The sequence below is a fragment of the Janthinobacterium sp. RA13 genome (assembly GCF_000745325.1).
In the GTDB taxonomy this organism is placed as follows: Bacteria; Pseudomonadota; Gammaproteobacteria; order Burkholderiales; family Burkholderiaceae_D; genus Janthinobacterium; species Janthinobacterium rivuli.
In genome coordinates this window covers 6,348,956-6,406,164 of the sequence record NZ_JQNP01000001.1, presented here as the reverse complement: position 1 = coordinate 6,406,164, position 57,209 = coordinate 6,348,956, and the positions used below count along the sequence as shown (strand labels likewise).

General features: G+C 63.5%; 52 protein-coding genes and 1 pseudogene (2 of these 53 running past the window's edge). 21 read left to right on the top strand and 32 right to left on the bottom strand.

The genetic code is table 11. The features are described from left to right. Positions 1 to 724: the 3' portion of a segregation and condensation protein A gene (locus tag FG13_RS28490; protein ID WP_035826609.1), read on the top strand. 209 nt of this gene lie to the left of the window's left edge; 724 of the gene's 933 nt are visible here — the last part of the coding sequence; its start codon lies off the left edge, out of view; it ends in the stop codon at positions 722 to 724. A 54-nt stretch (positions 725 to 778) separates the two neighbouring features. Then, positions 779 to 1,618 (top strand): pantoate--beta-alanine ligase, encoded by an 840-nt coding sequence (gene panC / locus FG13_RS28485; protein ID WP_035826607.1) that lies wholly within the window; start codon positions 779 to 781, stop codon positions 1,616 to 1,618. 40 nt (positions 1,619 to 1,658) lie between these two features. Here the strand turns inward: panC and FG13_RS28480 are convergent, their stop codons facing one another. From FG13_RS28480 to flhD, 16 genes are all read right to left on the bottom strand, one after another. Continuing rightward, positions 1,659 to 2,627, bottom strand: coding sequence for an IS1595 family transposase (locus FG13_RS28480; protein ID WP_035828976.1), 969 nt, complete (start codon positions 2,625 to 2,627; stop codon positions 1,659 to 1,661). Between the two features lie 98 nt (positions 2,628 to 2,725). Continuing rightward, positions 2,726 to 3,232 (bottom strand): hypothetical protein, encoded by a 507-nt coding sequence (locus FG13_RS28475; protein ID WP_152598885.1) that lies wholly within the window; start codon positions 3,230 to 3,232, stop codon positions 2,726 to 2,728. Between the two features lie 143 nt (positions 3,233 to 3,375). After that, entirely contained in the window at positions 3,376 to 3,774 is a 399-nt protein-coding gene (gene cheY / locus FG13_RS28470; RefSeq protein ID WP_026132837.1) for a chemotaxis response regulator CheY, read from the bottom strand. Between the two features lie 147 nt (positions 3,775 to 3,921). Beyond that, on the bottom strand, positions 3,922 to 4,992 hold the full coding sequence (locus FG13_RS28465; protein ID WP_035826603.1) for a protein-glutamate methylesterase/protein-glutamine glutaminase: 1,071 nt from the start codon (positions 4,990 to 4,992) through the stop codon (positions 3,922 to 3,924). Positions 4,993 to 5,101: 109 nt separating this feature from the next. Further along, positions 5,102 to 5,710, bottom strand: a complete 609-nt coding sequence (gene cheD / locus FG13_RS28460; protein WP_034758343.1) for a chemoreceptor glutamine deamidase CheD — start codon at positions 5,708 to 5,710, stop codon at positions 5,102 to 5,104. A gap of 9 nt (positions 5,711 to 5,719) precedes the next feature. Beyond that, positions 5,720 to 6,592, bottom strand: a complete 873-nt coding sequence (locus FG13_RS28455) for a CheR family methyltransferase (protein WP_035826600.1) — start codon at positions 6,590 to 6,592, stop codon at positions 5,720 to 5,722. Between the two features lie 71 nt (positions 6,593 to 6,663). Then, positions 6,664 to 8,385 carry a methyl-accepting chemotaxis protein gene (locus FG13_RS28450; RefSeq protein WP_035826597.1) on the bottom strand — a complete coding sequence of 574 codons (1,722 nt, stop codon included), beginning with the start codon at positions 8,383 to 8,385 and terminating at the stop codon, positions 6,664 to 6,666. 188 nt (positions 8,386 to 8,573) lie between these two features. Beyond that, the gene (locus FG13_RS28445) at positions 8,574 to 9,080 is read right to left on the bottom strand and encodes a chemotaxis protein CheW (protein WP_034758356.1); all 507 of its coding nucleotides are present in this window, start codon (positions 9,078 to 9,080) and stop codon (positions 8,574 to 8,576) included. Between the two features lie 30 nt (positions 9,081 to 9,110). Beyond that, on the bottom strand, positions 9,111 to 11,303 hold the full coding sequence (gene cheA / locus FG13_RS28440; RefSeq protein ID WP_035826595.1) for a chemotaxis protein CheA: 2,193 nt from the start codon (positions 11,301 to 11,303) through the stop codon (positions 9,111 to 9,113). A gap of 43 nt (positions 11,304 to 11,346) precedes the next feature. Further along, a complete protein-coding gene (locus tag FG13_RS28435; protein ID WP_034758362.1) occupies positions 11,347 to 11,712 on the bottom strand; it encodes a response regulator in 366 nt (121 codons plus the stop codon). Between the two features lie 83 nt (positions 11,713 to 11,795). Next, entirely contained in the window at positions 11,796 to 12,344 is a 549-nt protein-coding gene (locus FG13_RS28430; protein ID WP_034758366.1) for a hypothetical protein, read from the bottom strand. 46 nt (positions 12,345 to 12,390) lie between these two features. Then, complete coding sequence (motB, locus tag FG13_RS28425) at positions 12,391 to 13,368, bottom strand: flagellar motor protein MotB (RefSeq protein ID WP_034778017.1); 978 nt, start codon at positions 13,366 to 13,368, stop codon at positions 12,391 to 12,393. Between the two features lie 58 nt (positions 13,369 to 13,426). Further along, entirely contained in the window at positions 13,427 to 14,287 is an 861-nt protein-coding gene (gene motA / locus FG13_RS28420) for a flagellar motor stator protein MotA (protein WP_034758373.1), read from the bottom strand. A 218-nt stretch (positions 14,288 to 14,505) separates the two neighbouring features. Then, positions 14,506 to 15,312 carry a class I SAM-dependent methyltransferase gene (locus tag FG13_RS28415; RefSeq protein ID WP_235211822.1) on the bottom strand — a complete coding sequence of 269 codons (807 nt, stop codon included), beginning with the start codon at positions 15,310 to 15,312 and terminating at the stop codon, positions 14,506 to 14,508. 76 nt (positions 15,313 to 15,388) lie between these two features. Beyond that, complete coding sequence (gene flhC / locus FG13_RS28410; protein WP_035826585.1) at positions 15,389 to 15,952, bottom strand: flagellar transcriptional regulator FlhC; 564 nt, start codon at positions 15,950 to 15,952, stop codon at positions 15,389 to 15,391. 59 nt (positions 15,953 to 16,011) lie between these two features. Next, positions 16,012 to 16,329, bottom strand: a complete 318-nt coding sequence (gene flhD, locus FG13_RS28405; protein ID WP_034758381.1) for a flagellar transcriptional regulator FlhD — start codon at positions 16,327 to 16,329, stop codon at positions 16,012 to 16,014. A 606-nt stretch (positions 16,330 to 16,935) separates the two neighbouring features. Between flhD and kynU the strand changes: the two genes are divergently transcribed. The 5 genes from kynU (at position 16,936) to FG13_RS28380 (ending at position 22,839) form a co-directional block, all read left to right on the top strand. Continuing rightward, complete coding sequence (kynU, locus tag FG13_RS28400; protein WP_035826583.1) at positions 16,936 to 18,186, top strand: kynureninase; 1,251 nt, start codon at positions 16,936 to 16,938, stop codon at positions 18,184 to 18,186. 8 nt (positions 18,187 to 18,194) lie between these two features. Further along, positions 18,195 to 19,085: a tryptophan 2,3-dioxygenase gene (gene kynA / locus FG13_RS28395; protein WP_035826570.1), complete on the top strand. Its 891-nt coding sequence runs from the start codon at positions 18,195 to 18,197 to the stop codon at positions 19,083 to 19,085. A gap of 20 nt (positions 19,086 to 19,105) precedes the next feature. Then, complete coding sequence (locus tag FG13_RS28390; protein ID WP_442905214.1) at positions 19,106 to 19,654, top strand: RBBP9/YdeN family alpha/beta hydrolase; 549 nt, start codon at positions 19,106 to 19,108, stop codon at positions 19,652 to 19,654. A 102-nt stretch (positions 19,655 to 19,756) separates the two neighbouring features. Then, positions 19,757 to 21,811 carry a toxin-antitoxin system YwqK family antitoxin gene (locus tag FG13_RS29225; protein WP_152598884.1) on the top strand — a complete coding sequence of 685 codons (2,055 nt, stop codon included), beginning with the start codon at positions 19,757 to 19,759 and terminating at the stop codon, positions 21,809 to 21,811. 2 nt (positions 21,812 to 21,813) lie between these two features. Beyond that, complete coding sequence (locus tag FG13_RS28380) at positions 21,814 to 22,839, top strand: hypothetical protein (RefSeq protein WP_035826566.1); 1,026 nt, start codon at positions 21,814 to 21,816, stop codon at positions 22,837 to 22,839. A 2-nt stretch (positions 22,840 to 22,841) separates the two neighbouring features. Here FG13_RS28380 and FG13_RS28375 read toward each other — a convergent pair whose 3' ends face one another. After that, positions 22,842 to 23,879 (bottom strand): hypothetical protein, encoded by a 1,038-nt coding sequence (locus FG13_RS28375; RefSeq protein WP_051959521.1) that lies wholly within the window; start codon positions 23,877 to 23,879, stop codon positions 22,842 to 22,844. A gap of 134 nt (positions 23,880 to 24,013) precedes the next feature. Between FG13_RS28375 and FG13_RS28370 the strand changes: the two genes are divergently transcribed. Continuing rightward, positions 24,014 to 24,754, top strand: a complete 741-nt coding sequence (locus tag FG13_RS28370) for an alpha/beta fold hydrolase (RefSeq protein ID WP_035828969.1) — start codon at positions 24,014 to 24,016, stop codon at positions 24,752 to 24,754. On the opposite strand, the gene FG13_RS28365 is transcribed toward FG13_RS28370, so the two are convergent. Then, positions 24,731 to 25,096 carry a hypothetical protein gene (locus FG13_RS28365; RefSeq protein ID WP_035828967.1) on the bottom strand — a complete coding sequence of 122 codons (366 nt, stop codon included), beginning with the start codon at positions 25,094 to 25,096 and terminating at the stop codon, positions 24,731 to 24,733. The two genes, FG13_RS28370 and FG13_RS28365, sit on opposite strands and share 24 nt — an antisense overlap. Before the next feature lie 165 nt (positions 25,097 to 25,261). Here FG13_RS28365 and FG13_RS28360 point away from each other — a divergent pair. From FG13_RS28360 to FG13_RS28350, 4 genes and pseudogenes are all read left to right on the top strand, one after another. Then, positions 25,262 to 26,356, top strand: a pseudogene (locus FG13_RS28360) (alkene reductase); the annotation flags it as partial. Positions 26,357 to 26,377: 21 nt separating this feature from the next. Then, the gene (locus tag FG13_RS31140; protein ID WP_268747033.1) at positions 26,378 to 26,923 is read left to right on the top strand and encodes an OsmC family protein; all 546 of its coding nucleotides are present in this window, start codon (positions 26,378 to 26,380) and stop codon (positions 26,921 to 26,923) included. A gap of 63 nt (positions 26,924 to 26,986) precedes the next feature. Then, on the top strand, positions 26,987 to 27,319 hold the full coding sequence (locus FG13_RS28355) for a carboxymuconolactone decarboxylase family protein (protein ID WP_035826564.1): 333 nt from the start codon (positions 26,987 to 26,989) through the stop codon (positions 27,317 to 27,319). 37 nt (positions 27,320 to 27,356) lie between these two features. Next, positions 27,357 to 28,058, top strand: a complete 702-nt coding sequence (locus tag FG13_RS28350) for a DsbA family oxidoreductase (RefSeq protein WP_035826561.1) — start codon at positions 27,357 to 27,359, stop codon at positions 28,056 to 28,058. Here FG13_RS28350 and FG13_RS28345 read toward each other — a convergent pair. Continuing rightward, a complete protein-coding gene (locus tag FG13_RS28345) occupies positions 28,055 to 28,684 on the bottom strand; it encodes a TetR/AcrR family transcriptional regulator (protein WP_035826559.1) in 630 nt (209 codons plus the stop codon). The genes FG13_RS28350 and FG13_RS28345 overlap by 4 nt on opposite strands. Before the next feature lie 80 nt (positions 28,685 to 28,764). On the opposite strand from FG13_RS28345, the gene FG13_RS28340 reads away from it, so the two are divergent. Then, complete coding sequence (locus FG13_RS28340) at positions 28,765 to 29,193, top strand: hypothetical protein (RefSeq protein WP_035826557.1); 429 nt, start codon at positions 28,765 to 28,767, stop codon at positions 29,191 to 29,193. Between the two features lie 15 nt (positions 29,194 to 29,208). Here FG13_RS28340 and FG13_RS28335 read toward each other — a convergent pair whose 3' ends face one another. The 3 genes from FG13_RS28335 to FG13_RS28325 form a co-directional block, all read right to left on the bottom strand. After that, complete coding sequence (locus FG13_RS28335; RefSeq protein WP_035826556.1) at positions 29,209 to 29,772, bottom strand: TetR/AcrR family transcriptional regulator; 564 nt, start codon at positions 29,770 to 29,772, stop codon at positions 29,209 to 29,211. Positions 29,773 to 30,005: 233 nt separating this feature from the next. Continuing rightward, a complete protein-coding gene (htpG, locus tag FG13_RS28330; protein WP_035826554.1) occupies positions 30,006 to 31,925 on the bottom strand; it encodes a molecular chaperone HtpG in 1,920 nt (639 codons plus the stop codon). Between the two features lie 88 nt (positions 31,926 to 32,013). Beyond that, on the bottom strand, positions 32,014 to 33,447 hold the full coding sequence (locus FG13_RS28325) for an aminotransferase-like domain-containing protein (RefSeq protein WP_035826552.1): 1,434 nt from the start codon (positions 33,445 to 33,447) through the stop codon (positions 32,014 to 32,016). Positions 33,448 to 33,583: 136 nt separating this feature from the next. On the opposite strand from FG13_RS28325, the gene FG13_RS28320 reads away from it, so the two are divergent. The 3 genes from FG13_RS28320 (at position 33,584) to FG13_RS28310 (ending at position 37,511) form a co-directional block, all read left to right on the top strand. After that, positions 33,584 to 34,495, top strand: coding sequence for a DMT family transporter (locus FG13_RS28320; protein WP_035826550.1), 912 nt, complete (start codon positions 33,584 to 33,586; stop codon positions 34,493 to 34,495). Positions 34,496 to 34,671: 176 nt separating this feature from the next. Continuing rightward, positions 34,672 to 35,865, top strand: a complete 1,194-nt coding sequence (locus FG13_RS28315) for an aminotransferase-like domain-containing protein (protein WP_035826548.1) — start codon at positions 34,672 to 34,674, stop codon at positions 35,863 to 35,865. A 287-nt stretch (positions 35,866 to 36,152) separates the two neighbouring features. Then, a complete protein-coding gene (locus tag FG13_RS28310) occupies positions 36,153 to 37,511 on the top strand; it encodes a diguanylate cyclase domain-containing protein (protein ID WP_035826545.1) in 1,359 nt (452 codons plus the stop codon). A 209-nt stretch (positions 37,512 to 37,720) separates the two neighbouring features. Here the strand turns inward: FG13_RS28310 and FG13_RS28305 are convergent, their stop codons facing one another. The 5 genes from FG13_RS28305 to FG13_RS28285 form a co-directional block, all read right to left on the bottom strand. Next, positions 37,721 to 39,994, bottom strand: a complete 2,274-nt coding sequence (locus FG13_RS28305) for a TonB-dependent hemoglobin/transferrin/lactoferrin family receptor (RefSeq protein WP_051959519.1) — start codon at positions 39,992 to 39,994, stop codon at positions 37,721 to 37,723. Positions 39,995 to 40,243: 249 nt separating this feature from the next. After that, positions 40,244 to 41,821, bottom strand: coding sequence for an FGGY-family carbohydrate kinase (locus tag FG13_RS28300; RefSeq protein WP_035826543.1), 1,578 nt, complete (start codon positions 41,819 to 41,821; stop codon positions 40,244 to 40,246). Positions 41,822 to 41,825: 4 nt separating this feature from the next. Next, entirely contained in the window at positions 41,826 to 42,053 is a 228-nt protein-coding gene (locus tag FG13_RS28295) for a hypothetical protein (RefSeq protein ID WP_081922756.1), read from the bottom strand. 117 nt (positions 42,054 to 42,170) lie between these two features. After that, positions 42,171 to 43,739: a glycerol-3-phosphate dehydrogenase/oxidase gene (locus tag FG13_RS28290; RefSeq protein WP_035826541.1), complete on the bottom strand. Its 1,569-nt coding sequence runs from the start codon at positions 43,737 to 43,739 to the stop codon at positions 42,171 to 42,173. Further along, complete coding sequence (locus tag FG13_RS28285; protein WP_035828958.1) at positions 43,736 to 45,346, bottom strand: FAD-binding oxidoreductase; 1,611 nt, start codon at positions 45,344 to 45,346, stop codon at positions 43,736 to 43,738. The genes FG13_RS28290 and FG13_RS28285 overlap by 4 nt, the downstream gene beginning before the upstream one ends. A gap of 152 nt (positions 45,347 to 45,498) precedes the next feature. Here FG13_RS28285 and FG13_RS28280 point away from each other — a divergent pair, with 152 nt between their 5' ends. From FG13_RS28280 to FG13_RS28270, 3 genes are all read left to right on the top strand, one after another. After that, on the top strand, positions 45,499 to 46,560 hold the full coding sequence (locus FG13_RS28280; RefSeq protein WP_035826539.1) for an AraC family transcriptional regulator: 1,062 nt from the start codon (positions 45,499 to 45,501) through the stop codon (positions 46,558 to 46,560). Positions 46,561 to 46,652: 92 nt separating this feature from the next. After that, a complete protein-coding gene (locus FG13_RS28275) occupies positions 46,653 to 47,435 on the top strand; it encodes a 3-hydroxybutyrate dehydrogenase (protein ID WP_035826538.1) in 783 nt (260 codons plus the stop codon). A gap of 61 nt (positions 47,436 to 47,496) precedes the next feature. Next, positions 47,497 to 48,345 carry a DUF2071 domain-containing protein gene (locus tag FG13_RS28270; RefSeq protein ID WP_035826536.1) on the top strand — a complete coding sequence of 283 codons (849 nt, stop codon included), beginning with the start codon at positions 47,497 to 47,499 and terminating at the stop codon, positions 48,343 to 48,345. On the opposite strand, the gene FG13_RS28265 is transcribed toward FG13_RS28270, so the two are convergent. The 4 genes from FG13_RS28265 to FG13_RS28250 form a co-directional block, all read right to left on the bottom strand. Beyond that, positions 48,317 to 49,960 (bottom strand): methyl-accepting chemotaxis protein, encoded by a 1,644-nt coding sequence (locus FG13_RS28265; RefSeq protein WP_035826534.1) that lies wholly within the window; start codon positions 49,958 to 49,960, stop codon positions 48,317 to 48,319. The two genes, FG13_RS28270 and FG13_RS28265, sit on opposite strands and share 29 nt — an antisense overlap. 145 nt (positions 49,961 to 50,105) lie before the next feature. Beyond that, complete coding sequence (locus tag FG13_RS28260; protein ID WP_035826532.1) at positions 50,106 to 51,332, bottom strand: HD-GYP domain-containing protein; 1,227 nt, start codon at positions 51,330 to 51,332, stop codon at positions 50,106 to 50,108. 377 nt (positions 51,333 to 51,709) lie between these two features. After that, positions 51,710 to 52,306 (bottom strand): hypothetical protein, encoded by a 597-nt coding sequence (locus FG13_RS28255; protein ID WP_035826530.1) that lies wholly within the window; start codon positions 52,304 to 52,306, stop codon positions 51,710 to 51,712. A gap of 61 nt (positions 52,307 to 52,367) precedes the next feature. Further along, a complete protein-coding gene (locus FG13_RS28250) occupies positions 52,368 to 52,733 on the bottom strand; it encodes a winged helix-turn-helix transcriptional regulator (protein WP_051959517.1) in 366 nt (121 codons plus the stop codon). 114 nt (positions 52,734 to 52,847) lie between these two features. Here FG13_RS28250 and FG13_RS28245 point away from each other — a divergent pair, with 114 nt between their 5' ends. Together FG13_RS28245 and FG13_RS28240 are read left to right on the top strand one after the other, a co-directional pair. Next, complete coding sequence (locus FG13_RS28245) at positions 52,848 to 53,555, top strand: glutathione S-transferase family protein (RefSeq protein WP_035826528.1); 708 nt, start codon at positions 52,848 to 52,850, stop codon at positions 53,553 to 53,555. Between the two features lie 117 nt (positions 53,556 to 53,672). Next, positions 53,673 to 55,757: an alpha/beta hydrolase family protein gene (locus FG13_RS28240; RefSeq protein ID WP_035826526.1), complete on the top strand. Its 2,085-nt coding sequence runs from the start codon at positions 53,673 to 53,675 to the stop codon at positions 55,755 to 55,757. A 156-nt stretch (positions 55,758 to 55,913) separates the two neighbouring features. On the opposite strand, the gene FG13_RS28235 is transcribed toward FG13_RS28240, so the two are convergent. Further along, positions 55,914 to 57,209, bottom strand: the 3' portion of a protein-coding gene (locus FG13_RS28235) for an esterase-like activity of phytase family protein (protein ID WP_035828953.1). 759 nt of this gene lie beyond the right edge of the window; the window shows 1,296 of its 2,055 coding nt (coding positions 760-2,055); its start codon lies beyond the right edge, outside the window; it ends in the stop codon at positions 55,914 to 55,916.

Below are 57,209 nucleotides of genomic sequence, written 5' to 3'. Positions count from 1 at the left end.
GTACATTCCGCCGGACGCGCTGGAAATCTTCCTCGAAGCCTTCGAAGGCCCGCTCGACTTGCTGCTTTACCTGATCCGCAAGCAAAACTTCAACATTCTCGATATTCCGATGGCGCAGGTGACACTGCAATATCTGAAATATGTCGACCAGATCCGCGTGCGCAACCTGGAACTGGCCGCCGAGTACCTGCTGATGGCCGCCATGCTGATCGAGATCAAGTCGCGCATGCTCTTGCCTTCGCGCAAAAGCGACGTCGAGGAAGATGGTGGCGACCCCCGTGCCGAACTGGTGCGCCGCCTGCTCGAGTACGAGCAGATCAAGCTGGCCGCCTACGACCTGAATGCCATCCCGCAGTTCGAGCGCGATTTCGTGCGCACGCAGATTTTCATCGAGCAAAGCCTGACGCCCACCTGGCCCGACGTGGAACCGGTGGACTTGCAGCAGGCGTGGCTCGACGTGCTGAAACGCGCCAAGCTGACCCAGCATCACCGCATCAGCCGCCAGGAACTGTCCGTGCGCGAGCATATGTCGAGCATCCTGCGCCACTTGCAATCGTCGCGCTTTGTCGAGTTCAGCGAACTGTTCGACATTGCCGGCGGCGTGCCCGTGGTGGTGGTCAATTTCGTGGCCCTGCTGGAACTGGCCAAGGAAACCCTGATCGAAATCACGCAGGCTGAACCGTTTGCACCCATCTACGTCCGGCTGGCCTATTCGCCCGCCTGACCCCTTCCCTTTGTCACTGACCACCGTACAACGGGGTTTTAGCGAAAGCAATCCATGAAAATTATTTCCGACATCGAAGAATTGCGCGACCAGCTCAGCGGACAGCTGCGCACGGCGTTCGTCCCTACCATGGGCAACCTGCATGAAGGCCATCTGTCGCTGATGCGCCTGGCGCGCAAGCATGGCGACCCCGTCGTCGCCTCGATCTTCGTGAACCGCCTGCAATTCGGCCCGAACGAAGACTTCGAAAAATATCCGCGCACCATGGCCGCCGACATCGCCAAGCTGGAAAAGGAAGGCGTATACGTGCTGTTCGCGCCGACGGAAAAGGAACTGTACCCGGAACCGCAGGAATACCGCGTGCGCCCGCCCGATGACCTGGGCAATACGCTGGAAGGCGAGTTCCGCCCCGGCTTCTTCGAAGGCGTATGCACGGTCGTCACCAAGCTGTTCTCGTGCGTGGGCCCGCGCGTGGCCGTGTTCGGCAAGAAGGATTACCAGCAACTGATGATCATCCGCAACATGGCGCGCCAGTTTGCGCTGCCGACGGAAATCATCGCCGCGGAAACCTACCGCGCGGACGATGGCCTGGCCTTATCGTCGCGCAATATGTATCTGTCGGAAAGCGAACGCGCGGAAGCGCCGGAACTGTACAAGGGACTTAATTTCGTGGCCGAAGAAGTGCGCAAGGGTAACCTGGCCGTCGGCGAACTGGAACAGGCAGCCATGCAGTTGCTGGACGGCCGCGGCTGGAAATCGGACTACATCGCCGTGCGCAAGCGCGCCAACCTGCAAGCGCCTAGCGCCGCCGAGCTGGCCGCCGGCGAACCGCTGGTGGTGCTGGCTGCCGCCAAGCTGGGACAAACCAGACTCATCGACAACCTGGAAATTTAAGCATTGTCACAACGGGGCCATTCGGCCCCGTTTCTTTTGGCTATGTCACCGTCAAGTGTGGGAATGCGCCCAACGTTGCTTTCAATAACGTTTCCGATGAACGGATGCGCCTGGCGTCGAGTATCCAGCGCCAGCCCAGGTAGTTCGGCAGGTAGTGCGTCGCCACGCCGTGAAAGGGCCGTAGCCATGCGCGCAAGCGGCTGTGATAGGCATTGACGTTCTGCACGTGGGCGGCCCCTCGCACACGGATGCCAGCGCGCAAGTTGACTGCTTGGTGGCTGATGCCCGCTTCCCTCGCAAAAGCCTGATAGGCGGCATGACCGTCGGTCACCAGCAGCACGTCCTTGTCGATAACGGGTAACAGAGAATGATGCAGCTGTGCCTTCGTCAACGCCCCTTTGCCCGTGACGAAATCGAGGGTCTGGCCCGTACGGTCGCGCGCCACCAGGATGCAAACCTGTTCATTGGAAATGCCGCGCTGATGGGCATGGCCGCCACGGCGGCGCGCCGGACGCGTCATCTGCCTGGATCCCTTTTCTGATTCCAGCACGTAGAGTTCATCGGCCTCGGCAATGCCATGCAGACAATGCGGCCGGTCCGTCTTTGCTACGCTGAGAAAACGGTGTCGCCAGCGAAACGTGGTGTTGCGGTGCAGTCCCAACTGCTGAGCGGCCTGGCGTACCGACCTGGAATCAAGCAGGCAATCCGCATAGTCGAGCCACAGCGATTTATGGCGCAAGTGCGCCAGCGGCGTGCCCGTCAAGGCATTGAATGTGCGTCCACAGGATACACAGCGGTAGCGCTGCAGGCCGTGCGCATGGCCATGCCGGTGCAGGTGACACGATTGGCAGGCGGGACAGCCCAGGCGTGCTTGCGTAGCGTTTTCAAGCAGCGTGACGGTCACATCGTGTGGCCCATTGCCACACAGCAAGGCTATTCCTGCCTGCCGCTGGCGTCGGTTCAACTGCGCAAACTGCGCGATAAAGCGTATCCATTCGGCTGGCTGCATGATCGGCTCCTGCATGGTGGGTATGCAGAGTCAGACAGCCCAGCCAAGGAAAGATTCAGGCAGATCCCCTATTTATCGATGACAGAGCCTTTCTTTTTTTACTTCTCCATCCCTACCAGCTTGAGTTCGGCAAACAGCGGTTTGTTGCTGCCGCGTGCCGCTTGCAACATGTCATAGCTGGCCGCATCAAGCACGATTTCTTCTCCCGCCCACAGCTTGCGCTGGTTTGCAGGCAGCCTCAGGCTGCGCAGGATGGCCCTTGCCTGGGCCGGATCGGCTGCCAGCAGGCGAATGGCGTGCGCATGGCGCTGTGTGCCCGTAAGGATCGGCAAGCCGCCTTCCGGGCCGTTCTGGCTCAGGCTGACATAGTCATGGCCGCCCACGCGGTGCAGATAAGCATGCCGCCCATCGGCTTCGGCAGGCGGCTGCGCGGCCAGCTCCTGCATCTCGACCGACGCGACAGGCGCAGCGGTGGTTTGTTCAAGGCTAACGCCACAGCCTGCCAACATGGCTGTGCTCAGGGCGAAAAATAATACGTGTGCTCGGCGCATCGCGCGCTCCTTCTTGTCGGGGTCGGGGACAAAGGGAAATACTGCAGCGATCATGGGCCAAATTATTTGACGTGTAAAGTTAACTTTAGGAAATACTTAATTCCTTTGCGCAATCTCATGTGATCGGCGCAGGCGGACGAAAAAAAACGCTGCCGGTTTGCACGGGCAGCGTTTTCTTGATAACGGTCAAGCCTGAATCAGGCGCCGGCTTTTTCCAGCTTCTCGAAAATCTTGTTCAGCTTTTCATCGAGGGTCGCGGCCGTGAACGGCTTGACGACATAACCGCTGGCGCCAGCCTGGGCGGCGGCGATGATGTTTTCTTTTTTCGCTTCGGCGGTGACCATCAGCACGGGCAGCTTGGCCAGTGCGGGATCGGCGCGGATATGCTGCAGCATCGTCAGGCCATCCATGTTGGGCATGTTCCAGTCCGACACGACGAAATCGAACGATTCCGCGCGCAGCTTGGCCAGGCCCATCACGCCGTCTTCCGCCTCATCGACGTTGGCATAACCCAGTTCCTTCAACAGATTCCGGACAATGCGGCGCATCGTCGAAAAATCGTCAACGACTAAAAATTTCATCTTTGGATCAGCCATGAATAACTCCGTTGTTTCTGTAGCGGTTTGTTAATAATATCGACATGAATGCCGACATTATGGTCGACACTACGGCAGCAAGTTGTAGGATAGCATTTTCGTTGCTTTTAGGCGAACAAACTTGCCTCAGATCATATAAAACGTGGCTTACACGCGCAAAGCACGCATGCCATGCGCCGCCAGGTGTCCCAGCACCATGCCAGGCAAGGCCGTCAGAGCGCCGACCTCATGCGTAGCACCAACGGCGATCGCCTCGCGCGGCATGCCGAACACCACGCAACTGGCTTCATCCTGCGCAAAATTATACGCTCCTGCGGCCTTCATCTCCAACATGCCTTGTGCGCCATCCTTGCCCATGCCGGTGAGGATCACGCCGACGGCATTTTTACCGGCCGATTGCGCGGCCGAACGGAACAGCACATCGACGGACGGGCGGTGGCGGTTCACCGGTTCGCCCTGGTCGATCTTGGTCATGTAGTTGGCGCCGCTGCGCGTCAAGGTCAGGTGCGAATGGCCGGGTGCGATGTAGGCGTGGCCGGGCAGCACCCGTTCGCCACCTGCCGCTTCCTGCACCGAGATCTTGCACAGCGAATCGAGGCGGCGCGCGAACGAGCGCGTAAAGCCTTCCGGCATGTGCTGCGTGATCAGGATGCCGGGGCAGTCGGACGGCATCTGCATGAGAAATTCGCGGATCGCTTCCGTGCCGCCCGTCGAGGCGCCCACGATGATCAGCTTTTCGCTCGACGTCAATGGGCTGCGCAGCGCAGGCAGCGGTGCGGCCACCTTGTCGCCGGCCGACGGCAGGGTGCGCGCGCGGATGCGCGCCTTCGAGGCGGCGCGGATCTTGTCGGCGATCATGTCGGTGTACTCGCGCATGCCGCTCTGGATGGAAATCTTCGGCTTGGTGACGAAATCGACGGCGCCCAGTTCCAGCGCGCGCATGGTGATTTCCGAACCGCGCTCGGTCAGCGACGACACCATCAAGACCGGCATCGGGCGCAAGCGCATCAGTTTTTCCAGGAAGTCGAGGCCATCCATCTTCGGCATCTCGACGTCGAGGGTCAGCACGTCGGGGTTGGTCTGCTTGATCATCTCGCGCGCCACCAGCGGATCGGGCGCAGCGCCCACCACTTCCATGTCGGGCTGGCTGTTTACGATTTCCGTCATGACGCTGCGGATCAACGCCGAGTCATCCACGATCAAAACCTTGATCTTCATATTCTTCCTTCCAGGCCTTGCGGCCCTTATTCTTTATTAAATTAGTACACCGGACAAAACCGCCGCAAGCCGCACAGCGCGACGCGCAGCAGGTTTGGCCTGGTGCTTATCAGAACAGTTCGACTTCGCCGCCCACCGGCGCGACTTTCAAGCGGCTGGCGTAATCGAGTTCGCGGCGTACCAGCGTATCGTTATGCGTCTGCATCAGCTTTTTCACCAGCACCTTGCCGCTGCGGGGGAAAAAATACACTTTGCGCGGATGGATGTCGTTCAGGTCTTCGGCCACCACGCGCATCTTTTCCGCCTTCAGGTAATTGATGACGAAGGCAGCATTGCGTTCGCCGACGTTGATCGCCGTGAAGCCGCGCAGCACGGCGCCGCCGCCGAACACTTTCGCTTCCATGTTCTCGCGCCGCGCGCCCGCCTTCAGCAAATCGTTGATCAGGATTTCCATGGCGTAGGTGCCATAGCGCATCGACGCGGAAATCGGACTGTTCGGGTCGCTGCCGCCATCAGGCAGCATGAAGTGGTTCATGCCGCCCAGGCCCGTGACGCGGTCGCGGATGCAGGCCGAGACGCAGGAGCCGAGCACGGTGACGATCAGCATGTCCTTGTTGGTAAAGTAGTACTCACCAGGCAAGATCTTGGCGGCGTCACAATTGAACGTCCTGTCGTAATAGACGTTAGTGGCGAATTGCTCTTTGGATTCCAGGCTCATATTTCACTCTCATGTACGATGCGACGATGCCTTGGGCGCGGCGCCCCGAGGCTGATCGAGCTCATAGACTGTTTTACCGCGCAGCTTCAATGAATCCGACACGTACAGAAAATTCTCCGAATGGCCCGCAAACAGCAGGGCATCCGGCTTCATCAAGGGCACAAAGCGCGACAGGATCTTGCGCTGCGTCGCCTTGTCAAAATAAATCATCACGTTACGGCAAAAGATGACGTCGAACTGCCCCGTCAATGGCCAGCCGTCGGCCAGCAGGTTGAGCGGCTTGAAGGTGATCATCTGGCGCAATTCCGGGCGCACCCGCACCTGCCCCTCGCGATCGCCCTTGCCGCGCAAGAAAAAGCGCCGCGCACGGTCGGCCGGCATCTTGTCGAGCCGGTCCAGGTTGTAGACGCCATTGGCGGCCGTGGCCAGCACGTTCGTGTCGATGTCCGTGGCGATGATGGTGACGGGCGGCGTGAGCGTATTGAACGCCTCGCACACCGTCATGGCGATCGAATACGGCTCCTCGCCGGTGGAACTGGCCGAACACCAGATGGTGATCGGCCCGCTCAGTTTTTTCACGTGCTCGGCCAGCAGCGGGAAATGATGCGCCTCGCGGAAGAACGACGTCAGGTTGGTCGTCAGCGCATTCGTGAACGCTTCCCACTCATCGCCCATGCGGCCAGCTTCCAGGTCGTCCAGGTAGCGGACGAACGAGGAGATGCCGGTCGCGCGCAAGCGCCTGGCCAGACGGCTGTAGACCATCTCCTGCTTGCTGTCGGCCAGCGCGATGCCGGCCCGCTTGTAAATCATGGCGCGGACCCGCTCGAAGTCCTTGCCAGTGAAATCAAATTCCTTGACCGAATCCGTTTTAGTTTGCGGCATTTTATTTTTACCTCTCTATGACTACTCTGACCAATGCCTTTGCAAGTATAACTAGCGGGACCGGGTTGGCGTCAGAACTCTTCCCAATCGTCGCCGCCGGCTGCCGCCAGCTTTTTCGCGGGCGCTGGCGTGCCGGCTTGCGCCGTCTTTGCCAACCGCCTTGTATTTGGCGCCACGCTCGGTGCCGGCCGTGCCGCCGCCTTGACTGCTGGCGCGGGTACGGGCATGGCCACCTGCGCCGCGCTCTCGCCATCGAGCTTGAAGATGCGGACGGCGTCGGCCAGTTTCTGCGCCTGGTCCTGCATGCTTTCGGCCGCCGCCGCCGCTTCCTCGACCAGCGCCGCGTTCTGCTGCGTCATCTGGTCCATCTGCGCGATGGCCTGGTTCACTTCCTCGATGCCATGGCTCTGTTCCTGCGTCGCCGCCGTGATCTCGCCCATGATGTCGGCCACCTGCCGGATCGACGTGACGATCAGGCCCATGGTCTGACCCGCCTCGTCCACCAGGCGGCTGCCCGCATCAACCTTGTCGACCGAGTCGCCGATCAGGCCCTTGATCTCTTTCGCCGCGCCGGCGGAGCGTTGCGCCAGATTGCGCACTTCCGACGCCACCACCGCAAAACCGCGTCCCTGCTCGCCTGCGCGCGCCGCTTCGACGGCCGCATTCAATGCCAGAATATTCGTCTGGAACGCGATGCCGTCGATGACGCCGATGATGTCGACGATCTTGCGCGAACTGTCCTTGATGGAGCCCATGGTATCGACCACTTGCGCCACCACCTTGCCGCCCTGCTCCGCCACCGACGACGCCGACACGGCCAGCTGGTTGGCCTGGCGCGCGTTGTCCGCATTCTGCTTCACGGTCGACGTCAGTTCTTCCATCGACGATGCCGTCTCTTCGAGCGAACTGGCCTGCGTTTCCGTGCGCGCCGACAGGTCCGCATTGCCGCTGGCGATCTCGCGCGACGCCACGGTGATCGTGTCCGTTCCATTGCGCACGTCGCTGACCGTTTGCACCAGGCTCTCGTTCATGTCCTTGAGCGCTTGCTGCAAGGCGCTCGTTTCATCCTTGCCTTCGACCACCACGCGCGACGTCAGCTCGCCGGCCGCCACCTTCTGCGCCACGGCCAGGGCGCCGGACAATGGCACCGTGATCGAGCGCGTGATGAAGATGGCGCACCAGGCGCCGATCGCCACCGCCGCGCCGCCCAGGATGAACAGCACCGTCATCAGGCGCGCATCGGCCGCCAGCGAGTCATCCATGAAGCTTTGCTGCGCCACGTGCTGCAAGTCGAGCAGCTTGTTGATATCGGCCAGGGTCGTCTTGTTCAATGGGTCGATGCGGGTGGCGATCACCTTCGCCGCGCCCTCGCTGTTAAACGCCAGCACCTGCCCCATCGCTTCCTTGAAGGCGGCATCGACATCGCCGTCGACCTTGGCGATATTGGCCAGCAGCGCCTTCTCGCCATCGGACAGGCCCAGGGTGGCCAGCTTGCCGCGCGCGCCGTCATACAGTTTGCGCTGCTCGCGCACCTTGCCCTCTTCCGCCTGCATCAGGGCCACATCGCCCTGCAGGCCGATATTGCGCATGGCGATGCCCGTTTCCAGCATCGCGCTCTTCATCAGCGACGCCTGCGTATTCTTTTCGCTTGCCAGCGCCAGGCCCGTGAGCAACTGGGCCTTGTTACGGTAATTCAGTGCATTCGCCGAAACGATCACCACCACCAGGATGGCGAGAATGCTGCCAAAACCTATCCCCAGCCGGGTGCCTATCTTGAAATCGCGCAAACTCATTACAGTCTCCAATATTTATGTGAACGGCGCCCGTTCAACCGGACGGCGCCGTGTTGTGGCCTGGTCTCTGACGGACCTTGCAGCCTGCCGGCGCGCCTCTGGCCGCGCCGGTACATGCATATCTGTAGTGATTCTTTGCGTGCCAAAACGGCGGCGCACCGGGCGCCGCCTTGCTGCCATGCGGAGGCTTACGCCGCCAGCTTGTCGATCAGGCCCATCTCGCTGCTCGACATCAGCTTGTCGATGTCGACCAGGATCAGCATGCGCTCGTCGATGGTGCCCAGGCCGATCATGTAGTCAGTCGAGAAGGCGGTGCCCATTTCCGGCGCCGGTTTCACCTGCTCCGGCGTCAGGGTGGTGACGTCGGAAACGCTGTCGACCACCATGCCGACGATGCGCCCGCCGATGTTCAGGATGATCACCACCGTGAACTGGTCGTACACGGGCGTACCCAGGTTGAACTTGATGCGCATGTCGACCACGGGAATGATGATGCCGCGCAGGTTGATCACGCCCTTGATGAATTCAGGCGCGTTGGCGATGCGGGTAACCGCTTCGTAACCACGGATCTCCTGGACCTTCAGGATATCGATGCCGTACTCTTCGGAGCCCAGGGTGAAGGCCAGGAATTCACGGCCGGCGATGTCCTTGCCGTCGCCCGCATTGCTTCCGGATGTTTGTTGAGTATCTGACATGGTGCGTTTTCCTATCTTTATCTATCGGTATTACGAAAAAATGGACTCGTCGGCCAGCTGGCGAGAGGAACGGATCAGGGCGGCGACATCGAGAATCAGCGACACGCCGCCATCGCCCAGGATGGTGGCGCCGGAAATGCCCACCACCTTGCGGTAATTCGATTCGAGGTTTTTCACCACGACTTGCTGCTGTCCCACCAGGTCATCGACAAACAGGGCCGCCTTGCGCCCTTCCGTCTCGAGGATCACGCAGATGCCTTCCGAAGGGCTGGTAAAGCGCGGCGCGATGTCGAACATCTGGTACAGCGGGATCAATGGCAGGTATTCACCGCGCACTTTCACCACCTGCCCCTTGCCACTGATGTCCTTGATATCCTCAACGGCTGGCTGCAGCGATTCGATGACAAAGCCCAGCGGTAAAATATACACTTCGTCGCCGACCCGGATCGACATGCCGTCCAGGATGGCCAGGGTCAGCGGCAGCGAGATCGAAATCGTCGTGCCGAAACCCTTGGCCGAACGGATGTCGACGACGCCGCCCATGGCGCTGATATTGCGCTTGACGACATCCATGCCCACGCCGCGGCCCGACACGTCGGTGACCGCTTCGGCGGTGGAAAAACCGGGCGCGAAAATCAGCTGCCACACGTCGGCGTCGCTCATCGTCTCGGACACGTCCAGGCCCTGCTGAGCGGCCTTGGCCAGGATGCGCTCGCGGTTCAACCCAGCGCCGTCATCGGATACTTCGATGATGATGTTGCCACCCTGGTGGCTGGCCGAGAGGAACAAGCGGCCGGCCTCGGTCTTGCCGGCGGCCACGCGGGCGGCCGGCATTTCCACGCCATGGTCGATACTGTTGCGCACCAGGTGCGTGAGCGGATCGACGATGCGCTCGATGAGGCCCTTGTCCAGTTCCGTGGCGGCGCCATTCGTGATGAAATCGACCTTCTTGCCCAGTTTCGTCGCCAGGTCGCGCACCATGCGCGGGAAGCGCGAAAAGACGAAATCCATCGGCATCATGCGGATCGACATCACCGCTTCCTGCAAGTCGCGCGTGTTGCGCGTCAGGTGGCTGACGCTGTCGAGCAGTTTTTCATGCAGCATCGGATCGAGCGCGCTGGCGCGCTGCTCGATCATCGCCTGCGTGATCACCAGTTCGCCCACCAGGTTGATCAGCTGGTCGACTTTCTCGATCGAGACGCGGATCGACGACGATTCGGCGCCGGCCTTGTCGCCTTCTTTCTTGGCCGGTTTCTTTTCCTGCTCCGCTTCGGCCACGGCGCTGGCCACGACCGGCGCGGCGGCAGCGCTGGCGTTGCCCGCCCTGGCCGCGTCGGCGCGTATCTGTTCGAGCGGCTGGAAGAAACCGTAGCCCTGTTCGGCGTCGCTCTGCACGCCGGCGGCGGCGCGGATATCCTCGAGCGGCTGGAAGAAGCCATAGCCGGGATCGGCCGCGCCAGGCGCGCCTGGCAGCGGGTCGAAGAAACCGTAACCTTGCGCCTTTTCCTGCGCCGCGCGGGCCGCTTCGGCTTCGCCTGGCGCCAGTGGCGGCGCCTGCGTGATCACCATGTCGTCCGGATTGAGCACGAACGAACAGATGGCCAGGATATCGTCCAGGCTTTCATGCGTCGTCACTTCCAGCACCTTGCGCGCGTCGGGCAAGCTGGACACGGCGACGTCGCCCAGCAAGCCCAGTTCGGCCGCCAGCGCATCGACTTCGCGCCCTTCCATCTGCGGCAGTTCCAGGCGGATGCGATGGCCGCCGGCATGGCTGACGGCGGCCTTTTCCGCCGTATGGAAGGCCGGCGCGACGGGCGTGAGCGCGGCCACGGGCACGTCCTGCGAGAACGACTGCAGCATCATGCGCACATTGGCCACGGCATCCTGGTCGACGGCGCTGCCCAGGCGATGGCCATCGAGCTGCATCTTGAGGATATCCTTTGCCGCCAAAAAGGCGTCGACGTGTTCCGCCGTCAGGGCCATCTGGCCCTGGCGAATGCGGTCGAGCAGCGACTCGAGGATGTGCGTCACCTCGCTCATGTCGGAAAGGCCGAACGTCGATGCGCCGCCCTTGATCGAATGGGCGGTGCGGAAAATGGCATTCAGGTCTTCGGCGTCGGGCGCCGCAATATCAACGGCCAGCAGCAGCCGTTCTTTTTCAGCCAGCAGTTCTTCGGCCTCATCGAAAAAGACCTGAAAAAACTGGCTAATATCGATGGTCATAGGGTGACTCCGTCAATTGCATCGTTGTGCTGCGCGGCTGGCATCAGCCGATCACCTTCTTGACCACTTCGATCAGGCGTTGCGGATCGAATGGCTTGACCAGCCAGCCATTGGCGCCGGCGGCACGTCCCTTCGATTTCATCTCGTCCGACGACTCCGTCGTCAGCATCAGGATGGGCACTTTCTGGTAGGTCGGCAGTTCGCGCAGCAGCTTGATCAGCTCCAGGCCATCCATGCGCGGCATGTTCTGGTCCGTCAAGACCAGGTCCACGGTTTGCAGCTTGGCTTTTTCCAGTCCGTCCTGGCCGTCGACGGCCTCCACCACCTGGTAACCGGCGGCTTTCAGGCTGAACGCCACCATCTGGCGCAATGAGCTGGAATCGTCCACTGCAAGTATCGTTTTGGCCATCTTTGCTCCCACTTATTCCGGGCATCCTGCCCGAGTATTTGATTAATCAATCCATGCAACCACAAGCGTTCAGCACTGGCATGCTAGAACAGCTCGATGTCGCCACTTTCCAAATGCTGTTGACTGACAGCCTTGCGCAGCACGCTGCGCAACTCCAGGCTTTGAATCGCCAGCGCCATGCTGACCCGCCCCAGCAAGGCGACAATTTCTTCATTGTCGCTCTCCGGCAACATCTCCGCGCCATGCTCGCCCAGGGTCCCGAGGAACTCGCGCAAGCCCGTCACGCGCTTCAAGGTGCGCTCGATCAGCTGGCTGGTCATGTCCTGGAACTGCAGGCTGGTGATGGCGGCATTCACGTAGCCCCCCACCTCATCCTGCAACGCCAGCAGTTTTTCGCGCTGCTGCTCGGCCGGAATACCGCCGTCGAGCAGCAGCGCGATGGTGTCTTGCTGCGCAGCGACGGCTGCATGTATCGCCATGAAATTGAAGGACAGCTTCTCGATCGCCTCTTCCAGCAAGATGCCGGTCTGCACCAGGTCGGTTTCCACCTCCGTCAAGTGCTTGCGGCCATGGTCCGACACGCCAGACAGCAGGCGCTTTACATGCGAGCCAAGTATTTTCTTTCTTGTCATAAAGGTCTCATTGTTTCAATACATCACGCGTCGACAGCCTTGCGTGTTATTTTTTCGCCGCTACCGGGCTGGGGGCTGGCGCCGCCGCGGGCGGCGCGCCGGCCGCCAGCCCTGAAGCGACAGCGGCGGAAGCGGCATCGGTCACCGGCAGCTCGATCGCCGAGCCATCGCGCAGGACATTTTCTTCCGTGCGCTTGTTCATGACGATGATGCTGATGCGCCGGTTGATCGGATTGAAGGGATCGAGCTTGTCCAGGTGGGCGGCCGAGCCCAGTCCCACCACGCGCAATACTTTCTCTTCCTTCATGCCGCCAATCACCAGTTCGCGCCGCGACGCATTCGCGCGGTCGGCCGACAATTCCCAGTTGCTGTAGCCGGCATCGCTCATGTAGGGCGTCGAATCCGTATGCCCGGACAGGCCGATGCGGTTCGGCACTTCATTGAGCACGAAGCCAATGGCGTGCAGGATTTCCTTGGTGTACGGTTGCAGGTTCGCATTGGCCAGCGCAAACATCGGACGGTTCTGCTCGTCAACGATCTGGATGCGCAAGCCTTCGCTGGTGATATCGAGCAACAACTGGTTCTTGTATTTTTTCAGCAGCGGATTGGCGTCGATGGTCGCTTCGATGCGCGCCTTGAGCGCCTGCAGGCGCTTGCCTTCCTCGCGTTCGAGCGCGGCCTTGGCGGAATTGAGGTCGAACGATTTGCGCTGCTGCTCTTCCTGCGCCTTGCGCACTTGCCCATCCTGGCGCGACAGGTCCTGGCCGCCGCCCTGGATCACGGAATTGCTCTCGCCGCTGCCGGAACCGCCCGCCATCGCCACTTTCAGCGGTGTCTTGAAGAATTCGGAAATGCCGTTCAAGTCGCCCTTCGAGGTGGAGCCCAGCAGCCACATCAGCAGGAAGAATGCCATCATGGCCGTGACAAAGTCGGCGTAGGCGATTTTCCACGCCCCGCCATGGTGTCCGCCAGCCGTCTTCTTGATACGCTTGACGATAATCGGGCGCATGCCTTCATCGGCCATGGCGTCCCCCTTCCGTGTGCTGCAAATGACTCATGGTGTCCAGGCGTATATTCACTGCTTACTTCGTTTTCGATTTCTTGATGTGGTCTTCCAGCTCGTTGAACGTCGGACGCTCGGTCGAGAACAGCACCTTGCGGCCGAACTCCACGGCCAGCGCCGGCGCATAGCCGTTCAGGCTGGCCAGCAGGGTCACTTTCACGCACTGAAACATCTTGCTCGACTCTTCCAGCTTCTGTTCGAGCAGGCTGGCCAGCGGACCGACGAAGCCATACGCCAGCAAGATGCCGAGGAAGGTGCCGACCAGCGCGTGCGCGATCAGCATGCCCAGCTCGGCCGGAGGGATGCCCACCGACTCCATCGTGTGCACCACGCCCATCACGGCGGCGACGATACCGAACGCGGGCAAGCCATCGCCCACCTTGGCGATCACGTGGGCCGGCACGGCGCCTTCGTGATGGTGCGTTTCGATTTCGTTGTCCATCAGGTTTTCGATCTGGAACGCATCCATATTGCCCGATACCATCAGGCGCAGGTAATCGGTCATGAATTCGACGATATGGTGGTCGGCCAGCACGGCCGGGTACTTGGAAAACAGCGGGCTTTCCTCGGGCTTGTCGATATCGCCTTCGATCGACATCAAGCCTTCCTTGCGCACCTTGCTGAGCACTTCGAACAACAGCGACATCAGTTCCATGTACAGCTCTTTGGTATAGCGCGAACCCTTGAACAGGCTGGGCAAGGCGGCGATCGTCGCCTTGATGGCCTTGTTATTGTTACCAACAAGGAAGGCGCCCAGGGCGGCGCCGCCGATCATCAGCAACTCCAGCGGCTGGAACAGCGCCGCCAGATGGCCGCCGGCCATTGCGAAGCCGCCAAAGACCGAGGCGCAGACGATGATGTATCCGATTATGACTAACAAGTGCCCTGACTCCCAATAATGGCCGGGACTGTATGCCCGGCATGTTCAAACCTGTTCTGTCTTCTGGCGGCTGCGCCGCCGGCAAAGACAGCGGCAAAAAAAGCAACCGGAAGTTAATTGAAAGGTGCTGCTTTTCAATGCAATTCCGAGAAAATGCCGTGTGGAACTACAATAACGTGAGATTGCCCCACGGGCAAGCAAATAACGCAGACAATTGCTTAAAAGCACCATATGTAAAGTAAAGGGCCACCCTCTGTGGCGGCGATGGTCTTATCGGGCGCGCGTGCCGCGATCTGGAATTCGTAACTAAGAAGCATGCTACCGGGCAACATTTCCTTTTCCGCCTTGCGCCACAAGGCCGCCATCGCCGCCGGCGACAGGTAGGCAAAGACGGCATCGTAGCCGCCGAAGTCGAGCGCCTCGTAGTCGCCGCGCAGGAAGCGCGCGCGGCTGCCCGCCAGCCGTGCGCGCAAGCGGCTTGCCAGCCACGGCAGCGGCGCAAGCTCGATGCCGGAAAACTGCCCATCGGGCCGGCGCCGCGCCAGGTCCAGCACCAGGCCGCCCAGGCCGCTGCCGATATCGATCAGCCGCACGCCGGGACGGTCCGCGATCAGCTGCGCCACCGCCTGCCACACCTTCGGCCCCGACGGGTAAAACGGCACTTGCGTGCGGAACGTCGACCAGTACAAGCTCAGCAGGAAAACAAAGGCTGCCAGGAACACGGCCGGCGGCAGCTCGAGCAGGCTGGCGGCCAGCAAGGCGGGCGCGAACAGCAGGCCGATGGCGCACCACCAGCGCGCCAGTCCCTCGCGCCACGTGATGAGCGCCGCCAGCACGCCCTGCACCAGCGCCACGGCCGGCAGCGACATGGCCACGCCGGCGCGCGCCAGACCATATACCAATAGCAACATCAAGGGAAAGGCCAGCACCTGGATCAGGATGGCCTTGAGCGCGGGCGCGCGCAGGATTTGCTGCAGCATGGGCAAGTTAAAGGAGGAAAACGCCAGTGTAAGCGAAAGCGCCATGAAAAAACCGGAGTCCGGTCTGGCGACCGCTCCGGTTTTCACTGAGGCTATTATTGGGACAGTAATTCGGGCAATATCAGGCGGCGACACTCGGTGGCGCGACAGCGGCCGCTTCATCGCGCGCCTTCTTCGTTTTGCCGGCACGCGAAGGCATGTGGCACAGGCCGCACACATAATCGGCGTTCAGGTCGAGGCAGTTGACGACGAACTTGCCGCCGCACTTGCCGCAAGGGGCCATGTCCAGCATCTTGCTGCTGAAAAAGCGCACCAGGGTCCAGGCCCGCGTCAGCGACAGCAGCGGCTCTTCGCCCGCTTCGGGCGGCATCTGTTCCAGATACAGTTTATACGCCTTCATCACGGCTTCGATGCCCGTGGCGCCGGCGTGGTCGACGAGGAATTTGTGGATGTTGATGAACAGCGAGGAATGGATATTCGGCTGCCAGGTGATGAACCAGTCGGTGGAAAACGGCAGCATGCCCTTGGGCGGCGAGACGCCCTTCAATTCCTTGTACAGATTGAGCAGGCGTTCGCGCGACAGCGAGACTTCGGTCTCCAGCAGTTGCAAACGGGCGCCCAGCTGTATCAGTTCGATGGCCAGCTGAATTTCCTGCGCTTCCGATACGACACTTTTCTTGGCCATGCTGTGTACTCCGCGACTGACTGATACTAACTAACTGATACTGACTGAAGATTACTGAATCAAGCGATTTCTTCGACGCCCTGGCCTGCCATCAGGATAGCTGCGTGCGATTGCGCCAGCGAGCGGTCTTTATTGTAGTTCGTCAACATGCCCAGGATGGCGCTGTCGTCGAAGCGGAAGCGGGCCAGCATCATGTTGCCGCCAGCGAGCTTCAGGATCTGCGCATTGCTCATGCCTTCGATCAGTTCGGCGATTTCGGCGGCAATGCCCAAACGGAAGATGGCCGTTACCTTGTCCGCACGAATCATTTGCTGGGCCAGCATCAGGTAGCTCAGGTTAGCGTCGCGAATCTCAGCCATCATGTCGTTAGCAGTCATTTCCATCTCCTCAATCCGTTGAATTCAGCTGGCGTTGTGTGTTGCCAGTGAGATACATTCTGCAGGAGCAACATTAAATGCAACAGAGGCGTAGCGCTGTATTTTTGGTCGGGCAATAGCGGATGGGATCGTAGGTGTTTGTCTGACAAACACTACTCGATCATGGTCGCGCGCCAGCAACGGCGCGGGTATGGAGGGTTGGCTCTGGGCCGGATTTAGCCAATTTTTGGCCTGTAAAAAATATCACTTTTTTACAACAACTTGATCGGAATCAAGCCTGTCTACCTAGATAACGGCTGCTCTGGCGGGAACTTTAGGGCTTTTTTGAAAAATATTTCAAAAACCCGCATTCTTTTTCCGTCGGTTTGACACCGTTCATGTAATTGTTGACGGCGGCGAATCGCAGAACTTTAGGGCTATTTGAAAATATTTTTAAAAATCGTGATTTTTTTCGTTGACGCCCCGCAAGCACGTACTTTCCGCGCTTCAACCCGAGCGGAAATTCCGCTTTCCAGCGTGAATTTGCTACACTGCCTGCTTCCGCACAATACTTTAAGCTTCAAGCAATATCGTGCCACTGAGACAAGTATCAATATGAAAGCCACCATGATTTCTCGACATGACTGCAGCGCGCGCGACCTCGACGATCCCCTGGCGCCCCTGCGCCAGCAATTCGACTTGCCGCAAGGCGTGATTTACCTCGACGGCAATTCCCTGGGCGCGCGGCCGAAAGCGGCCCTGGCCCGCGCCCAGCACGTCATCACGGCCGAATGGGGCACGGACCTGATCCGCAGCTGGAATACGGCCGGCTGGTTCGACCTGCCCAAGCGCCTGGGCGACCGCCTGGCCCCGCTGCTGGGCGCCGGCACGGGCGAAGTGGTGATCACCGACACCACTTCCGTCAACCTGTTCAAGGCCCTGGCCGCCGCCCTGCAGATGCAGGCCAGCGATCCCGCGCATGCGGCGCGGCGCATCATCGTCAGCGAACGCAGCAACTTCCCCACCGACCTGTACATGGCGCAAGGCCTGTCCGCCTGGCTCGACCGCGGCTATCAGCTGCGCCTGGTCGACAGCCCGGAAGAACTGACGCAAGCCATCGCTGCCGATTGCGCCGTGGCCATGCTCACGCACGTGAACTACCGCAGCGGCTACCAGCACGACATGGCCGCCATCAGCAGCCATTGCCACGCGCAGGGCGCGCTGGCGCTGTGGGACCTGGCCCATTCGGCCGGCGCCGTGCCGCTGGACCTGAACGGCGCCGGCGCCGACCTGGCCGTCGGCTGCACCTACAAATACCTGAATGGCGGTCCTGGTTCGCCAGCCTTCATCTGGGTGCCGGAAAAACACCAGGCGCGCTTCCGCCAGCCTTTGTCCGGCTGGTGGGGCCACGCCGCGCCGTTCGCCATGGAGCCGGGCTTCGCGCCCGCCGACGGCATCGCCCGCGCCCTGTGCGGCACGCAGCCGATACTCTCGCTGGCCCTGGTCGAATGCGGCCTCGATATCTTTGCGCAAACCAGCATGGAAGCCATCCGCCGCAAGTCGCTGGCCCTGACGGATCTGTTCATCGCGCTGGTGGAGCAGCGCTGCGCCAGCCATCCGCTGGGCCTCGTCACGCCGCGCGAGCATGCGCGCCGCGGCAGCCAGGTCAGCTTCACGCACCCGCACGGCTATGCCGTGATGCAGGCGCTGATCGCGCGCGGCGTGATCGGCGACTACCGCGAACCGGCCATCATGCGCTTTGGCTTCACGCCCCTGTACACAAGCTTTGGCGACGTGTGGGATGCCGTGGAAATCCTGCGCGACATCCTCGACACACTAGCCTACGACATCGCCGCCAAGCGCGATGCCGTCACCTGAATCATCCCATGAGCGACGACAAGAATATGAACAAGGAAAACACGAGCGGCTGCCCCATGCATGCCGGCGCCCAGCAAGGCACCGAGTGGCATGGCGCGCAGATGGATTTCAGCGAATCGATGAGCTACGGCAACTACCTGGCGCTGGACCGCATTCTGACGGCCCAGCATCCGCTGTCGCCGAACCACAACGAAATGCTGTTCATCGTGCAGCACCAGACGAGCGAATTGTGGATGAAGCTGATGCTGCACGAAATGCACGCCGTGCGCGCCAACCTGCAAAGCGGCGACCTGGCGCCCGCCTTTAAAATGCTGGCCCGCGTGGCGCGCATCATGGACCAGCTGGTGCACGCCTGGGACGTGCTGGCCACCATGACGCCGCCCGAATACACGGCCATCCGCCCTTACCTGGGCGCCTCGTCCGGCTTCCAGTCTTACCAGTACCGCGAGATCGAATTCATTTTGGGGAACAAGAACGCGGCCCTGCTCAACGTGCATACGACGGCGCCGGAAACCTACAAGGTGCTCGACGCCGCCCTGCGCGCGCCGTCCGTCTACGACGAGTCGATCAAGCTGCTGGCGCGCAGCGGCCTGCCCATCTCCCCCGAGCGCCTGAACGCCGACTGGACCCTGCCGAACAGCGCCGACGCCTCCGTCAAGGCGGCGTGGCTGGAGGTCTACCGCGACCCGTCGAAACACTGGGCCCTGTACGAACTGGCCGAAAAGCTGGTCGACCTGGAAACGGCCTTCCGCTTCTGGCGCTTCCGCCACGTGACGACGGTCGAACGCATCATCGGCTTCAAGACGGGTACGGGCGGCACGGCGGGCGTCAGCTATTTGCGCAAGATGCTCGACGTGGTATTGTTCCCCGAGCTCTTTGCCTTACGCACGGAGCTCTGATTTCAATTTCAAAAGGAGAAATGATGTCGCCTCTGGTCCTGACCCTGGCCGGCCTGTGGAATTCCGGGCCGCAGCACTGGCAAACCCATTGGGAAGCGCGCCACCCGCAATGGTCGCGCGTGCCGCACGGGGAATGGCAGACGCCGGACAAGGACGAATGGGTGGCGGAGCTCGACCGCGCCATCGCCGCCTGCGAGCGCCCGCCCGTGCTGGCGGCGCACAGCCTGGCCTGCACGCTGGTGGCCCACTGGGCGGCCAGCGGTTCGCCGCACAAGATCGCCGGCGCCTTCCTCGTCGCCCCCAGCGATGTGGAAGCGCCCTCCTACCCCGCCGGCACGACGGGCTTTGCGCCGATGCCGCTGCAAGCCTTGCCGTTTCCCAGCCTGGTGGTCGCCAGCGGCGATGATCCCTACGTCAGCTTCGCGCGGGCACGCGCGTTTGCCGCCGCCTGGGGCAGCGATTTCACCATGATCGGCGACGCCGGCCATATCAACGGCGACGCCGGCTACGGCCCATGGCCGGACGGCGAACAGCTGCTGCTGGACCTCTGCGCCGCGCACCAGCCCTGAACGGGGGCGCGCACACGATAGACGCGCGCCCATTTGCCCGCAAGTAAGAACGCAGGCAGAATCGTGGCCTTTCCATTGCGGCGCCCCGGCGCCAGCCTCACGATGAAACGTCTGCTTCTGCCCTTGCTACTTTGCTCCGCCCTCGCCCACGGCGCGCCCTTCTACGAAGGCAAGACCCTCGCCCATCCCGCCATCAGCGCCGCGCAGGACAGCGGGCTTGACGTCGCCTTCCTCAAGGAAAAAGAAGGTGTCAATGGCTATTACTGCGAGTGCAAGAGCAGCAGCTCGAAACCCATTTTGCTCGACCAGTTCGGCAACGCCGTCATCCGTTCCGTCTTCTACGCCTCGCTGGACAAGGATTCGGACGAAAGCGTGCAAACCATGCTGGTGCTGTTCCGCCAGGACGGCAAGAACGGACTGCGCGCCTACCGCTACGACCGCAGTTCCGGCAAATACAGGCGCCTGGACGGCTTGCAGCCGGCGTTGAACCGCATCGTGGCGCAAAGCGCCGCGCCCAACGCGGGCCAGGTCAAGGCGGCGCTGGCGAAACTGGCGCCGATGGACTACAGCGTCGCGCGCGGCAAGAGCGGCAATGCGGACTTCGACGCCATCGACCATACGCAGGGCACCATCGTCGGCTACTACAGCGATGAGGGTAAACCCGTGGCGGCCGGCAGCCAGGACGCCATCATCTACAAGAAAACCTTCGGGAAAAAAGGCGAGCGTTTTCTCACCGCCAGCTACACCCTGTACAGCGATGTCGGCGCCGGCATCCTGCGCAATTACCGCCTGTGGCAAGTGACGTGGGAAACGGCGCCGAAGCAGTTCACGGGCAGCCAGGAAGGCCCTTCCGTCATCTACAGCCTGGCCTGGGACGACGGTTCGGTGGTCGAGCGGGGCCAGTACGTGAAGGGCAAGCGCCAGGGCCTGTGGGTGCGCGACGGCATGCACGAAGGCAGCGAAAAGGGCCATTTCGTCAACGGCCTGCAGGAAGGCCTGTGGTCCTTCAACTATCCCAAGCAGAGCGAGAGCGGCATGTACCGGGCCGGCAAGCGCGAAGGCCGCTGGACGGTCGTCAACTATGCCGATGCAGAGGAAGTGACGGGCTTCGACACCTACGCGGGCGGCCAGCTGAACGGCCCGCACGAACGCAGCATGGGCGGCAAATTGCAGACGCGCGGCAACTACGTCAACGGCGCGCGCCATGGCGCGTGGATCACGGAAGACGGCGACGGCAGCTTCATCGAGGGCTTGCGCGACGGGCCGTGGAAGCTCAAGCTCAAGGACAAGGCCACGCAAAGCGTCACTTTCGTGCAAGGCAAAAAGCAGGGTGAAGCGATCGACACGGATGCGCAAGGCGCGCTGCGCCAGCGCGACCATTACCAGGCCGGCGTGCTCGAAGGCAGCCGCACGCGCTATCTGGGCCCGGCCGGCAAGGAATACGCGGTCTACACGGCCTCCTACCGCAGCGGCCAGCTCGATGGGCGCGAACAGGCGTTCGACGACAGCGGCAAGATCCTGCGTCTCGACACCTTGTGGGACATGGGCAAGAAGCAGGGCCTGGACGCGCGCTACTACCCGAACGGCAAGCCGGAGCGCCTGGCCGTCATCGACCAGGGCCGCCTGCTCACGCACCTGCGCGAGTACTATGAGGACGGCCAGCTGTTCAACGACATCCACCGCTGCACCTTCAAGGAGTACGGCAGCACGCGCGACGACGTATGCGAGTACCACCACATGTACTACCCGGACGGCAAGCCGCAGTATTACTACGCCTTCCAGTACGGCCAGCGCCAGGAAGGCTATTCGAACTACCCAAACGGCAAGCGCAAGGACGAACTGCTGGTCGACCGCGCCGCCGACACCTCCGTCCTCAACGTCTATTACGAAAGCGGCCAGCTCAAATGCACGGAGCCGCGCAGCGGCCACAGCACGCGCACGGTCAACGGCGAGACCATGATCAGCTACGCTTCGACCGACCGCGACGGCGACAATATCTGCTACCACCCGAACGGCAAGGTGGCCAGCATCTACACCTTCCGCAAGCGCGTGCTCGTGGAGTGCGGCAAGCGCTACGACGACACGGGCAAGCAGACGTTTCCGGGGCCGGAAGGCTGCCCTCCCCCCAGGAAAGTCGACTATCCGATAGGACTATGACCATGACGCAAACAACACAGCCGCTACGCATCCAGAACCCCGGGCGCATCGACGCTGCGGCGATCCGCGCCGCCATCGCGGGCGGCCAGCAGGTACTGGTGCAGTTCGATACCCTGGGCGAGCCGGAGCCGCTGCTGGCCGACCTCGACGCCCTGGCCGCCACCTGCGGCACGGCGCTGACCATCCGCATCTACGGTTACGACCCGAGGGTGTTCGACGCCCGCATCCTGCGCGCGCTGCCGCATGTAGCCAGCCTGTCCATCGACTGCCACTGGCAAGCCATCCATCTGGAAACCCTGGGCGAGCTGCGCCACCTGAAGCGCCTGAGCCTGGGCGTGTACCAGCTGGCGCAGGCCGACATCCTGCAGCTCGATAATTTGCGCGGCCTCGAATACCTGAACCTGGGCGAGTCGGCCAAAAACAATATCGACCTGGCGCCGCTGCGCCACTACGCGCAGCTGGCCAGCCTGGTCATCGAGGGCCACCACCAGCACATCGACACCGTGGCCAGCCTGCCGGCGCTGCACGAGCTGTCGCTGTACCGCATCAAGAACAAGGTGCCGTTGGATTTCATCTCGGAGATGGCCCGCCTGGACCGGCTGCTGTTGCAGCTGGGCGGGCGCGAGTCGCTCGCGCACATCGAGGCGCCGTTGTTGCGGAAACTGGAAGTGATACGCGTGCGCGGCCTGGAAACCCTGGGCGATATCGGCCGCTTCCCGCTGCTGCAGGCGCTATGGGTGGAAGACCAGATCAAGCTGCGGCAGATCGCGCTGGGGCCCAATCCCGTGCTTGAACGCCTTAGCCTGCACACCTGCAAGACGCTCGACAGCCTGCCAGGCCTTGCCGCCCTACCCGCCCTGCGCCAGCTGTCGGCCTCCGAAACCATGCTCGACATCGACGCCTTGCTGGCGCATGGCTTGCCCGCGTCGCTCACGCATGCGCGCCTGCGCACCGGCAAGAAAACCCGCGACGACGCCATCGCCGCGCAGCTGGCGCAACTGGGCTACGAAGAGGCGCGCCCTGATTGAATTCAGCGGCTGGCCGCCAGCTTGCGCTGCCACAGGGCCACGTCGATCATGACGCCATCGGCGCCCGTGTTGCGGATATAGACGCGGTAGCTGCCCTGCCCCATGTTGCCATCGAGGTAGGCCGTGCGCTCGTTGCGCTGCAGCCTGGCGCCCTTGGCCAGCTGGCGGTAACGCTCGACCACCGTGTCGAAACTGGCATAGCTGCGCAGCGCCACTTCCAGGTCGCGCGGCGGGCGGCCTTCGGCATGGTCGAGCACATTGTTCTGTTTCTTGCCCTTGAGGGTCAGCGGATAGACAAACACGCCGGCGCCGGCCGACGTCAGCACCGTCGATTTATCGAGCAGCAGCGGCAGCAGCGCCGGCGGATACGCGGGCGGCAGCTGGGCGCGGTTCCAGCCCGGCAGGGCCGGCTGCGCCAGCACATATTCAACGCTGGCGATCTTTTGCCCATCGGCGCCCGCTTCCTTGTCGCCCGCGATCAGCGCCAGCATGGGCGGCAATTGCCGGGCCCAGGCCAGCAAAGGCGCCGCATCCCCGACCAGCATGCCCTTGCGGTGGAACACCGTCAGCACGGCATTCGGATCGGGATTGCAGACTTTCGCCAGCGGCTGGCCCTCCAGGCGGCAATGGCCGTTGACGAGGCCAAAGGCGATGATGGCGCCGCGCTTGTCGAGCAGCATGGCGCCCCGTTCACGGCCCTGCTTGCGGTCATTCATCGACGCGAGCAACTGGCGGCCATCGGCCAGCACGGTGCGCGTGGCGTCGCGCTTTTCGCTGATCGCTTCGAGCGCCTGCGCCAGCAGCAATTCATCGTCTTCCGTATAGCTGCCGCGCGCGTAGCCGAAGAAATCGAACAGGGCCGCGCGCACTTGCGGGTCTTCGCTCAATCGCGGCAAGGGTCCGCCGGCCAGCAAGGACGACAGGCTTTTCCCGGCCGGCGCAGAGGGCGCCGCCGTGGCGCGGGCAGGCTGGGAAAGGACGCAGGCCGCTGCCAGCAAGGCGCCGCCCAGGGTGCGGTAATTCGAAAAAATGATATGCATGATTCTGTCTGTCGGGGATTAGACCGCGATTACGGCCACGCATGACGCGCCGGCGATTCTAGCATGGCGCCAGCCCCCATGCCGTGCGGCTGGCGGACGGCGCGTGCGGCGGCGCGGCTGTTATGATGGCCGCAATGACGACCTCTTCTCCCGCTTCGACACTGCTCGTCCTCCTGCCCGGCATGGATGGCACGGCCAGCCTGTTCCACCGTTTTGACGCCGCCTTGCGCGCGCACAGCGCCATCGACACCCTGGCCATCGCCTATCCGGCCGCGCCGCTCGATTACGCGGCGCTGGAAGCCTTCGTGCGCGAGCGCCTGCCGCAGGGCCGTCCTTTCGTCGTGCTGGCCGAATCGTTTTCCGGGCCGCTGGGGGCAGCGTTGCGCGCCGATCCGCCGCCCGGCATGCGCGCCCTGATCCTGTGCTGTTCCTTCGTGCGCAATCCGCGCCCGATGCTGGCGCCGCTGCGCCACTTGCTCGGCCTTGTGCCCTTTGGCGCCATGCCCGGCTTCGCGCTGCGCCAGGCGCTGCTGGCGCCGTATTCGACGCAGCAACTGCAAGATGAACTGGCCGCGGCGCTGGCGCAAGTGCCGCCTGCAACGCTGCGCCAGCGCCTGCGCGCCGTGCTGGAAATACGCGAAAACGACGCCTCGCGCAGCTTCGCGCGCGGCAGCCTGCCCGTGCTGTATCTGCGCGCCCGCCACGACCGCCTGGTACCGCCGGCGAACGCCGTGCAGATACTGCGGCAGGCGCCCGGCGCGCAGCTGGCCGATATCGCCGCGCCGCACATGCTGCTGCAGGCGGCGCCGGAAGCGGCCGCCGTCGCCGTCGCCGCTTTTGTCAACGGCCTGTCAGCCGCGCAGGTATCCGCTTAAACGCGCGCTGGCCAGCACCGCCAGCCAGCTCAAGCCGCCCGCCAGCACACTGAAGTAAATCGCCCGCAGCGGATGCTGGGGCAGCAGATACGCCAGCACGGCCGCGCCCAGCAAGGCGCACAGCACCGGCTTCCACCTGCCGGGCGGCAGCAGCGCCAGCAGCAAATTCGTGCCCGCATACACATAGAACACGAGCAGCAAGGCCAGGCCGCCGGCCACGCCGCGCGAGCCGAGGCTGCCGAACAGCTGCGTGTACAGGAAAAATCCCAGCCAGCTCAACACAATAAACAGCAGGCAGCCCAGCGCGTGCGCGCCCAGGCCCGCCATCAGGCGGTTCTTCATGGCAATCATCCGTATCGTCCCGTGCAAAGCCGCATCATAGCGATTTTGCTGACGCTACGATCGATTGACTAGTCTACCTACTAGATGGTAGACTTGTTTCGAACCCGGTATTTATCCGGCTATCCTTCCGCGCCACGGCGCATTCGATCCTTTGCGAGGCATCACATGCATCAACTGTTCACCCCTTATGACCTGTCCGGCATTTCCCTGGCCAACCGCGTCGTCATGGCGCCGATGACGCGCACGCGCACCCTGGAAAACAATCCCGACGCGCTCACCGCGCTGTATTACGCGCAGCGCGCCTCGGCCGGCCTGATCGTCACCGAAGGCTTGCCCGTCTCCGATGAAGGCCGCGGCTATTTGTACACGCCGGGCATCCATAGCGACATACAGGGCCAGGGCTGGCGCCAGGTGACCGATGCCGTGCACGCCAAGGGCGGCAAGATCTTCGCCCAGCTGTGGCACGTGGGCCGCATGTCGCACGTATCGATCCAGCCGGGCAACGCAGCGCCCGTCGGCCCCAGCGACGTGGCGGCGGAAAACACCACCGTCTACGCCTGGACCGAAGCGGGCAAGGCGGGACCGGTGCTGCCCAGCGTGCCACGCGCGCTGACCGTCGACGAGATCGCGCGGGTCACCGCCGACTTCGTGCATGCGGCAAAAGTCGCTATCGACGCTGGCTTTGACGGGATCGAGATCATGGCGGCCAACGGCTTCCTGTTCGACCAGTTCCTCAGCAGCGCCGTTAATACGCGCACGGACCAATACGGCGGCAGCATCGCCAACCGCCAGCGCTTTTTGCTCGAAACGGTAGACGCCCTGTCGGCCGCCATCGGCAGCGGCAAGGTCGGCGTGCGCATCTCGCCGTTCGGCCGCCTGTACGACATGCGCGCCTATGCCGACGAAGCGCAGGTGTGGAGCAGCGTGGCGCAGGCGCTCGATACGAGGCAGCTGGCCTATGTGCACCTGAACTACCAGCCCACCATCACGGCGGCGGAAGTGCCGCCCGGCTTTGGCGCGCAGTTCCGCCAGGCTTACCACGGCACCCTGATCGGCGCGGGCGGCTTCACGCAGGAACTGGCGCGCAGCGAGCTGGAAAAAGGCGACCTCGATCTGATCGCCTTCGGCATGCCGTTCATCTCCAACCCGGATCTGGTGGAGCGCATGCAAAACAACTGGCCGCTGGCCGACAGCGACCGCTCGACCTATTACGGCGCCAGCGGCGCCCCGTCCCAGGGCTATACCGACTATCCGGCGTATGGCGCGGCGGCCGGCGCCAACATGCTTAACGGCATCAACGTGGCAGCATTGCAGCAATTCGCCCAGGGCGTGGCAGACCATCCAGACAAAGGCGAAGCCCGTTTCAACGTCAAGACCCGCTGGCAACACCAGACGCGCAGCGTGGCCACCGTCAGCCACTATGTGCTCGGTGGTGAAAAACATGCGCGCCATTTCGAGATCGCCTCGGACGAACCGCATGAGTTGCTGGGCCAAAACACGGCGCCGAATCCGCAAGAGCTGCTGATGGCCGCCCTCAACGCCTGCCTGTCGGTCGGTTACGCGGCCAATGCGGCGGCCATGGGCATCACCGTGCACAGCCTGGAGATCGAAACGGACGGCAAGCTGGATCTGCGCGGCTTCCTCGGCCTGGACGAGAGCGTCAATCCCGGCTATGACGAAGTCAGCTACGTCGTGCGGCTGCGCACGGATGCCTCGCGCGAACGCGTCGAGGCGCTGCACCAGGCCGTCACCAAAACGTCGGTCAACCTGGCCAATTTCTCGAAGGCCATCCGCATGCTGCCCACCCTGGAAATAATCGAGGCCTGATTCCCCTCCCGGGAATCATCGAACCACCAACCCGCGCGCAAGCGCCTGCATAGCGAGGAAATCATGGAAGACTGGAAACAAGCTCGGCAAGATATCAACACACGTGCGATGCAACTGAATGCATTGACGCCCGACACCATGAAAGGCATCGCCGCATTGGGCGGTGCCGGCGACAAGACCAACCATCTCGACGCGAAAACACGGGAACTGATCGCGCTGGCCGTGGCCGTCACGACGCGCTGCGACGGCTGCATCGCCTTCCACGCTGCCGCCGCCAAGAAGCTGGGCATCACCACCGAGGAAATCGCCGAAGCGCTCGGCGTGGCGATCAACCTCAATGCGGGCGCCGCCCTTGTCTACAGCACCCACGTGCTGGACGCATTTGACAAGGCTTGATACAAGGCGTGATACCGCAGCCATTCAAGGAGCAACCATGAAACACATCCCACAAACGCTGGTCGTCGACATCTGGTCCGATTTCGTCTGCCCCTGGTGCTGGATTGCCAAGCGCCGTTTCGAGAAGGCCCTTGCCGCTTTCGAGCACAAGGACGCCGTGCAGGTCAGGCTGCGCGCCTACCGCATTGCGCCCGGCCATCCAGCGGAGCCGATCAAGGCAGCCTTGCTGAAAAAATTTCGCGATCCGCTGGCCGCCGAGGGCATGCTGTATTCGGTGCAGTCGCATGGGGCAGCGGAAGGCCTGGACTACCGCTTCGATACCATGCTGTTTGGCGACACCATGGACGCGCACATGCTCGTCAAGGCCGCCGGCGACGCGGCATCGCAACAGCGCCTCGTCGAAGTGCTGTATGCGCAGAGTACTTCGCACGGCAAGTCGCTGTTCGACCGCGATTCTCTCGCCCTGCTCGCGGCGCAGGCGGGCGTGCCTGCCGAGGCGGTGCAGCGCGCGTGGTCGACACCGCAATGGCGCCAGCAGGTGCAGGACGATGAGTACCAGGCCTCGCGCATCGCGTCCGGCGTGCCGCTGTTCGTCTTTGGCAATGGAGCGCACATTTCCGGCGCGCAGCCGCCAGAAGTATTCAGCCAGGCGCTGGAGAACCTCCATGCACAATCCCAAGAGAACCTGGCCGCATCGGCCGGGGAGGTCTGTGGCCTGGACGGCTGCATCCTCCCCTAAGCGCTGGCGGCGGCTTCCCTGGCAGGCGCCGCCGTGTCCAGATAGCCGTGGACCGCGCGTCCCAGGCGCCGCGCAAGCGACGCCATATCCGTTTCTCCCCGCAACGCCGCGGCGTCGATGATGCCGCGGCATAGCGCAATCACGTCAGCGGCGGCCATATCAGGATCGGCGACGCCATGACGCGCCAGCAGCCCCGCGAGCTGGCCGGCAAGCGCCTGCCGCAAGGCCTCGTCCTCACGCTGCAAGGATGGCGACGACGGCGCCGATTCCAGCGCGAGGGCAAGCGCGGGGCGCCTGAACTGGTGCGCCAGGCCGGCCATGACACCTTGCTCTATCGCGGACGGCAGTTCGCCCTCCAGCGCCATGGCCAGCCCCACGTCGCGCAGCAGCAGCGCGCGTTCGCGGCGTACCAGTTCGGCCAGCAGCGCCTCTTTCGACGGGAAGTACTGGTACAGCGAGCCGATGCTGACGCCAGAGAGCTCGGCAACGTGATTCGTCGTCAGCGCGGCCCATCCCCGCACCTCGATAATGCGAGCAGCCGCCTCCACCATCGCCGCGACGGTGGCAGCCGATCTGGCCTGGGACGGCCGCTTGCGGGGTTCTCCTTGCGCTGCAGTTTTTGCCATGAATGCGAGTAGCGGAAGTGGGTAGTAAAACTTATTCTAAACGTTCCGCAAACAACCGTCCTTGCCGATACGAGAACGCCATGCACACCTATACATTCCTGCTGATATTGCACATCGTCGCCGCCATCGCCTTCATCGGGCCGATGATGCTGACACCGCGCCTGCTGCATCTGATGCGCGAGCCTGCCGGCCGCGATACATTACATAAACTCCATCAGCAGATCGCCGTCGCAGGCTGGATACTGCTTCTCGGCGGGCTGGTCCTGCTGTACCAGCAAGAATGGGCCTGGCTGCACATGGGCTGGATGCGCCTGTCCCTCGCGCTGTTTATCGGCGCGCAAGCCATCGACCATTTCTGGGCGGACAAGGTGGAAGAGAAGGTAGAAGCGAAGGTGGAACAAGGATACGCGCAGGCGGGCGCCAGGCTGGGAATCTGGCTGTGCATCAAGCTGGCCGTATTTTTGACCATCTGCGCGCTGATGATCGCCAAACCGGCCCTGTTGGCCTGAACAGGCTGGCCTGCGCTACGCCAGATTGTCGAGCATGTAATGAAACGCGGCCAGCGGATCGGTCGAAGGCCCCAGGGCCCAGCCGATAAAGCTGGCGCCTTCCAGAGCGCTGAGCAGCATGAAGGCATAATCCTTCGGCGCTTTCCGCAAGGTCCAGCCATGCAGCTGCGCCGCCTGCACGAGATTGTTTTCCATCCAGTCCAGCTGCTGCGCCATCAGCTGCCGGCCCAGGGCCTGCAGCGATTCGGGCAGCGCCGCCATTTCGGCCGCCAGCGCGCCGCACAGCGGCAGCAAATGATCGTTGGCGCTGGCCAGGAACAGCCCGCCGAACTCGCGCAGGCGTTCGACCGGATCGGCATGCGCCGCATCGATCGCTTGCAGCTTCGCGGTAAACACCTCGATATATTGCGTGATCAAGGCCACGCCGAGGTTTTCCTTGGTCGGGAAATGATGGTGGATACTGGCCTTGCGTATGCCGATTTCTTCCGACAAATCGGCATAGCTGAAAGCGGCGTAGCCTTTCGAACGCAGGTGGTTCTCTGCGCTTTTCAAAAGGGCGTCGCGGGTACTCACTGACATGACAGACTCCTGCACCAACGGCCATGCCGGCCATCGACGGATTAAATTCAACAAGGGGCAATTATGCCTGAAGTCGCCGCTGCCAGGGCTGGGGGCATGCGCATGCGGCGCTGCACATCGCGCATGAAAAAAACCGGCCCTTTCGCGAGGAAAGGGCCGGCCTTGATGCATCAGATGCGGTGTCGGATTACGCTTACGCTAATCCGACCTACGTTTTAGGCATGCGGTGGTGATTACTTCGCCGTATTGAGCAGCAATTCGTTGAGGCGTTTCACGAAGCTGGCCGGGTCGGCCAGCGAACCGCCTTCGGCCAGCATGGCTTGGTCGAACAGGATGTTGGCCCAGTCGCCGAACTTGCCGCCTTCCGCGTCTTCATACTTCAGACGCGTCACCAGCGGGTGGTTCGGGTTGATTTCCAAAATCGGCTTCGATTCCGGCGCGCTCTGGCCTGCAGCCTTCAACATGCGCAGCAGGTTGCCCGACAATTCGTTTTCATCGGCCACCAGGCAGGCTGGCGAATCGGTCAGGCGGAACGTCACGCGCACGTCCTTGGCCTTGTCGGCCAGCACGGTCTTCATCTTGCCCACCAGGTCGGCGTACGAGGTTTCCGTTTCTTCGTGTTCTTTCTTTTCCGCTTCGTCTTCCAGCGCGCCCAGGTCCAGGCCGCCCTTGGCGACGGAAACCAGTTCCTTGCCTTCGAAGTCCTGGATAAACGACAGCATCCATTCATCGACACGGTCCGTCAGCAGCAGCACTTCAACGCCCTTCTTGCGGAAGATTTCCAGGTGCGGGCTGTTTTTCGCGGCGGCGTAGTTGTCGGCCGTGACGTAATAGATCTTGTCCTGGCCTTCCTTCATGCGCGCCACGTAATCGGCGAACGAGGTGATTTGTTCGTCGCTGTCGTTGGCGGTCGACGCAAAGCGCAGCAGCTTGGCCAGACGTTCCTTGTTGGCCGCGTCTTCGCCGATGCCTTCTTTCAGCACCTGGCCGAATTCCTTCCAGAAGACGGCGTACTTGTCCTTCTTGTCCTGCTCGTCCGCGTTCGCCAGTTCTTCCAGCATGCCCAGCACGCGCTTGGTCGAGCCTTCGCGGATCACCTTGACGTCGCGCGATTCCTGCAGGATTTCACGCGACACGTTCAGCGGCAGGTCGGCCGAGTCGATCACCCCGCGCACGAAGCGCAGATACGTTGGCATCAGCTGCTCGGCATCGTCCATGATGAAGACGCGCTTGACGTACAGCTTGATGCCGCCGCGCTTGTTGCGGTCCCACATGTCGAACGGCGCCTTGGCCGGAATGTACAGCAGCTGCGTGTATTCGCTGCGGCCTTCCACGCGGTTGTGCGTATGCGTGAGCGGCGACTGGAAGTCGTGCGACACGTGCTTGTAGAATTCGTCGTACTGTTCCGGCGTGATGTCGGCCTTGTTGCGGGCCCACAGGGCGCTGGCCTGGTTGACGGTTTCGAATTCGTCTTTGACGACGGTTTCTTTTTTCTCTTCGTCCCACTCTTCCTTCTGCATCACGATCGGCAGCGAGATATGGTCCGAGTATTTGCGGATGATGGACTTGATCTTCCAGCTCGACAGCAATTCGTCCTCGCCTTCGCGCAGGTGCAGGATGATGTCCGTGCCACGGCCCGTCTTTTCGATGGTCTCGATGCTGTAATCGCCTTCGCCGGCCGATTCCCAGCGCACGCCTTCGGAGGCGTCCGCGCCGGCGCGGCGCGTTTCGACGGTGATCTTGTCGGCGACGATGAAGCCCGAATAGAAGCCCACGCCGAACTGGCCGATCAGGGCCGCATCCTGCTGCTGGTCGCCCGACAGCTTGCCGAAGAATTCCTTGGTGCCCGACTTGGCGATGGTGCCCAGGTGCGAGATCGCCTCGTCACGGGTCATGCCGATACCGTTGTCGGAAATGGTGATGGTGCGCGCATCCTTGTCGAAGCTGACCTTGATCTTCAATTCGTGATCGTTGCCGTACAGGGCGTCGTTATCGATCGCTTCAAAGCGCAATTTGTCGGCCGCGTCGGACGCGTTCGAGATCAATTCGCGCAGGAAGATTTCCTTGTTCGAGTACAGGGAATGGATCATCAGGTGCAGCATTTGCTTCACTTCGGTCTGAAAACCCAGGGTTTGCTTTTCGGAGACAGCCATTTTTACCTCATAGTCTTGTGGATGGACGGATTCTACGGAGTTGGGGATGGTACAAGCGATTTCAAGAGCTCCCGAAAAATGTGCTGTTTCAGCCCAGTGCGCGGTCGAAAAACGCCCAGATGCGCTCGTCCTGCACCGTGGCCAGGTTCAGGCGCATGCGCGTCGACGGCAGCTGGCGCGGCGAAAACAGGCTGCCCGGCGCCAGCACCAGCCCCTCGGCCAGCGCCTTTTCGGCCAGGACATTCGTGTCGCAGCCCGCATCGGCCCACACGAACATGCCGGCCGATGCCGGCTCGAAACGTAAACCCGCCCGCTCGACCTTGCGGTAGGTACCGTCGCGCACCTTGTCGAGCCGCGCGCGCAGGCGTTCCGCATGCTTGCGGTACAGCCCCTGCGAGAGGATTTTATAGACGACGCGCTCGCCGATGTCGCTGGTGGTCAGGGTGGCCAGCATTTTGCGGTCGGCCAGGCGCTGCGCCCGCTCATTTGATGTGGCGATGAAGCCCACGCGCAGGTTCGCCGCCAGGCTCTTGGAAAAGCCGCCCAGGTAAATCACGCGGCGCAGCTGGTCCAGCGCGGCCAGGCGCGTGGCCGGCTGCACCGCGCCACCCGGGTGCATGTCGCAATAGATGTCATCCTCGACGATGAGGAAATCGTGCTGTTCGGCCAGACGCAGCACCTGGAACGCCTTGGCCGCCGACAGCGACGTCGAGCTGGGGTTGTGCAGCACCGAGTTGATCACGTACAGCCTGGGACGGTGCAGGGCCGCCAGCTCGGTCAGCACGGCGATATCGGGGCCATCACCGAGGCGCGGGATGCCGATGACATTCATGCCCATGGCGGCAAAGGCGCCGAACATCAGCCAGTACGCGGGATCGTCGACGAAAATGGTCTCGCCGGGGCGGGCAAACTCGCGCGCCACCAGGTCCAGCGCCTGCATCACGCCCACCGTGGTGACGATCTGCTCGGGCGAGCAGGCGATTTCCAGCTCCGCCAGCTTCAGCTGCAACTGCTGGCGCAGCGGCAAAAAACCCTGCGGCGCGCCGTAACCGAGCAGCAAACTGCCGGGCTGGCGGCTGACGTCGCGCAAGGCGCGCGCCACCAGGTCGCCATCGAGCCACTCGGCGGGCAGCATGCCGGAGCCGGGCGCGGGGATGGACGGTGTCTGGCGAAACATGTTACGGATCAGCCACACCACGTCCATCGGCTGCGCCACCGCGTCCTGCGCGCCAGCGGGCGGCGCCGGCGTGTTCAGGGGCGAGCGCTCGCGCACGAAAAAGCCGGCGCCGCGCCGCGATTCCAGGTAGCCGCGCGCCACCAGCTTGTCGTAGCTGGCCACCACCGTGGCGCACGACACGCTCAGGCTGGCGGCGCACTGGCGGATCGAGGGCATGCGCGCGCCGCCGCGCAGCAGCTTGTCGTCGATGCGCGCCGCCAGCGAGCGCGTGATCTGGTCGATCAGGGTTTCGCCCGAGGCGCGCGACAGCAAGGGCAGGGACGGAGAGGCGAGTGTATTGCTCATATGACCATCACAGTATGTGAAATTATGCGTAGAAGTGTATTTGTACTGTATTGCTATTGCGCCCTAGGATAGCAGTACCGGGCACATTCATCCACATCTGCCCGCCTTTATCTCACACACCCGCACCAGGACAGCCATGCCATCGCACGCCACCACCTCCTCCAGTCACCCCTTGCGCCTGGGCGCCGACCGCACAGGCCTGTTGCTGGGCCTCATCGCCGTCGCCCTCTTCAGCCTGACCCTGCCCTTTACGCGGCTGGCCGTGGCCGAACTCGACCCCACTTTTGTCGCGCTGGGCCGCGCCCTGGTGGCCGCCTGCCTGGCCGGCCTGTGGCTGTGGCAGCAGCGCGCGCCCCTGCCGCGGCGCGAACAATGGCTGCCGCTGGCGTTCGTGTCGCTGGGCTGCGTACTGGGCTTTCCGTGGCTGACGTCGATCGCCATGCGCAGCCTGCCCGCTTCGCACGGCGCCGTACTGGTGGGCATTTTGCCGCTGGCCACGGCCGTGTTTGCCGTGCTGCGCGGCAAGGAGCGCCCCTCGCCGGGATTCTGGCTGATGGCCCTGCTCGGCACGGCGCTGGTGGTGGCGTTCGCGCTGCGCCAGGGCGGCGGCAGTTTTCACCTGGCCGACTGGCTGATCTTTGCCGCCGTGCTGCTGGCCGCACTCGGCTATGCGGAAGGCGGACGCCTGGCGCAAGCCATGCCAGGCCAGCATGTGATTTCCTGGGCGCTGCTGCTGGCCGTACCTTTCGTGCTGCCCGTGGTGCTGTGGAACGCCTGGCCGCAGCGCGCGCTGATGGCGCAGGCCAGCGGCGCGGCCTGGCTGGGTTTTGCCTACATCTCCGTGTTTTCCATGTTTATCGCTTTCTTTTTCTGGTACCGGGGCATGGCGCTGGGCGGCGTGGCGCGCGTGGGACAGACGCAGCTGCTGCAGCCCTTCCTCACCCTGCTGGGCGCGGCGCTGCTGCTGAACGAGCCACTGACGGGTGAAAGCCTGCTGTTTGCCGGCGCCGTGATCGCCGTGGTTGGGATCGGGCGCAAGCTGAAGTAACGCTCCCTGACGCCCATTTGCAACGCCCTTGCGCGTGCGGATGGGCACGGCGGCGTGCAGGCCGTACAATACCGCAGCACCATGGCGACGCCTATCCGGCGCCGCTTGCGCAAGCACCGCCACAAGCGGGCCAACAAATCCAGCCGGCGCAGCTCGGCATCTTCTGTGAGACTCGTATGAAAATTGAAAATCCGAATCCGATCCAATGGCGCTTTGCCGAACGCGCGGAACAGCTGCAAAGCTCGTTCATCCGCGAAATCCTGAAGATCACGCAGCGTCCCGAGATCATCTCGTTTGCCGGCGGCCTGCCCTCGCCCGCCACCTTCCCCGTGGAAGAAATGAAGACCGCCTTCGACAAGGTCCTGTCGAACAATGGCAAGGTCGCCCTGCAATACGGCCCGACCGATGGCTACCTGCCGCTGCGCCAGTGGATCGCCGACTCGCTCTCGGGCAATGGCGGCACCATCATGCCGGAGCAAGTGCTGATGACGTCCGGCTCGCAACAGGCGCTGGACTTGCTGGGCAAGGTCCTGATCGACGAAGGCAGCAAGGTATTGGTGGAAACCCCCAGCTACCTGGGCGCCCTGCAGGCGTTTTCCGTCTACCGTCCCGAATTCGTTTCCGTCGACACCGATGACGAAGGCCTGGTGCCGTCGTCGATCAACCCCGTCGCCGATGGCGCGCGCCTCTTGTACGCGCTGCCGAACTTCCAGAACCCGACGGGCCGCAGCCTGTCCGTGGCGCGCCGCGTGGAACTGGTGGAAACCTGCGCCCGCCACGGCCTGCCGCTGATCGAGGATGATCCGTACGGCGCCCTGAGCTACAGCGGCGAGCCGTATCCGAAGATGATCAACATGAATCCCGATGGCGTCATCTATATGGGTTCGTTCTCGAAAGTGCTCACGCCAGGCATCCGCCTCGGCTACGTGGTGGCGCCAATGCCGCTGGTACGCCGCCTGGAGCTGGCCAAGCAGGCGGCCGACCTGCACACCTCGCAGCTGACGCAGATGGTCGTGCATGAAGTGATCAAGGATGGATTCCTGGACCGCCATATCCCCAGCATCCGCAGCCTGTACGGCAACCAGTGCCAGGCCATGCTGTCGGCGCTGGAAGAGCACTTCCCGGCCGGCGTCACGTGGACCAAGCCGGAAGGCGGCATGTTCATCTGGGTCACCCTGCCGAAGCACATCGACGCGATGAAACTGCTCGATGAAGCCATCGCCAATAAAGTGGCATTCGTGCCGGGCGCGCCGTTCTACGCGAACACGCCGGAAACGCACACCCTGCGCCTGTCGTTCGTGACGGTGCCGCCGGAACGCATCCGTGTAGGCATCGCCATCCTGGGCAAACTGATCGCCGCAAAAATGTAACTCGCCTCTTCACGCCCCGCAGCTGCGGGGCGTGTCCCAGCTGCCCCCGGCGCCGGGGGCACGCGCCTTTTCCGCCTAAAAACCGCCTTCACGACAGCAACTGCGTGTATTTATTTTTAAACATAGTATAAAAATAATACTTTCCACCTTGCGCAACGTCGATTTTTTACCCAAAAAATTGGCAAGGCGGTATGATTTGACCGCTGTATCCGATTTAAATCCGGTCAGCATCACCGACAGTGCGGCAAACGCTGGCAGCGCAAAGTACATCGAGAAGGCCGGAAGCAATGAGTTCAGGCAGTGTGGAACATTACCAGCGGCGCGACGCCGCCATTTTGATTGTCGACGATGCGCCAGCCAGCCTTGAGGTGCTGCGCAAGCTGATGAGCGAACAAGGCTATCAAACCTATGTCGCCACGTCCGGCGAACGGGCGCTGGCGATCGCCCAGCGCGCCCGCCCCGACCTGATCCTGCTCGACGTGCTGATGCCGGACATGGACGGCATCGAAACGTGCCGCCGCCTCAAGCAGCACCCGCTGACGCAGGGCATCCCCGTCATCTTCATGAGCGCCAGGACGGAAACGGAAGACGTCGTGGCCGGTTTCGACTGCGGCGCCGTCGATTACATCAGCAAGCCGCTGCGCATGGCCGAAGTGTGCGCCCGCGTGCGCGCGCAGCTGCAAATCCGCAGCAACAATGAAACCCAGCAGGAACAGGCCGAGCGCCTGCGCACCATCGTCAACAACATGGCCGAGGGCTTGCTGATCATCGAGGCGGACGGCCGCATCCAGTACACCAATCCGGCCTGCGACCAGTATCTGGGCTACCGCGAAAATGAACTGTCCGGGCGCTTCATCGGCGAGCTGCTCAGCCCCCTGGTGACGCAGGAATACCTCGATTACTTCGCCATGCACGCGGCCAATCCGGAAAAGGCGCACAACCACGGCACGCGCGAAGTGGCGATCCGCCACCGCAATGGCGAGGCGCTGAGCATGGACCTGACCCTCACGCCGATGTACCTGCGCCAGCCCCTGTATATCGGCCTGCTGCACGACATCACGCATCACAAGCAGTCGGAAGACGCGCTGCAGCGCGCCGCCTACCTCGACCCGCTGACGCAGATCGCCAACCGCCGGCATTTCGACAGCTTCCTGGAAAAAGAGTGGCAGCGCGCCGTGCGCGGCGGCGGCGCCGTGTCGCTGGTGGTGCTCGACGTTGACCACTTCAAGCTGTACAACGACAGCCTGGGCCACCCGGCCGGCGACAGCTGCCTGCAGCAGGTGGCGCAAGCGATCGCCTCGCACGCCGCCCGCCCGGGCGACCTGGCGGCCCGCTACGGCGGCGAGGAATTCGTGCTGCTGTTTGCCGACACGGATGCCGAAGGCGCCCTGCACCTGGCCGAAACCATCCGCACGCACATCGAGGCGCTGCAACTGCCGCACCCGAGATCGATCACCTCGCCGTGGATCACCGTCAGCATCGGCGTGGCGACCATTCGCCCGCACCAGCTGGACGACCGCGAAGCGCTGTTCGTCGCCGCCGACCGCGCCCTGTACGTGGCCAAGGAAGGGGGCCGCAACCAGGTGCGCGTCACGCAGTCGGGCAGCGCGGCCTGGGAAACGGTCAAGGCGTTGGTGTTACGTTGACGTTTGAAGTTGGGAGTTCAACGGAAAATGCATCGGACCCGGAGTAGGCCCAAGTCACAAAAAAAGGCACCCCGGGCCAAGCGGGCCTGAAAAATGTCGAGGGCAAGGCGCAGCGACGCAGACAGTACGCATGTACGGCAAGGAAGCTGCAACGCTGCCATCGGCATTTTCTCAGTCCCGCGTCTCCGGCCCGCCATTCTTAAAACTAATCAAAACTTACGCGACACACTCAGCTTCGCATTGCGCCCCACGCCGGTAACCGCTTCGCTCAGATACGGCATGTAATTGCGGTTGAAGACGTTGTCCACCGTCAACCGCACTTCCGTGCCGCGCCACACGCCCTGTTTGCCATTCCACGACGCGAACAGGGTATGCAGCGCATAGCCTTTCGACGGCGGCAGGCGGTACACGCTGCCCACCGGCAGCACGCGCTCCTGCTTTGCCACGAAGCGGCCCTGCCAGCCCATGCTGGCCCCAAGGTCAGGCAAGCGCCAGCCCAGGCCCGCCATCAGTTTGTCCGGCGCAATCGTCGACACGGGTTCGTCCTGGCCCCACGGGTCGCGCTGGGAACCGCTGCGCGTGCCGCGCTGCCTTGACAGCGAGGCGCTGGCAAACAGGCGCGGCGCGCTGTAGTAGGATTCGACCTCCACGCCCTGCGTGCGGAAACCTGCCAGGTTGCGGTAGTCGGACAGCGCCGGCGGCACCTTGCCCGATCCCGGCACATAGCCTTCGATCAGGATGCCCAGGCGCGGGCCGATATTGTCGCTGACGCGGTTCTGGTACGCGGTCAGGCGCAGCTGCACGTCGTCGCTCTCCATGAAGACGTTCTGGCGGTGCAGCATGACGCCCGCGCGCACGGCCGTCACGCGCTCGACGGCCAGGTTGCGGCTGGTGCCCGGCGTCGATGAACCGAGCCGCGGCGACACATAATATTCATTCGAATACATCTCGTCGATGGTCGGCGCGCGCCAGGTGCGGCTCAAGTCACCGAACAGCGCCATGCTGGCGGACGCCTTCCAGAACAGGCCCAGGCGGGGCGACCAGTCTGCATGCACTTTCTCGCTGAAATCATGGCCGGCGGCCGGAAGCGGGCTGTTGTAGCGCGACGCCTTGTTCGGCACGCCCTCGGAGACGACCCTGTCGTGGCGCAGCGCCGCCGTCAGCGTCAGGTCGCCATACGTCATCGCATCCTGCAGATACAGGCCCGTGGTTTCCTGGCGCCCGGCCGGCATATAGTAGGGCTGGAAGTAGCCATAGTTGTAGCTGGGGTCCTTCAGCGCCGTCGACGACGGGTAGTACATCAAGGTGTCGCGCACGTTCTTGTGCCATTGCAGTCCCGTCAGCAGCACGTGCGACACGGCGCCCGTGCTAAACACGCTTTCGTTGCGCACCTCCGCGATACGGTCCACATACGAAGCCCAGCTCTCATTGCCCAGTGACCCCAGGTAGGAACCGAGCGACGCGGAGGGCAGGCGCTTGTCATGCTGGTCCGTGTGCGAATAGCCGGCGCTGGCCGTCAGCTTGATCCATGGATTGTTCTGCGGCGCGTACTGCCACTTCACGGAATAGGTGTCGTCGTCCTGGTCGCGGTACACGGCCTTGCGCTGCCACGCCTCTTCCAGTCCGTATTTTTTGATTTCCGCCTCGGTCGGCGTGGGCACGTCCTCGCCCATGGCGGCGAACGGGCCCCAGCCCGAACTGCCGCTCTTCATCGCCGTCAGGGTCAAGAGCTGCTCCGGCGTCAGCCGGATATTGAGCTTGGCCAGGCTCGATGGCGCATCGATGGCGGAAAAGCGGAATGGCTTGCCATCGGGTTTGCGCAGGTCATCGGACTTGCGCTGCGTAGTGAAGGCCATCGCATCGAAGCGGCCATCTTCCGTGCGGCCGTAGACGGCCACGGTGGCGTCGTTTTCCGCATTGTTCGAATGGCGCGAGTACTTGAGCATGGCGCCCGCCTTTTCGCCGCCTTCCAGCAAGTCTTGCGCATCCTTGGTCTCGACCGTGATGACGCCGCCGAAGCCGCCATTGCCATACAAACTCGTATGCGCGCCCTTGTTCACTTCGATCTGCTTGATCAGTTCCGGCTCGATGAAGATGGAACCCTGGCGGTATTTTTCAAAGCCCTTCGGCACGCCATCGAGGATGACTTTCACGTCCTGCACTTTATTGAAGCCCCATATATTGAGGCTCTGACCGCTGGGACGGGCCGTACCGGCCAGGTCCACGCCGGGCAAGGTGTCGAGCAGGGACGCGACATTGTCGGCCTGCTGGCGTTCGATGTCGGCGCTGTTGATGTACGAGCGTCCGGCCGTGCCGGCGCTGATGGCGTCGCCGAACACGCTGATGGCGGGCATCTGCACGGCGTCGGCCTTCTCGATCTTGTCGGCCATCGCCGCCGCCCACACGTGGCCGTGCGCGCCACCCAATGCCAGCGCCAGCGCGGCGGCCAGCGGGGTCAATCCATGTTTGCTGCTGCTCTTCATCGCTATCCTTGCCTGGGTTTGCTTGCTGCTCGATGCTTGTGGAATGAAAAAATGCAGGGGCAGAGGACAGCGGTGCACGATCAAGCGGCGGCGTTGAAGGAAGCGTTGCGGCGGAACTCTGCCCGCGCGGACACGCCGCCTGCGCATGGCCGGCGGCGCACTGCAGTCACCGGGATAAGTTGCCTTAGTGAAATGCGGAACACATCATATATCGGATGCGAATGATTCGCAATACGATTTAATGACTAGCTATTCCGGATAGCCGGTGATGTCGGCTATCTCGCGGTACAGCGGTTGCAGCCGCGCATACATTTTCTGGTACACGCGCCGGTACAACTGCTCGTAGATCTTGCGGTGCCCGGGATGCGGCTGAAATACCTTGCCCTTGCGCGTCATCGCCTGCACGGCGGCAGGGAAATCCGCATGCCAGCCCAGGCCCACGCTGGCGGCGATGGCCGCGCCCAGACCCGAACTTTCATACACGTGGGCGCGCGCGGCGGGCAAGCCGAAGATGTCGGCCGTCAGCTGCATGGCGGCGTCGCTTTGCGAACCGCCGCCCGCGATGCGCAGCTCCGTAATGGCGATGCCGCTGCGCTGCTCGATGCGCTCCTTGCCTTCGCGCAGCGCATACGCGAGACCCTCGAGGATGGCGCGGTAAATGTGCGCGCGCGTGTGCACGTCGCCAAAGCCGATCATGGCGCCCTTCGCTTCCGGCCCCGGCACCTTGATGCCGGGACTCCAGTACGGCTGCAGCATCAGGCCCATGGAGCCGGGCGGCACGGCGTCGACCAGGCGGTCGAACAGCGCTTCGGCGGACAAGCCCGTGCCATCCTCGGCGGCAGCAGCCCGTTCGCGGTCGCCGAACTGCTCCTTGAACCAGTTGACCATCCAGTAGCCGCGGAATATCTGCACTTCCGTGCTGTAGGCGCCCGGCATGGCGGCCGGATACGGCGGAATGAAGCGCGTCACTTCCACGTATTTGCGGTTGGTCGTGTTGATGGTGGCCGTGGTGCCGTAGCTCAGGCACGCCACCTGCGGTTCGACGCAGCCGGCGCCCAGCACTTCGCACGCCTTGTCGGCGGCCGCCGCCAGCAGGGGCGTGCCTTCCAAAATGCCCGTCGCCGCGGCGGCCGATGCCGTGATGGCGCCCATGCGCGTGCCCGGCGTCACCAGTTCGGGCAGCATCGATGGTTTAACGGCAAGTGCCTGCCACTTCCAGTCGAAGCGCCCGGCCCAGGCGTGGCGCTTGTAGTCGAAGGGAATATACGCCACTTGCGAGCCCGTCGAGTCGACGTAGCGTCCGCAGAGGCGGTGGTTCAAAAAGCCCGACAGCAGCAGGAATTTGTGCGTGCGGCGCCAGACGTCGGGCTGGTGCGCGCTGATCCAGTTGATCTCGGCCTCGCGGCGAAAATACGCGATCGTGCCATCGAGGCGCGTGGCGCGAAACAGCGCGCGCCACCATGGCGCCAACTGGGGGATGTCGCGCGTGCTGCGCTGGTCCAGCCAGGTGATCGCGGGCCGCAAGGGCTGTCCCTCTTCATCCACGTTGACCACCGTGCCGCGCTGCGTGGTGACGGCCACGCCGGCCACCGACGATTTGGCGATGTCCGTGCCGCGCCACAGCTGCTGGCACGCTGCGCACACGGCTTGCCAGTAGCCATCGGCGTCGTGCTCGGCCCAGCCGGGGTGCTCCGAGTAATACGCTTCGAGGAACACTTGCGCCTTCGCCGCCAGATTGCCATCGCGGTCGAACAGCAGCGCGCGCACGCTTTGCGTGCCATTGTCGATGGCGAGAATGTACGGCCCCTGGCCGGCTGCGCTGGCCATGGCCTCAGCCCAGGCTGGCCAGCGCGGCGCGCAGCGCGGCCAGCAGCGCCTGCGGATCTTTTTCCGGCTGGGCGCTGAAGACAGGCGCTTCCCAATCCTGCCCCCGCACTGCCACCACGCGCAAGCGTCCCTGTGCATTCCAGGCCGGATACCAGCCCACGTCGACGATGTCGCCATTCGCGCACGTGATTTGCAGCAGGTCTTCGCCCAGGTCGTCGACGAGGACGTCCACGCTCTGGCGCAAGTCCAGCGGCGACAGGCTGTCGTAGGTGATGCGGGCGTCGCCCAGTTCCAGGGGCTGGCCAAACAGGGTAGTCTCGATGATGCTCTCCTTATTTTTTATGCTTTTTCAATCGCCTTGCGGCACGCTGTAATGGCGGCGCCACAGGGCCAGGTAGCGCTGCTGTTCTTCTTCCCAGCGCGCGTCGTCCCAGCCCAGTTCGCGCTGGCAGATGGCGCGCAGGCGCGGCATGATAGCAAGCGCGCCGCCAGCCAGCTGCAAACCGAGGCGCGTGCGCCGCAGCAGCAAGTCGTCCAGGTGCCGCACGTCCTCGCTGCGCGCGCCCCAGCGCAGCTGCGCCCACAGGGTCTGCGTGCCGGGAATCGGCGCCAGCTCGCCGTCCTGCGCCGCATCGCACAGCGCCTGCGCCCCCGCTCCATGACGGCCCAGCAGCCGTTCGCGCTGCTCGCCATCGAGTACCAGGGCCTTGCCCGACAACGGTGGCGTGGCGTCGAAAATCGGCAAGGGGCGCAAATCCGCGTGCCAGCCCGGCAGCAGCGGCGCGGCGCGGCGCAATGCGTCGAGGGCGATCACGCGAAACGTCGTCAGCTTGCCGCCCGCCACCGTCAGCAAGCCGTTTTCCAGCCATAGCGCATGTTCGCGCGCTTCCTTCGACGGGTCAAGCTGGCCGCTGCCGATCACGGGACGCACGCCGGCAAACGTGGCCAGCACGTCGCCCTCGCCCAGCGCCAGCTGCGGGAACTGCCACTGCAAGGCAGCCAGCAGGTATGCGAGTTCCGCGCGGGTGATGGCCGGCTCCAGGTCCAGGCTGGCGCCGTGGTCGACATCGGTGGTGCCCACCAGGGTCACGCCCTCCCATGGATACGCAAACACGGGGCGGCCATCGTGCGGGTGCATCAGGCTGACGGCTTGCGCCAGCGGCAGGCGCCAGGCCGGCAGCAGCAAATGGCTGCCGCGCAGGGGCCGCAGTTTCGGCTGTTCTCCCACCTGGCCGCGCAAGGCGTCGGCCCAGGCGCCCGTGGCGCTGATCACCAGGCGCGCACGCACGGTGAATGCCGTGCCATCGACCGCATCGGTCAAGGTGGCGCCGGCGACCTTGTCATCTTCGCGCAACAGCGATGCGACGCCCAGGTAATTGACGGCCACGCCGCCATGGCGGCGCGCCTCCTGCAGCACGCGCAGCACCAGGCGCGCATCGTCCGTCTTCGCGTCCTGGTACAGCATGCCGCCCTGCAGATCGTCGCGCCGGATGTGCGGCGCCAGCATGGCAAAGTCCGCCGCGTCGACATAGCGGCGCGCACGCCGGCCCGCCATCACGTCATAAATCGCCAGGCCCAGCATGAACTGGCGCCGCCCCGGCTTCCTGCCCGTGTAATCGCCAAAGGCAAAGCCCTGCGGCTCGACCAGCCCCGCCGCATCCGTCAGCAAGGCTTGCCGCTCATGCACCGATTCGCGCGTCATGCCGAACTGCCCCTGCTTCAGGTAGCGCAAGCCGCCGTGCACCAGCTTCGAGGAGCGGCTCGACGTGCCCCAGGCGAAATCACGCTGCTCCACCAGCAAGGCCTTCAAACCGCGCCGCGCCGCTTCCAGCAAGATGCCGGCGCCCGTGATGCCGCCGCCGACGATCAAGATGTCCCACTCGCGCGCCAGGATGCCAGGCAACTGCGCCCTGTTCACAAGCCGCCTCCCGCCTCGGGCAGCAGTTTGCCGGGATTCATCATGCCTTGCGGATCGAACTGGCGCAGCAATGCGCGCATGGCGGCGATGCCCAGTTCTCCCTTTTCGGCCGCCAGCCATGGCGCGTGGTCCGTGCCCACGCCATGCTGGTGGCTGATGGTGCCGCCGTTGGCGACGATGGCGGCGCCGGCCGCGTCTTTCAGGGCACGCCAGCGCGCCATGTTGTCTTCAAAGGTAGGCGCCAGCCGGTACACATACGTGGTGTAGACGCTGGCCCCTTGCGCGTACACGTGCGACAAATGCGTGTAGGCGTGCACCTGCTCGCCATGCGCGGCCAGCGCATTGACACCCGCCTGCTCCAGCGCCGCCATCATCGGGGCCACGCGGGGCCAGTCGACGGCCGTTTCCACCGTGTCGATGACATAGCCGTGCTCCCAGGCCCCGTTGCGCAGGTAGACGTTGCGAAAGCGCCCCTGCTTCCATTTATCGCCCATGTGGCGTCCCACGTGCACGCCCTTGTGCCGCCGCGCCAGCGCCAGCGCGCCACGCAGGGCCGCACGGGCAGGCCCGGCTTCTCCGCTGACACCCAGCATCAGCATGCACTTGCCTTCGCCGCAGCCGCGCAGCGACAGATAACGTTCCAGCAGTCCCACCAGTTTTTTATGCCCGGCCAGGGTCAGCATGGTTTGCGTTTCGACCGCGTTCGACAGGCGCAGCATGCACAGGGGCAGGCGCGACTGGGCCAGCGCCCGCACGGCAGCTTGCGCATGGCCCCAGTCGGCGAAAAACACGGCGTGGAACGCCTCATAAGGCGGCAATGGCGAGACGCGCACCGTCGCCTGCGTCACGATGCCCAGCCGCCCTTCGGAGCCGAGCACCATTTCGCGCAAGTCGATGCCGGCCGCCGAAGCGGGAAACGTGGGAATGCGCAAGGTGCCGGCCGGCGTTTCCACTTCGCCGCCGGCGAACAGCTGCTCGATGCGGCCATAGCGCAACGATTGCTGGCCCGACGAGCGCGTGGCGATCCAGCCGCCCAGAGTCGAATATTCGAACGACTGCGGATAGTGGCCCAGGGTGTAGCCCTGCGCGCGCAGCTGCGCTTCCAGGTCGGGGCCATACACGCCTGCGCCGAACGTGGCCAGCTGCGCCTCGCGGTCCAGGTGGCCCAGCGCGCACAGGCGCGCGAGGCTGATCGACAGCACGGGACGCGGCCCCGCCGCTACCGTCAAATGCCCGGCCACGCTGGTGCCGCCACCGTGCGGAATGACGGCCACGCACGCCTGGCGCGCATACGCGAGCAGCTGGCGCACCTGCAGCGCGCTGTCGGGAAAGGCCACGCCGTCGGGCACCGCGCCGATGCGGCCATGGCGCAATTTGAACCAGTCGGGCAGGCTTTGACCGAGCGCATGGCGCACGCGCGTGGCAGGCGTGGTGTCGATCAGCGGATGCGGCGCCAGGCGCGAGGCGGGCACTTGCGCGCAAGCGTCGTCGAAGGTGGCATCGGTAATGGCGCTGCCCGGCCCCAGGCGCTCGCGCAAAAACGCCAGCGCGTCCTCGCTCAGCGCATACGTGATGCTTTCATCTCCCCAGCCATTCCAGCGTTGCATCGACATCCCCTGTGTTCGGCCAGTTGCGCGCCACGGCGGCTTGCTATACTGTCCCTGCCTGATTTTCTTGCTTGATTTTCTTGCTTGACCGATAGCATATGCCGCCACAGACGAAGGGTATTGGTTTTTCATGACAATCGCATTGTTCCATCATGACAAATACTGACGGCCGGGTCGCCGGCGCCTATCTGCTGCCGCTGCTCGAAGCGGCCGGCGCGCACGGTATCGCGGCAGCCACCCTGGCGCAGGCGGCCGGCGTGGCGCCGCACAATCTGGAAGCGTCCGCGCCTGGCCTGGCCGCGCGCGACTACGTGCGCCTGCTCGATGCGGGCGCGCAGCTGGCGGGCGACGCGCATTTCGGCCTGCACGTGGGCCAGCGGGTGCGCATGGGTACATACAGCGCCTATGGCTTGATACTGCTCAGTTGCAGCAACGTGGGCCAGGTGCTGGAACAGACGGCGCGCTATGAACGGCTGGCGCACGACCTGGGCCGCTCGACCCTGCAGCGCGATGGCGCCGTCGCGCATTACGGCTGGACCAGCAATTACCCGGGCGCCAGCCGGCATTTGGTCGACAGCGTCTTTGCCGGCATCCGTGTCAGCGGCGACTGGCTGGCCGGCATGCCGCTGCCGCCGGCCCGGCTGGCGTTCAGCCACGATGGCGGCGGCGACTTGCTGCGCCACGCGGCCCACCGCGACGAATACGTGCGCGTGCTGGGCAGCCTGCCCGATTTCAACGCCGCCGCCAACACGGCCACCTTCGATGCGCAATTGCTGGACTGGCCCGTGCCGAACGCCGACGTCAGCCTGTACCCCGTGCTGTGCCAGCATGCGGAACAATTGCTGGCACAGCGTCAAGCTGAAACAGACACCGGCGGCGCCATTGACGCGCAAGTGCACGCGGCCATCGTGGCGGGCTTGCGCCACGGTTCCGCGCGGCTGGCCACCGTTGCCGCCACCCTGGCTGTCACGCCGCGCACCTTGCAACGCAAGCTGGCCGACGCGGGCACCAGCTTCCAGGCCCTGCTGGATCAGGCCCGGTACGGCCTGGCGCGCGACTATCTGCGCGAGCCCCATTTGTCGCTGGTCGACATCGCCTTCCTGCTCGGCTACCAGGAACAAAGCGCGTTCAATCACGCGTTTCGCACCTGGGCGGGCACCAATCCCGGCGCCTGGCGGCTACAGGAAATCCTTGACAGGCAGCAAGCCGTTTAGCCGTGCGCGGGGCATGTGCAGCCCGTTTTCTCGCTATACTGGCATAGTCAGATTTTCCACGATCACTCCAACCCGCAATGCAAAGGATTAATATGCAACTCAAAGACAAAGTCGCACTGATTACCGGCGCCGCCAGTGGTATCGGCAAGGAAATGGCCATCGAATACGCAAAACAGGGCGCCAAGGTCGTCATCGCCGACCTGGCCCTGGAAGCGGCCAGCAAGACGGCCGAGGAAATCAAACAGTCGGGCGGCCAGGCGTTTGCCGTCGCCATGGATGTCTCGAGCGAAGAGCAAGTCGACAAGGGCGTGGCCGATGCCGCAGCCCACTTCGGCGGCATCGATATCCTGATCAGCAACGCAGGCATCCAGATCATCAGCCCCGTCGTCGACTACCCGTTCGACCAATGGAAAAAGATGCTGGCCATTCACATGGACGGCGCCTTCCTCACCACGCGCGCCTGCATGCGCGAAATGATCAAGGCCGGCCGCGGCGGCGCCATCATCTACATGGGTTCCGTGCACTCGCACGAAGGCTCGCCGTTCAAGAGCGCCTACGTGGCCGCCAAGCACGGCTTGCTGGGCCTGGCCAAGGTGGTGGCCAAGGAAGGTGCGAAAGACGGCATCCGCGCCAACGTCATCTGCCCGGGCTTCGTGCGCACGCCACTGGTCGACAAGCAAATCCCCGAACAGGCGGCCCAGCTGAACATCAGCGAAGAAGACGTGATCAAGAAAGTCATGCTGAAAGACACCATCGACGGCGAATTCACCACCACGCAAGACGTGGCGCAAACGGCCGTCTTCCTGGCGGCGTTCCCGTCGACGGCACTGAGCGGCCAGTCTATCGTCGTCAGCCACGGCTGGCATATGCAATAACACATGGCGTCTCCGGCAGGCGGCGCCGTCCGCCTGCATCACCGCATCTGAAAGTTCCCAATTGCAAGACAACACTTACCGCCACCCGCGCGCGGGCTGGCCGGGGCGATTGTTTGCCGCGCTCGCCAATTGCACGCGTTTTGCCAGTGTGCGCCAGGCCGTCATGTCGCGCCTGCCCTTCCTGACACTGCACAGCGACGTGCGCGACGTCGTCTACGTGAGCTGGCTGGTCGATGCCGCTGCCGCGCAGCGGCTGCTGCCCGCCGGCGTGACCCTGTGGCAACGCGACGGCAAGACGCCGTTCACGGTGCTGACCTACCGCCACGGGCATTTCGGCCCGGCACTGCTCGGCCCCTTGCGCCGCCTGCTGCCGTCTCCGCTGCAAAGCAACTGGCGCTTGTACCTCGACCACACGCCAGCGGGCGCGCCGGACGTGCCTTGCGTGTATTTCTTGAAAAACATCATGGACAGCCTGCCCCATGCGTTGGGTACGCGGCTGTTCAGCGACATCCTGCCGACCCACCTGGCCGGCAACATGACGCTGGAAGTCACGGCCACGCAAGCGCGCTGCAGCATAGCCAGCGGCGCCGGCAGCGCGCCGCTGCTCGACGTGCAGGCGGACATCACGGCTGAGCGTGACCTCGATGCCGGCTGGCAGCAGCTGTTCGGCAACTGGCGCGATGCCGTCGCCTTCGTCGCCTGCCAGGATGCAGCCATCGCGCATGTGCCACGCAACGGCAAGCTGGTCTTTGGCGAAATCGACCTGCCCGTTGATGTGGATCAGGTGCAAGCGCTGACTGCCTTGCGCTCCGACTGCGGCTTGCTGGGGCAACTGCCGCCCGTGTCAGCACCGTTTGCCTTTGTCGTGCCCAAGGTTGCCTTCAAGGCGCTGTCAGAGCGCCTGCTGTAGCGCGGCGTCGCTCGGGCGCGCGCGAAAGGGTAGCCTGGCCGCCCCTGCGCCGTTCCAGCTTGAACAGGGCCATCGCCTGCTCCAGCTGCAAGGTCTGATCCTGCAGCGACGCGGACGCCGCCGCCGATTCCTCCACCAGCGCCGCGTTCTGCTGCGTCACTTCATCCATTTGCGTGACGGCCATATTCACTTGACCGATGCCGTGGCTTTGCTCGCGCGACGCCGAGGCGATCTCTTCCATGATGCCGTGCACGCCCTGCACGGCGCCCAGCATTTCCGCGCTGCTGGCACCCGCCTGCTGCGCCAGCTTCGCGCCCGCCTGCACCTGCGCCAGCGACGCCGTGATCAATTGCTTGATTTCCGTGGCGGCCGACGCGCTGCGATGGGCCAGGCTGCGCACTTCGCCCGCCACAACGGCGAATCCCCGCCCCTGGTCGCCCGCGCGCGCCGCTTCCACGGCCGCGTTCAAGGCGAGGATATTCGTCTGGAAGGCGATGCCTTCGATAATGCCCGTAATGTCGCCGATCTTCTTCGATGAAGCGTTAATGTCCGCCATCATCGCCACCATCTGGCCGACGAGTTCGCCGCCGCGCCCGGCCAGGCCATGGACCTTGCCCGCCATGTCGCTGGCCTGCACGGCGTTGCCGCTGTTTTGCTGCACCGTGGCCGCCAGTTGTTCCATGCTCGACGCCGTCTGCTGCAGGGCCGACGCCTGCGCTTCCGTGCGGCCCGACAAGTCCATATTGCCGGCGGCAATTTCCTGGCTGGCCATACTGATGCGCAAGAAATTGCCGCGCACGTCGCCGACGATGGAATGCAGGTTCACGCGCAACTGCCGCAGCGAGCGCAGCAACTGCCCCATCTCGTCGCGCCGCGTCGTGTCGAGCTCGCCCGTCAGGTCGCCGCCCGCCATCACGTCGCAGGCCTGGCGCGCCTGCTGCAGCGGTTGCAGCACGGCGCGGTGCAAGCTGTGCCAGAAATACAGGGTGGCGCACACGGCCAGCACGGACAGGCCCGTCAGCCAGCCGTGGCTTGCATCGGGCAACACGCCCGCATTCCACGCCAGCTGCAGCAGCAACACCAGGCTCAGCAAACCCAGATTCCAGCCGATGCGCTTGCCCAGCGGCAGGTCGCGCAAGCTCGCCAGCCTGGCCAGCCAGCCCGTGCGCACGGCCGCGCCCTGGCTGATGACAAGGCCATCGGCCTGCCCCGCCTTGATGCGCGCGTACAGGGCGGACGCCTGCGCCACCTGCTGGCGCGTGGGCTTGGTGCGCACGGACATGTAGCCGACAGCCACGCCGTCTTCCACCACGGGCGTCACGTTCGCCAGCACCCAGTAGCAATCGCCGTTCTTGCAGCGGTTTTTCACCATGCCGCTCCACGACCGGCCCGAGCGGATGGTGGCCCAGAAATCGGCGAACGCTTCGACCGGCATGTCCGGATGCCGGAGGATGTTTTGCGGCGCACCGATCAATTCTTCCGCGCTGTAACCGCTGACGGCGATGAAATACGGGTTGGCATACGTGATATTGCCTTGCAAGTCGGTAGTCGAGACGATGGTCTCGGTATCGCTCAGATTGATTTCGGTATCGCTGACGGGAAGATTGAGTCGCATGGTCACATCCTCAGAAGTAGCCCGTACGGTGACGGGTATGCGGACAAGGAACGGTCGCCAGCCAGGAAAGCGGGCACGGCACTGGCACCATTATTTTAATATTTTATTATTAACAAAATGCACTTTATTACGGCCGTGCCAGCCGTCATGCCATGGCGGCTTCGCCGGCCCAGTAACGGTCGACGTCCTGCAAGCGCCAATCCGTTGCGCTTTCCGTGGAAACAATGCGCTCCTGGCAACCAGGTGCGGCCAGGTCGACGACGGCCGGCGCGATGCACGTGCCGGCGCGAATGGAAAAAAAGACACGCACGGTGGGCGCGGTCAGCGGCTTGCCCGGCGCCTGTCCCACCACCACGGCCAGGCGTTCCGACTGCAGCCGTACCAGGGTGCCCAGCGGATAAATGCCCAGGCATTTGACGAAGGCGGCGAACAGTTGCGCGTCGAGATGCCCGCCGCGCCAGGCAGCCATGCGGCGCAGCGAATCGGCCGGACACCAGCCCTGCTTGTACGGCCGGTTCGAGGTGATCGCATCGTACACGTCGCAAATGGCGCCCATGCGCGCAAACAGGCTGACTTCCTCGCCGCGCAATCCCTCCGGATAACCGCTGCCATCGAGCTTTTCATGGTGGTGCAGGCACACGTCGAGCGCCACCGGATCGATCTCGCCCACTTCCCGCAACATGCGGTGCCCGGCGGCCGGATGAGCGCGCACGGAAGAAAATTCCGCTTCGCTGAGGCTGCCCGGCTTGTTGAGGATGGCGGACGGCACGGCCATCTTGCCGATATCGTGCAGCAAGCCCGCCAGGCCGGCCGAGCGTACCTGCTCGGGCGCCAGGCCCAGCTCCCTGGCCAGCGCCGTCATCAGCGCGCACACGGCCACCGAATGCATATACGTGTAATTGTCGGCGGTTTTCAGACGCGCCAGGCCCAGCAGCACGTTGCCACCGCGCAGCACCGACGCGGCGATATCGTCGACCAGTGTATAGGCCTGCGCCGCAGACAAGGCCTTGCCCATGCGCACCTCGTCAAACATGGTCTGCACGGCCTGGCGCGAACGTTCGATCAGGCGCCGGGCGTGCGCCAGTTCCTCGTCGCGCGACCTGGCTGGCGCCGCATTCGGGACGGATCCGCTACCTGTTGCCGGCGCGGCTGCAGCCAGCGGCACGGCAGGCGGCACGGCAACCGGCGGCACCAGCCCCCGCGCCGTATCGATCCATACCTCGCAGAGGCGTGCCGCGCGGATACGTTCCAGGTCAGCCGGCAACTCGAGCAGGAAGGAACGCGTCCAGAAGGGGTTATCGAGCCAGGAACGGCCCAGGCGCTCGACATACATTCCCAGCACCAGCTCACTACTCCTTATCTTTTTCAGCACGACGGTTCTCCACAAAGTCAGATCGCGGCATTTACTTGCGCATTATCAATATCATACGCTGAAAAATAATGATTAAACCGAATATTTATTTTATATGGCAGAATCACAATAAATACAACAATAATCACCAATTATATCGCTTTCATTGAAATAAATATTAGATCAATAAATATATCAATTAAGCCATGCGGAATTTACAGTTTTGCATGTATTCTGCCGATGATGGCGGCGCATGCCTGCCAGCGGCCTCATGGGCCGCCGCTTGGGCATACTGTGCGGGAGGGAAGTGCGCCAGCGCCGGCGCCCCGACGTGGGGCTGGCGCTATGGCGAAAGAAGTATCAGGCGGACGCGCGAACGGCGTCGCGGCCGGCGCGGCTTAGCGCGGCACGTAGCGCCAGCTGGCGTTTTCCAGCATAAAGGTCAGTTCCGTCTTGATGGCTTCCGGACGGCTCGGCACGCTCAATTCCGTCTCGCATACGAGGTAGCCCGTCTTGCGCTTGACGTCGCACTCGTTGACGGCCTTGACCTGCATGGTGCTTTGCGCTTCCTGCATCTGCACGTCCTTGGCCGCTTCCGGATTGCGCGCCACTTCTTCCTTGGCCCAGGCGCGTATCATCGCCTGCGCCTCGGCCGGCGACGGCCCCGTGAACCTGGCGTTCTTGCGTTCGACGCCAACCCAGGTGCCGCCCTCGTTACGCAGGGGCAGTACATTAAAAGCATCGCGCATGCCGGCGCTCATGCCCACCAGGCACACCACTTCGCCCGGCACTTCCTGCGACTCCTGGCAACCGACCAGGCTGGTGACCTTGACGGCGATCGGTACCGGCATAGCCGATTGCATCTTGGCTTGGGTCTTGGCCACGCCCGCCTGCACGGCGGCGTGGATTTGTTCGAGTGTCGGCATGGTGGCGGCATGGGCCGGCAGGATGGCGAACAGGGCGGCGGCGGTCAGGGCGAGGGAAGTCAGGCGCATGGGTATCGGGAGTAGTGAGCTAAGGCCGGCAGTCTAGCACTTTGCATAACAACAGCTGTTTCTATTGAGAATGATCCTCGCCATCGGGGGCGAGAAAGGCGCCGCCCGCATCCGCCTGCCCGCGCAGGCGCAAGCCGATGGCGCGCAGCATCTCGACCAGTTCGCGCAGACGCAAGCCCTCGTCCGTCAGCCGGTATTCCACCTTGACGGGCACTTCCGCATAAATCGTGCGCGTCAGCAAGCCCGCTTCTTCCAGCGCGCGCAAGTCCAGGGTCAGCATGCGCTGCGAGATATTTGGCACGGCGCGGCGGATTTCGCTGAAGCGCTTCGGCCCCGCCATCAGATAGCTGAGCAGCACGGTTCTCCAGCGCCCGCCCAGCAAGCGCATGGCTTCTTCCACGGCGCAGCCGGAGACATTGTCTTTCATGGTTTGCTTCCTTCCTGGTATAAAAAATGTACCTATACCACATTATTCTGCCTTCTTCCAAATAGTAACCATTGCCCTTAGACTGCCCTTCCCCACCCAACTTGGAGTTTCGACTTGGAAACCACCCTGATCTACAGCGTCCCGTTCGGCTGCTCGTTTGCCGCCATTGCCGCCCTCGAATGGAGCGGCTTGCCGTATCGTTTGGCCCGCGTGGACGCGCGCGACCCGGCCAGCAAGCAGCATCCGGCCTTTCTCGCCATCAATCCGCTGGGCCAGACACCGGCCCTGCTCACGCACACGGGTGCGCCGCTGCTGGAAAGCATGGCGATCCTGCTGCACCTGGCCGCCCGCGCGCCAAACAGCAAGCTGGGTTATGCGCAAGGCACGCCAGACTACGACCGCCTGAACAGCGTGCTGTCCTTTTTGCACACGACCTTTCACGCGGCCTTCATGCCCGCCTTCCAGGCCTCGCGCGCCGCCGATGGCGATGCGCGCGCGGCCGTCTGGCGCGAGATGGCCATCGAGAAGGTCAACAAAAGCCTGGCGCACCTGGAGCGCCTGCTCGCTGGCCGCGCCTGGCTGGCATCGGACACGGCGCCGACCATCGCCGACGCCTATCTGGCGGCCACGGCGCGCTGGGCAGAACCGCTGCAACTGGCCAGCCTGGCCGATTATCCGAACACGGCGCGCGTGCTGGCCGCGCTGGAACTAGACCCCGGCATCCGCTTCGCCCACGCCATCGAAGCTGGCTTGCCGGCCACCAGCCAGGGCGGTTTCCGGGGCCACGTGGCGCTCGACCAACTGGCCACTCAGGCCGGCTAACCGGCGGTCAACTCCCGCAGCTGGCGCCTCTTTATTGCTATGATGTCGGGCTGCCGGCGGTACAGCCGGCCACGTTCATATCACATCAACAACGTCGCAATAACATTGGGAGTTTGAATGAGTTTACGTCTGCTGCTCTTGGGAGCATTCAGTGCCGCCATGGCCACCACTGCCGCCGTGCCGGCCTTGGCCGCGCCGCGCGGGTTCACCGTGGAAGACATGGTGGCCATGGAACGTGTGGGCAGCCCCGTGCTGTCGCCGGACGCCACGCGCGTCGTCTACACGGTGCGCACCACCAACCTGGATAAAAACCGCGGCAACACGCAGCTGTGGATGATCGACCTGCGCGCACCGAATGCGGCGCCACGCCAGCTCACGCGCGGCGATGCCAGCGCCAGCGACCCGCAATGGTCGCCGAACGGCGACGCCATCTACTTCCTCTCGGGCCGTTCCGGCTCCTCGCAAGTGTGGCAGCTGCCCCTGACTGGCGGCGAAGCGGCCAAGGTCACCGACCTGGCGCTGGACGTCGATACCTACCGCTTGTCGCCGCAGGGCGACCGCCTGGCCTTCAGCATGGGCGTCTTCCTCGATTGCGCGGACCTCGCCTGCACGAAAAAGCGCCTCGATGAAAAAGCCAAAAACAAGGCGAGCGGCATGGTCTACGACCAGATGTTCGTGCGCCACTGGGATACCTGGGCCGATGGCCGCCGCAACGCGCTGTACTCGGCGCCGATCGATTCGACCGGCAAGGTCAGCGCCACGCCCGTGAGCCTGAGCGGCACCCTCGATGGCGACGCGCCGTCGAAACCGTTCGGCGACAACGGCGAATACCACTTCAGCCCGGACGGCAAGACGGTGGCCTTCTCCGTGCGCGTGGCTGGCCGCACAGAATCGTGGTCGACCAACTTCGACGTCTACACGATTCCTGCCGCCGGCGGCCAGGCGCCGCGCAACCTCACGGCCGACAATCCGGCCTGGGATGCGAAAGCCACCTGGTCACCCGATGGCCGCACCCTGGCCTATGTCGCCATGACCAAGCCCGGCTTCGAAGCGGACCGTTTCCACCTGGTGCTGATGGATGTCGCCACCGGCAAGAAACGCACCGTGGCCGACGACTGGGACCGTTCCGTGGCCGACTTCCGCTGGACGCCGGATGGCAAGGCTTTCCTCGTCGCCGCCGACGATGTGGGCCAGCACCGTTTGTTCCACATCGACGCGGCCAGCGGCAAGGTCGCTGCGCTGACGGGCAAGGGCGCCGTGGGCGACTTCGATGTGCGCGGCAATACCATCGTGCTGGCGCAAGCGAGCCTGACGTCGGGCGCGCAGCTGTACACGCGCAAACTCGACGCCAAGTCGGAAACCGCGCCGATGGTGCAGCTGACGAAGCAGAATGCGGCAGTACTGGCCGACGTGCGTTTCGGCGAATATGAACAGTTCTCGTTCGCCGGCGCGAATGGCGAAACCGTCTACGGCCACGTCATGAAGCCATGGAATGCCAAGACCGGTGAAAAGTATCCGGTCGCCTTCCTCGTCCACGGCGGCCCGCAAGGCAGCTTTGGCAACAGCTGGAGCTACCGCTGGAACCCGCAAGTGTATGCAGGCGCCGGCTACGCCACCGTCTTCATCGACTTCCATGGCTCCACCGGCTATGGCCAGAAGTTCACGGACTCCATCAGCGGCGACTGGGGCGGCAAGCCGCTGGTCGACTTGCAAAAGGGCCTGGAAGCGGCCACCAAGAAATTCCCATGGCTGGACCGCGAGCGCAGCTGCGCGCTGGGCGCGTCTTACGGCGGCTACATGATGAACTGGATTGCCGGTAACTGGCCGGACGGTTTCAAATGCCTGGTCAACCACGACGGCGTGTTCGACCAGCGCGGCATGGCTTACGCGACGGAAGAACTGTGGTTCACGGAATGGGAAAACGGCGGCCCTTACTACGACGCACCGGCCAAGCACGAGCAGTTCAACCCCGTCAACTTCGTAAAGAACTGGAAGACGCCGATGCTGGTAGTCCAGGGCGACCTCGATTTCCGCATCCCCACCGCGCAAGGCCTGGGCACCTTCACGGCGCTGCAGCGCCGGGGCATCCCGAGCAAGCTGCTGGTCTTCCCGGACGAAAACCACTGGGTGCTGAAGCCAGCCAATTCGCTGCTGTGGCATCACACGGTGCTGGATTGGTTGAATACCTACACGAAGAAGTAAGCGGATACATGTCGGATTACGGCCTTCGGCCTAATCCGACCTACCGTCCACTTTCACGATAAAAAGCCGCGCGGTGCATCCAGCATCGCGCGGCTTTTTCATGTAGGTCGGATTAGCGGCGCGCAGCGCCGCGTAATCCGACATCACCGCAACACATCAATACGTACTGAGCGCCTTGGCGAACTTCACGATCCACAAACGGCTAGGACGCTCGCGGTCGTCGCCGCGCGCCACGCGGATGGTGTTGGCCGCGTTGCAGCCGGCCGCGCTGCTCGTGACGATGGTGCCGTTGGCGTCGACCGTGCACTTGGTCACGTCGGCGCCATCGACTTCCACGCCGTTCGCGTCAAAGATCTTGGTTTTCAGGCCGAAGTCATTGTCGTTGGCCAGCGCGATGGTGGAGTCGTCGATCAGGGTCAGGCCTTCCGCCTTTTCCGCCGCCCAGCCGATGGCATTCAAATCCAGCAGCAGGGTTTTCTTCAGCGGCGTGACGGCCGTCCAGTCGGCGCCATTGACGGGGGCGCCGCCCATGCTGCTCTTTTCCAGGTCCGACGTCGCCGCGTTGAAAGCGGCGGCCGCGATATCCGTGGCGCCCTTCAATTCGACCAGCATCAGTTTATTGAACACCTTGCCCGACGGCGCTGCGCCCTGTTCGATGACGAGGAACTTGCCGCCGCCCAGCGCCACCATGTCGCCCAGCTTGGCGTTGCCCGTGCGGCCATCCTGGTAGTCGGCCGCATTGAGCGGATACGCATACATCTTGCCACTGGTACCCGACGTCGGATCGAATTCGATCCAGCGCGTGAAGCGGGCAAAGCGCTCGACCTGTTCATTCTTCTTCGTCACCGAGTACGGCGCCGTGCCGTCGGACAAGGGGCTTTGCAGGAAGGCGTACAGCTTGTCGTTGCTCGCATCTAAGGTCATGCCTTCCATGCCGCGATTGGCGCGGCGCTTGGCGAACAGTGCCGGCAAGCCCTTGCCCGGCTCGTATTTGGCCTGGATGATGCCCGTGGCGGCATCAATCTTGACGATGAAGGGACCGTATTCGTCGGACACCCACAGCGCATTGCGCTTCGCATCGACGACGATGGCTTCCGAATCGAGGCCGCCCGCATTGAAGACGGCCTTGCCAGCCGCGTCGAACTTCATCGCATCCATGACGGGAATCTCGGCCGAATTGCCGACGGCGCCCACGGGCACGGGCAAGCCCGAGCTGTTGACGGTGGCCGACACCTTGATCGGCGTGCTCGATGACAGGACGGCGCCGTTCTTGCCCACCGTGAGCACGCCGAACGACGGCGTGAAGCTGGGCGACGGGAAGATCTTGCTGCCGATGGTACCCTTGCCCGATGGATCGGGTACCAATGGGCCGTCGCCGTTCGGGCCGCGGTCCGTCAAGCCGTAGAATTCCAGGTCGCCCGCCGCGTTCTTGCCCTTGTAAGCCAGGCCGGA

Coding starts and splice junctions, on each gene's coding strand:
- panC (WP_035826607.1), top strand. CDS start 779: ATGAAAATTATTTCCGACATCGAAGAATTGCGCGACCAGCTCAGCGGA.
- FG13_RS28480 (WP_035828976.1), bottom strand. CDS start 2,627: ATGCAGCCAGCCGAATGGATACGCTTTATCGCGCAGTTTGCGCAGTTG.
- FG13_RS28475 (WP_152598885.1), bottom strand. CDS start 3,232: ATGATCGCTGCAGTATTTCCCTTTGTCCCCGACCCCGACAAGAAGGAG.
- cheY (WP_026132837.1), bottom strand. CDS start 3,774: ATGGCTGATCCAAAGATGAAATTTTTAGTCGTTGACGATTTTTCGACG.
- FG13_RS28465 (WP_035826603.1), bottom strand. CDS start 4,992: ATGAAGATCAAGGTTTTGATCGTGGATGACTCGGCGTTGATCCGCAGC.
- cheD (WP_034758343.1), bottom strand. CDS start 5,710: ATGAGCCTGGAATCCAAAGAGCAATTCGCCACTAACGTCTATTACGAC.
- FG13_RS28455 (WP_035826600.1), bottom strand. CDS start 6,592: ATGCCGCAAACTAAAACGGATTCGGTCAAGGAATTTGATTTCACTGGC.
- FG13_RS28450 (WP_035826597.1), bottom strand. CDS start 8,385: ATGAGTTTGCGCGATTTCAAGATAGGCACCCGGCTGGGGATAGGTTTT.
- FG13_RS28445 (WP_034758356.1), bottom strand. CDS start 9,080: ATGTCAGATACTCAACAAACATCCGGAAGCAATGCGGGCGACGGCAAG.
- cheA (WP_035826595.1), bottom strand. CDS start 11,303: ATGACCATCGATATTAGCCAGTTTTTTCAGGTCTTTTTCGATGAGGCC.
- FG13_RS28435 (WP_034758362.1), bottom strand. CDS start 11,712: ATGGCCAAAACGATACTTGCAGTGGACGATTCCAGCTCATTGCGCCAG.
- FG13_RS28430 (WP_034758366.1), bottom strand. CDS start 12,344: ATGACAAGAAAGAAAATACTTGGCTCGCATGTAAAGCGCCTGCTGTCT.
- motB (WP_034778017.1), bottom strand. CDS start 13,368: ATGGCCGATGAAGGCATGCGCCCGATTATCGTCAAGCGTATCAAGAAG.
- FG13_RS28415 (WP_235211822.1), bottom strand. CDS start 15,312: ATGGCGCTTTCGCTTACACTGGCGTTTTCCTCCTTTAACTTGCCCATG.
- flhC (WP_035826585.1), bottom strand. CDS start 15,952: ATGGCCAAGAAAAGTGTCGTATCGGAAGCGCAGGAAATTCAGCTGGCC.
- flhD (WP_034758381.1), bottom strand. CDS start 16,329: ATGACTGCTAACGACATGATGGCTGAGATTCGCGACGCTAACCTGAGC.
- kynU (WP_035826583.1), top strand. CDS start 16,936: ATGATTTCTCGACATGACTGCAGCGCGCGCGACCTCGACGATCCCCTG.
- kynA (WP_035826570.1), top strand. CDS start 18,195: ATGAGCGACGACAAGAATATGAACAAGGAAAACACGAGCGGCTGCCCC.
- FG13_RS28390 (WP_442905214.1), top strand. CDS start 19,106: ATGATGTCGCCTCTGGTCCTGACCCTGGCCGGCCTGTGGAATTCCGGG.
- FG13_RS29225 (WP_152598884.1), top strand. CDS start 19,757: ATGAAACGTCTGCTTCTGCCCTTGCTACTTTGCTCCGCCCTCGCCCAC.
- FG13_RS28380 (WP_035826566.1), top strand. CDS start 21,814: ATGACGCAAACAACACAGCCGCTACGCATCCAGAACCCCGGGCGCATC.
- FG13_RS28375 (WP_051959521.1), bottom strand. CDS start 23,879: ATGCATATCATTTTTTCGAATTACCGCACCCTGGGCGGCGCCTTGCTG.
- FG13_RS28370 (WP_035828969.1), top strand. CDS start 24,014: ATGACGACCTCTTCTCCCGCTTCGACACTGCTCGTCCTCCTGCCCGGC.
- FG13_RS28365 (WP_035828967.1), bottom strand. CDS start 25,096: ATGAAGAACCGCCTGATGGCGGGCCTGGGCGCGCACGCGCTGGGCTGC.
- FG13_RS31140 (WP_268747033.1), top strand. CDS start 26,378: ATGCTTAACGGCATCAACGTGGCAGCATTGCAGCAATTCGCCCAGGGC.
- FG13_RS28355 (WP_035826564.1), top strand. CDS start 26,987: ATGGAAGACTGGAAACAAGCTCGGCAAGATATCAACACACGTGCGATG.
- FG13_RS28350 (WP_035826561.1), top strand. CDS start 27,357: ATGAAACACATCCCACAAACGCTGGTCGTCGACATCTGGTCCGATTTC.
- FG13_RS28345 (WP_035826559.1), bottom strand. CDS start 28,684: ATGGCAAAAACTGCAGCGCAAGGAGAACCCCGCAAGCGGCCGTCCCAG.
- FG13_RS28340 (WP_035826557.1), top strand. CDS start 28,765: ATGCACACCTATACATTCCTGCTGATATTGCACATCGTCGCCGCCATC.
- FG13_RS28335 (WP_035826556.1), bottom strand. CDS start 29,772: ATGTCAGTGAGTACCCGCGACGCCCTTTTGAAAAGCGCAGAGAACCAC.
- htpG (WP_035826554.1), bottom strand. CDS start 31,925: ATGGCTGTCTCCGAAAAGCAAACCCTGGGTTTTCAGACCGAAGTGAAG.
- FG13_RS28325 (WP_035826552.1), bottom strand. CDS start 33,447: ATGAGCAATACACTCGCCTCTCCGTCCCTGCCCTTGCTGTCGCGCGCC.
- FG13_RS28320 (WP_035826550.1), top strand. CDS start 33,584: ATGCCATCGCACGCCACCACCTCCTCCAGTCACCCCTTGCGCCTGGGC.
- FG13_RS28315 (WP_035826548.1), top strand. CDS start 34,672: ATGAAAATTGAAAATCCGAATCCGATCCAATGGCGCTTTGCCGAACGC.
- FG13_RS28310 (WP_035826545.1), top strand. CDS start 36,153: ATGAGTTCAGGCAGTGTGGAACATTACCAGCGGCGCGACGCCGCCATT.
- FG13_RS28305 (WP_051959519.1), bottom strand. CDS start 39,994: ATGAAGAGCAGCAGCAAACATGGATTGACCCCGCTGGCCGCCGCGCTG.
- FG13_RS28300 (WP_035826543.1), bottom strand. CDS start 41,821: ATGGCCAGCGCAGCCGGCCAGGGGCCGTACATTCTCGCCATCGACAAT.
- FG13_RS28285 (WP_035828958.1), bottom strand. CDS start 45,346: ATGCAACGCTGGAATGGCTGGGGAGATGAAAGCATCACGTATGCGCTG.
- FG13_RS28280 (WP_035826539.1), top strand. CDS start 45,499: ATGACAAATACTGACGGCCGGGTCGCCGGCGCCTATCTGCTGCCGCTG.
- FG13_RS28275 (WP_035826538.1), top strand. CDS start 46,653: ATGCAACTCAAAGACAAAGTCGCACTGATTACCGGCGCCGCCAGTGGT.
- FG13_RS28265 (WP_035826534.1), bottom strand. CDS start 49,960: ATGCGACTCAATCTTCCCGTCAGCGATACCGAAATCAATCTGAGCGAT.
- FG13_RS28255 (WP_035826530.1), bottom strand. CDS start 52,306: ATGCGCCTGACTTCCCTCGCCCTGACCGCCGCCGCCCTGTTCGCCATC.
- FG13_RS28250 (WP_051959517.1), bottom strand. CDS start 52,733: ATGAAAGACAATGTCTCCGGCTGCGCCGTGGAAGAAGCCATGCGCTTG.
- FG13_RS28240 (WP_035826526.1), top strand. CDS start 53,673: ATGAGTTTACGTCTGCTGCTCTTGGGAGCATTCAGTGCCGCCATGGCC.